The organism is Rhodococcus sp. NPDC060090 (assembly GCF_042729855.1).
Classification (GTDB): Bacteria; Actinomycetota; Actinomycetes; order Mycobacteriales; family Mycobacteriaceae; genus Rhodococcus.
Genome location: NZ_JBHWXB010000014.1, coordinates 113,599 through 171,269, shown reverse-complemented (window position 1 = coordinate 171,269; position 57,671 = coordinate 113,599). Strand labels below are relative to the sequence as shown.

Genomic DNA, 57,671 nt, shown 5'->3' with positions numbered 1-57,671 from the left:
CGTGGTTCGTATTCGGGTCGATCGGGACCGACCGACGGGTAGTCGGTCTCCTGCGTCTCCCAGGTGATGATCCCGTCCTTGACATAGATCTTCCACGAGCACGACCCTGTGCAGTTGACACCGTGTGTGGAGCGAACCACCTTGTCGTGGCTCCAGCGGTCGCGGTAGAACACATCGCCTTCGCGGCCGCCCTGGCGTGTGACGGTCCGACCGTCGTCGGATCCTTGCCCGGGAGTGAAAAATCGACCGCTGCGGACCAGGAGTTCTTCGAGGGTTCCGCCCGTACCGGTCTTCTCTGTGGTCACTTCGGTTCCTCCTGCGGCTGTGGCGTATCGGTCGCCGGTTCACGTGTCTTCAGTTTCAGTGCGGTGTAGGCCAATGCGATCAGCGCTGTCACGACGAGCAACAGCAGGCCCACCGTGTAGTCGTTGTCGACCGGGTCGTAGGTCGCGCCCATCACCAGAGGCGGGAAGTATCCGCCCAAACCGCCTGCAGCAGCAACGATTCCGGTGACGCTACCGACCGAATTCGCAGGCGCGCGCCGCGCGACCCACGCGAAGACGCCACCGGTGCCGATGCCCAGGAAGATCGCCATCGCAATGAAGTCGGTGGCCGACAGGACGTCGGGCGGCGGTTTGAGGGTGGCGAGGAACGCCGTGACAGCGGTGCCGGCGAGCGAGGCCAGCACAACGTATTTCGGTGGGATCCGGTCGGAGAGTGCGCCGCCGATGGGGCGTGCAATGACCGCGGCGACCGCGAATCCGGCCGTTCGTGTTCCCGCGTCGACGGCCGAGAAGTCGTAGATCGTCTTGATGTAGGTGGGCAGGTAGTTGCTGAACGCCACGAACCCGCCGAACACGATGGCGTAGAGGAACGACATCTCCCATGTGACTCGGAGCTTGCAGGCTGCGAGCAGTTTCGGGGTGACCTTGTCGGTGTTCGGGGTGAACGTCGGCGAGTTCTTCATCGCGACTGCACACAGCACAGCCGTGAGCGCGAGCGCTACCGCGATGATCGCGTGGGTGGCGATCGTCCCGAACCAGCCGACGAAACGCGGGGTGAAGAACGCGGACAGAGCGGTGCCGACCATCCCCGCGCCGAACACGCCGGTGGCGAAACCTCGACGGGACTGGTCGTACCAGCCGTTCGCGAACGGGATTCCGACAGCGAAGATCGTGCCTGCGATGCCGAGGAAGAAGCCGAACACCAGGAGCAACGGATACGATCCCGCCTCACCTGCGAAGCCGACCGCGAGCACCGGAATGATCGAGGCGACGGTGACGAGGATGAACATGAACCGACCGCCGTACCGGTCGGTGAGAGGGCCGACGGCAATTCTGCCGAGTGAACCCACGAGGATCGGCGTCGCGACGAGCATCGACGCCTCACTACTGCTGAGCGACATGTCGCCTGCATATGTGGTCGATAGTGGGCCGATCATGTTCCAGGCCCAGAAATTTATGGCGGATACCCAGGTGGCCAACGCCAGGTTGAACCCAGGTCGTGCCCCGACGCCAGCCGCTGCAACCGTGTTCACCCCCTCAGGTAACCACCCCGGGGAGAATTCGCGCGCATGTTTGGGTAAACGTTACAACGGGCGCACTATGTGAATTCGTACCCTGGTACGAAAGTCCCTGGCGGACCCGACCACCGGGCACCTAGAGTGCATCGGAGCCGAACGCTTCTTGGAAACAGTGACTTTCGGCAGGGCCCCAGATACCGGATACGACACCGCCCGCGGGCGGTTCTCCCCTACCGGGGGGAACCACACGCGGGCGGTGTGCGCGAAATCAGGATTCGGCAGCCTCGGTGGCGGCCTCTCCGGTGGCAGCCGGCTCAGCGGCGGCTTCCTCCTCGACGGGGATCAGGCTGATCTTGCCGCGGTTGTCGATGTCGGCGATCTCGACGCGGATCTTCGACCCGATGCTCACGACATCCTCGACCTTGGCAATCCGCTTGCCGCTACCCAGCTTGCTGATGTGCACGAGACCGTCGCGACCCGGAAGGAGCGACACGAACGCACCGAAGGCGGTGGTCTTGACGACCGTGCCCAGGAAGCGCTCGCCGACCTTCGGCAGCTGCGGATTCGCGATGGCGTTGATCTTGTCGATCGCGGCCTGTGCGGACGGGCCGTCCGCAGCACCGACGTAGACGGTGCCGTCATCTTCGATCGAGATGTTGGCGCCGGTTTCCTCGGTGATCGAGTTGATCATCTTGCCCTTGGGGCCGATGACCTCACCGATCTTGTCCACGGGGACCTTGATGGTCGTGATGCGCGGCGCGAACGGGCTCATCTCGTCGGGCGCGTCGATGGCCTCGGCCATGACCTCGAGAATCGTGGCCCGGGCGTCATGTGCCTGCGACAGTGCACCGGCAAGCACCTTGGACGGGATGCCGTCGAGCTTCGTGTCGAGCTGGAGAGCCGTGACGAAATCCTTGGTACCCGCGACCTTGAAGTCCATGTCACCGAATGCATCCTCGGCGCCGAGGATGTCGGTGAGGGCGACGTACCGCGTCTCGCGGGTGCCGTCCTCGAGCTCGATCTCGTCGGAGACCAGGCCCATCGCGATGCCTGCAACCGGCGCCTTGAGCGGCACACCGGCGTTGAGCAGCGACAGCGTCGACGCACACACCGAACCCATCGACGTCGAGCCGTTGGAGCTCAGCGCCTCGGACACCTGACGGATCGCGTACGGGAACTCTTCCTGGCTCGGAAGCACCGGCATGAGAGCCCGCTCGGCGAGTGCGCCGTGGCCGATTTCACGACGCTTCGGCGAACCGACGCGGCCGGTCTCACCGGTCGAGTACGGCGGGAAGTTGTAGTGGTGCATGTAGCGCTTGCTGGTCTCGGGACCGAGCGAGTCGACCTGCTGCGCCATCTTGACCATGTCGAGGGTGGTGACACCCATGATCTGAGTCTCGCCGCGCTCGAACAGTGCGGAACCGTGAGCGCGAGGAACGATGGCGACCTCGGCCGAGAGTGCGCGGATGTCGGTGATGCCGCGGCCGTCGATGCGGAACTGATCGCGGAGAATGCGCTGGCGCACGAGCTTCTTGGTCAGCGAGCGGAATGCTGCGCCGATCTCCTTCTCGCGTCCTTCGAAGGACGGTGCAACCTGCTCGAGGATCTCGACCTTGACCGCGTCGGTGCGGTCGTCGCGCTCCTGCTTGCCTGCGATCGTGAGAGCCTCGGCGAGCTTGGCGGACGCTGCGGCCTCGACGGCTGCGTACACGTCGTCCTGGTACGGCAGGAACAGCGGGAAGTCGCCGGTCGGCTTCGCGGCCGCGGTGGCGATCTGCTGCTGAGCGATGCACAGGCGGGCGATGAACGGCTTCGCGGCTTCGAGGCCCTCGGCGACGATCACCTCGGTCGGAGCCTGCGCGCCGCCTTCGACGAGTGCGATGACGTTGTCGGTGGCTTCCGCCTCGACCATCATGATCGCGACATCGGCGGAATCGGGATTGCTCTCGCCGCCGACGATACGGCCCGCGACGACCATGTCGAACACAGCATTCTCGAGCTGCTCGACGGTCGGGAATGCGACCCACTGGCCGGCCTTGTTCTCCTCCGACGTGATGAGCGCGACGCGCACACCACCGACGGGGCCGGAGAACGGCAGGCCTGCAAGCTGGGTGGAGGCGGACGCGGCGTTGATCGCGACAACGTCGTAGAGGTCGTTGGGGTTCAGGCTCAGAACCGTGACGACAACCTGGATCTCGTTACGCAGACCATCGACGAACGACGGACGCAGCGGCCGGTCGATGAGGCGGCAGGTGAGGATCGCGTCGGTCGAGGGACGGCCCTCACGACGGAAGAACGAGCCGGGGATGCGGCCCGCTGCGTACATGCGCTCTTCGACATCCACCGTCAGCGGGAAGAAGTCGAAATGGTCTTTGGGCTGCTTCGAGGCGCTGGTGGCCGACAGCAGCATGGTCTCGTCGTCGAGGTATGCGACGACGGAGCCGGCGGCCTGCTGAGCGAGGCGTCCGGTCTCGAATCGAATGGTGCGGGTGCCGAAAGACCCGTTGTCGAGCGTGGCGACGGATTCGAACACGCCCTCGTCGACCTCGACTGCGGTGTTACTGGTCATCTGTGAAATCTTCTCTTCCCTCTTCGTCTTCGCCGTACCCGCGCGGGCGCCGGGCCCCCTTGGCCGCGGCTGCGCACCGGCTCACGGAGGCGGCCGTCGATCGAAACCCACCGGCACTTCTCGTGCGGCCGGGAGGTCACTACCGAAGACCGACACCGTCGGTGCGTACGGAACATCACCGTTGGCGGCGATGTGCTGCGCCGGCACATGCGGCGCATACACCGATAGCCAACGAGGCCCAGTCTAAGGGGTACCCCGTTGGCTATCGGAAAAGATCAGCGAATGCAGATCGTGTCGCTTCCGAACTGCGTCAGCGACGCAGGCCCAGACGCTGGATGAGCGCGCGGTAGCGCGCGACGTCGACCTTCTCGACGTACTTGAGCAGGCGGCGACGACGACCGACCAGCAGCAGCAGGCCGCGGCGGGAGTGGTGGTCGTGCTTGTGCTGCTTCAGGTGCTCGGTCAGATCGGTGATGCGCTTGGTGAGCATCGCCACCTGCGCCTCCGGCGAACCGGTGTCCGTCTCGTGGAGACCGTACTCGCCGAGGATCTGCTTCTTCTGCTCGGTGGACAATGCCACTGTCGTACTCCTGATCACTGACGTTCGCGTGATGAAAAACGGGCCGGAACCCGGTGGTGCAGCCGCCGCGAACCGCAGCACACACCGACCGGCAACATTACCAGAGGTCCGCCCGGCGCTTCACCCAGGGTTGCGTTGCGTCACGACCTACGCCTCGTCCACCAGGAGTTCACGAGCGAGGTCAGCATCGCGATGCATCGCGGAAACCAATGCTTCGATGGAATCGAACTTCTCCATACCTCGAAGCCGCTCGACGAAGTCGACTGCTACGTGCTGACCGTAGAGATCCGCCTCCTCGTCGAGGACGAACGCTTCGACCGTACGATTCCGGCCCGAGAAGGTGGGATTCGTGCCCACCGACACCGCAGCCCGGTAGCGGCGTCCGGCATCGAGCCCGTCCACGGGAGATCCCGAGCCCAGGACGGTGAACCACGCAGCGTAGACACCGTCCGCCGGGATGGCCGCATACATCGGGGGTCCGATGTTCGCGGTGGGAAATCCCAGCCCGCGCCCGCGGCCGTCGCCGTGCACGACCACACCTTCGACCCGGTGGGGGCGACCGAGCGCATCGGTCGCCGCAGTCATGTCGCCGGCATCGACGCACGACCGAATGTAGGTCGACGAGAAAGTCACTGCATGTTCGGCGAGCAGGGTCTGCCCGTCGACCGCGAAACCGAAGCGCTCGCCGATCGCGCGGAGCATCTCTACGGTCCCCGCGGCCTTCTTGCCGAAGGTGAAGTTCTCCCCCACCACGACCTCGGCGACGTGCAACCTCTCGACGAGGATCTCGTGCGCGTACCGCTCGGGAGAGAGCTTCATGAATTCGGGAGTGAACGGCATCACGCAGAACACATCGACGCCGAGTTCCTCGGCGAGTTCGGCGCGCCGAGCCAAGGTGGTCAGCTGGGCCGGATGACTTCCCGGACGCACCACTTCCATCGGGTGCGGGTCGAAGGTCATCAACACACTGGCGATGCCCCGTTCCTTCGCCGCCTTCACCGCTCGGGTGATCAGTTGCTGGTGACCTCGATGCACGCCGTCGAACACGCCGATAGTGACCACACACCGACCCCAGTCCGCGGGTATCTCGTCCAGACCTCGCCATCTCTGCACATCGGGAAGCGTACGACCCCGCGGACGAACCGGCATCCTCGCCCTCGTACTCACCCCGGGTGGACAACGCGAAGCGACGCTCGGCATAATTTCGGGGTGCCAAACTTTTGGATGAGACAGACCAAATTCACCCTGGTTGCCGCCGCCCTCGTGGCACTCACCGCATGTGGCACCGTGCAGACCGACGACGATCCCCTCGTCCTGACCACGTTCACGGTGCTCGCCGATATGGCACGCACCGTAGCGGGCGACCATGTGCGGGTGGAATCGATCACGAAGCCGGGCGCCGAGGTGCACGGCTACGAGCCGACGCCCGGCGACTTGAGGCATGCGACCGAAGCGGATCTCGTCCTCGACAACGGACTCGGTCTCGAACGCTGGTTCGAGCAGTTCCTCGCAGACACCGAGGCCGCACACGTCGTATTGAGCGAGGGCATCGAAGCCCTGCCGATCGGCGATGCGTCCTCCACACAACTCAATCCCCACGCGTGGATGTCACCGGTGACCGCGCAGATCTACGTCGACAACATCGAGGCCGCGCTGAGCGAGCTCGCTCCCGAGCACGCCGCGGATTTCGCAGCCAACGCCGCCGCCTACCGGACCGAACTGCAGGCGGTGCACGACGAACTCGTCACGACGCTGGCAACGGTTCCCGAACACCAGCGGGCACTGGTCACCTGCGAGGGCGCATTCGGTTATCTCGTGCGTGACGCAGGAATGCGCGAGGCCTACCTGTGGCCGGTCAACTCCGACCAGCAGGGCACTCCACAACAGATCGCCCGCACAGTCGATTTCGTCCGCGACAACGACATTCCGGCGGTGTTCTGCGAATCCACCGTCTCCGACAAAGCACAGAGGCAGGTCGCGGCCGACACCGGCGCCGCATACGGCGGCACCCTCTACGTCGATTCCCTGTCCGAACCCGACGGACCGGTGCCCACCTATCTCGACCTACTCCGCCACGACGTCGCAACCATCACGTCAGGACTGAGCTCGTGACACGCTCCCACACCCCACATCCCGCTCCGGACCGCCCCTCCGGCCCCGCCCTGCGTCTGGATCACCTCACGGTCCGCTACGACACCGTCGTCGCACTCGACGGGGTGAACCTCGAACTCGACCCCGGCAGAGTGTGCGGGCTCGTCGGTACCAACGGCTCGGGCAAATCAACCCTGTTCAAAGCCGTGATGGGGTTGGTCAAACCCTACGAAGGCGAGGTCACCATCGGCGGCACCGGAATCACCGCCGCACGAAAGTCCGGCGCGGTGGCGTACGTTCCGCAGGCCGAGGGCGTCGACTGGGACTTCCCCGTCGGTGTGCGCGACGTCGTGATGACCGGACGGTACGGACACCAGGGATGGATGCGCCGAGCCCGTCGCGTCGACCACGAGGCAGTCGCGGACGCACTCGAACGTGTCGGCATGACCGCCTTCGCCCACCGTCAGATCGGGCAGTTGTCCGGAGGACAACGTAAACGGGTGTTCGTCGCTCGGGCCATTGCACAGCGTGCACCGCTGCTGCTCCTCGACGAACCCTTCGCGGGTGTCGACACGACCACCCAGGTGGCGCTGACCGAGGTGCTCCGCGACCTCGCCGCCGACGGACACACCCTGCTCGTCGCCACCCACGATCTTGCGGGCCTGTCGCAACTGTGCGACGAGGCGGTCCTGCTGCAGAGGCGGGTGATCCTGCACGGCACCCCCGACGAGGTGCTGCTCCCCGAGAATCTTGCGCGTGCGTTCGGTGCGAGCACCGAGCCACAGGAGGTGGCGTGATGCTCGATCCGATCCTCGAACCCCTGCAATACGGCTTCATGCAGCGCGCCCTCGTGGTCGCGGTCATCACGACCGTGGTGTGCGCCCTGCTGAGCTGCTGGCTCGTGTTGATCGGGTGGTCTCTGATGGGCGACGCGGTATCGCACGCGGTACTTCCCGGTGTGGTCCTCGCATACCTGGTGGGCGCACCGTTCACGCTGGGCGCGTTGCTGTTCGCAGGTCTCGCGGTGGCGTTGATCTGGCTGGTCCGCGGGACCACGAAGATCAAGGAGGACGCCGCGATCGGAACGGTCTTCACCACACTGTTCGCTCTCGGTGTCGTCCTGATCTCGAAGAATCCCAGTCAGATCGACCTGCACCACGTGCTGTTCGGAAACCTGTTGGGCCTCTCCCAGTCCGACGTCTGGCAGATCGCCGGGCTCGCCACCGCAGTGTTCGTGGTGCTCGTCGTCAAGCGCCGGGATCTCACACTGTTCGCGTTCGATCGGGTCCAGGCGCACACACTCGGCATGTCCCCCGCCAAGCTGTCGGCGCTCCTGCTCGCACTGCTGGCTGTCACGATCGTGAGTGCAGTCCAGGCCGTCGGCGTCATCCTCGTGGTCGCCATGCTCATCATCCCCGGCGCCACCGCGTACCTGCTGACCGACAGGATGTCCCGAATGCTGGTGATCGCGCCGGCGCTCGGCGCACTCGGGTCGGTGGCAGGTGTGTACACGAGCTACTACACCGATGCGGCGACCGGTGGCGTGGTGGTCCTCGCCCAGGCCTCGCTGTTCGCTGCCGCGTACCTGTTCGCACCACGGCAGGGCCTCGTGACTTCGGCCCTGCGCAGGCAACCGGTCCGGAAAGGTGATTCTCGGCTGAAGGTTACCTAAGCTGGTGCCGTGACCGACAGTCGTGAGCCCTCCACCGTGACCGACACCTTGTCGTCGGTTGCCCAGGACTACCTGAAGATCATCTGGACCGTCCAGGAATGGTCGGGTGAGAAGGTCTCGACGAAGCTGCTCGCCGAGCGCCTCGGCGTCTCCGCGTCGACGGTGTCCGAAGCGGTCCGCAGACTCGCCGACCAGGGCATGGTCGATCACGCCCGCTACCGATCCATCTCGCTCACCGAGAGCGGGCGCGACGCCGCCGTCGCAATGGTGCGCCGCCACCGCCTCATCGAGACCTTCCTCGTCAGAGAACTCGGCTACGGCTGGGACGAGGTGCACGACGAGGCAGAAGTTCTCGAACACGCCGTCTCCGAGCGCATGATCGCCGCGATCGACGCCAAACTCGGCCACCCGGAGCGCGACCCGCACGGCGACCCGATCCCCACCGCGGCGGGCTCGATCCCGTCGCCACCCGCCCGCGCGCTCAGCGAATTCGGCGACGGAGAGTGCGGGCGTGTCGCCCGGATCTCCGACTCCGACCCGGCGATGCTGCGCTACTTCGACGAAGTCGGTATCGCTCTCGACACCGACATCGAAGTGATCGAACGCCGCGACTTCGCCGGTACCGTCTCGGTGCGGATCGGGAGTCCGGACGGCACCACGGTGGATCTGGGAAATCCTGCGGCCGAGTCCATCTGGATCGTCTGACGCGCTTTCAGATGTTCGACGGACGGACCACGAACACCGATGCCGCCCGCTTCCCCTTCTCCTGGAGCAACGCCACTGCCTGTCCCTGCGGATCGATCGTGGCGTACACACCCGGCATTCCGATCGGGTCGAGCCAGCGGCCATGGGAGAGCACCACGGCCTCGTCGGCCGTGACCGAGCGGGTCTCGAACGCAGTCAGGATCGCCGCATCGAGATCGAGGCTTGGTGTCGGATCGTCCGCCAACTGCTCGAGTGTCCGTGCGTGTTCGAGACCGAACGGGCCGACCGTCGTGCGCCGCAGTGCCGTGAGGTGCCCTCCGACGCCGAGCGCTGCTCCCAGATCTCGCGCAAGAGCCCGGATGTAGGTCCCGGACGAACAGTCCACCTCGACGTCGAGGTCGACAAACCCTTTCTCGGGCGTGTCGTGGCGTGCGAGAACGTCGAACCGCGACACGGTCACCGGGCGCGCGGGGATCTCCACGGCTTCGCCCTCGCGCATCCGCGCGTACGCACGCTTACCGTCGATCTTGATCGCGCTCACGCTGGCAGGGACCTGCTCGATATCGCCGGTCAACACGGCGACCTCCGCGGCAATCCGGTCGTCGCTCACGGTCGAGGCGTCGACGGTCTCGAGCACCTCACCTTCCGCATCGTCGGTCACGGTGTTCTGCCCCAGCCGGATGGTAGCGGTGTACGACTTGGTGGTCAGCGCCAGCAACCCCAGCAGTTTGGTGGCGCGTTCGACACCGAGCACGAGGACTCCGGTGGCCATCGGGTCGAGGGTCCCGGCGTGGCCGACCTTGCGGGTACCCAGCAGTTTTCGGCATCGGGCAACGACATCGTGGCTGGTCATGCCCGCCGGCTTGTCGACGACGAGCAGACCGGCGCGGGTGAGTGCGGGGTTCTCGGAAGCGGATTCGGTCATGGGTCAGCGCACCGCGATCGCGGTGAGCACGAGTCCGTCGGCCACCAGCCAACGACCCTCGAACCCGGTCAGCGGCGGGCCGCCGTGGGTGTCGCCCGGAACCAGCAGCTTCGATCGGAACGTGCCGGAGGTCGCGGCGGAGGTGTCGCGTTCGAAGGTGATGTGGGCGTCCTCGAATCCGAGCCACCGGCCGGTGAGCGGAAACCACGCCTTGTAGGTGGCTTCCTTGGCGCAGAACAGCACCCGATCCCAGTGCACATCAGGATCGGAGGTCGACGCGAGCCATGTGCGTTCGACGTCGAGGCTGACCGCGTCGAGGACACCGTCGGGGAGACGGTCGTGCGGTTCGGCGTCGATCCCGAGCGAACGCACCTGCAGCGAGTAGCCGAGCACGGCGCCGCGATAGCCGTCGCAGTGCGTGAGGCTGCCGACCACGCCTCGCGGCCACACCGGTACACCCCTGTCGCCCTTGAGGATCGGTGCCGGATCCACACCGAGGCGACTCATCGCCTGACGTGCACAGTGCCGCGCACCGATGAACTCGCGGCGACGCTTCTCGACCGCCCTCGCGATGAGCGGTTCTTCCTGTGGGTGGGCCACGAGCCCCGGCGGGTCGGAGAACAGTTCCGCGGCGGCGACACCGTCCGGAACGATCCGTGTGAGCAGACCTTCACGTGCTCCGACCTGGGAGGTCGTCGGTTCCGTCACCGCAGTTCCTTCTCTCGTCGAGTCCGAAACTTCTCGGCTTCGGCTTCCATCTCGGGGGTCACGGTGAAGTGACCGCCCCACTTGTTGAGTGTGCCCGGCGGGTAGTCCGGGACGGGGAGGATCTGGCGTAGCACGTTGTCGGGGAGGCCGCGCCGCTGCCATTCACGTGGATATCCGACCGACACCTCCTCGAAGCGCACCCCGTCGTAGTAGGTGGTGCGCGGTATGTGGAGGTGTCCGTACACGCTGCACAACGCCCGGTACCGCACGTGCCAGTCGGCGGTCTCGGTGGTGCCGCACCACAGCGCGAACTCGGGATAGAAGAGCATTCGGGTGGGCTCGCGCACGAGCGGGAAATGGTTGATCAGCACGGTCGGCAGATCAGGATCGAGCGCGTCGAGCCGAGCTCTTGTCTGCTCGATCCGTGCCCGGCACCACGTGTCGCGGGTGATGTACGGGTCGGGCTTCAACAGGAATTCGTCGGTTGCGACCACGTTCCGCTCGCGCGCCAAGGCGAGGCCGTCGGCTTTCGTGGTGGTGCCGTCCGGCAGGAACGAGTAGTCGTACAGCAGGAACATGGGAACGAGCACGACCGGACCGCCCTCGCCCTCCCAGACCGGGTACGGGTCTTCCGGGGTGATCACGCCGAGTTCACGGCACATGGTGACGAGGTAGTCGTAGCGAGCAACCCCGTGCATCTGCACGGGATCCTTCGCTGTCGTCCACAGTTCGTGATTGCCGGGAACCCAGATCACCTTCGCGAAGCGTTCGCTGAGCAGCTTCAGCGCCCAGCGGATGTCGTCGGTCTTCTCGGATACGTCGCCGGCCACGATGAGCCAGTCGTCGGGTGACTCGGGGAACAGGTCCTCGGTGACAGGCCGGTTGCCCCGGTGTGCCACATGGATGTCACTGACCGCCCACAGTTTTGCTGCCACCGGTTTCTATCCTCCCGTTCCGTCGTCTGCGTGGACCTGCCGGTCCGCGCCCGTCACTGCCCAACGCCCCGTCCGGGTGCGCCACACGACGGCAATCATCCGAAACACGATGAACACCGTAAGCCCCGTCCAAATTCCCGCGAGCCCCCAGTCGAAGGCGAGCGAACACCAGATCAGCGGTAGGAACCCCAGCAGCGCGGCCGTGAGCGTGGCGTTGCGCAGGAACGCGGCGTCGCCTGCGCCGAGCAGCACTCCGTCGAGCGCGAATACCACCCCGGCGAGGGGCATGATCGCGATGAAGAACCACCATGCGACATCGATCTGGCCGAGCACGGCGTCGTCGGTCGTGAACAGGCCGGGGATCATTGTGCGCCCGGCGAGGAAGAACAACGCCAGACCCGCCGCGAACAGCGCCGACCAAGCCGTCACCCGCCAGGCGATCCGGTTCGCGCCGCGGGTGTCCTTGGCTCCGAGAGCGGAACCGACGAGTGCTTGCGCTGCGATGGCGAGCGAATCGAGGGCGAGGGTGACGAAGTTCCACAGCTGGAGGACCACCTGGTGCCCGGCGACGGCAGCCGCCCCGAACCGCGCGGCAACCGCGGCCGCCGACAGGAAGCATGCCTGGAACGCCAGGCTCCGCGCGATGAGGTCGCGGCCGAGGCGCAACTGCGCGACGATCACCGCACGACGCGGCCGATGCGACACGCCCGAGCGCAGCAGCGCCACGACGAACAGCGTGGCGGCGACGAACTGCCCCACCACGTTGGCGACGGCCGAGCCCACGAGTTCCCACCGCGGAGCGCCGAGCAGACCGTGTACCAGGATCGGGCACAGCACCGCCGAGAGCCCCAACCCCAGCACCACGTATCGCAGGGGTCGTGCGGTGTCCTGCACACCGCGCATCCATCCGTTGCCTGCGAGGCTGATGAGGATCAGCGGGGCACCGAACAACGCGACACGTAGCCAGGACACGGCGGCCGCCGCGATCTCCTCGTCGCCTGCGATCAGACTCGCGACCGGCGTTGCGAGCAACTGGCCGATCACGACGATCGCGACCCCGACGCCCACCGCGAGCCAGGTCGCCTGGACGCCTTCGGTGACGGCGTCGTCCCGCCGGCCGGCGCCGTGGAATCGCGCGGCCCGGGCGGTCGTCCCGTACGACAGGAAGGTCAACTGCGTCGTGACTTGAGCGAGGACGAGGCCGCCGATGGCCAGCCCGGCGAGTGGAAGCGCACCGAGCCTCCCCACGACGGCGATGTCGAACAGCAGGTAGAGAGGCTCAGCAGCAAGCACTCCGAGTGCAGGCAGCGCAAGTCCGAGGATGCGTCGACCCGAGAGGTCGAGTGGGGCCCTTCCGGCTTCGGTCGACTCCATCACCCGAGCGTGGCACGCAGGGCAGTGACGATCTCGTCGGAGTCGCCGTATGCCGTGTAGCCGGATGCGAAGCGGTGCCCGCCGCCTCCGAGGGAGGTGGCCACCAGTGAGACGTCCACGCCACGTTTGGAGCGAAGCGAGACGGTCCACTCCTGCGGTCCGACCTCCTTGAACACGGCAGCAACCTCGGCTTCTGCGGTGGTGCGCACGATGTCGATCACGCTTTCGATCTCTTCGGCGCCGAGGTGCGCGGAGTCCGCACGACGCACCAGCGCGTACACCAGTCCGCGGTCGCCTGCGGCATCCGGGACGAGCGTTGCAGAAGCCAGAACCGAGGACAGCATCGGCAACCACCCGAACGGGTGTGTGTCGAGAAGTGTGCGGGTGATGCTCGCGCCGTCGATACCGGTCGCGAGCAGCCTCTCCGCGAGCAGGTGGGTACCCGGACGAACCCACCGGAACGATCCGGTGTCGGTCGCGAGCCCCGCGAACAGGCAGTGCGCGATGTCCGCGTCGACCTCGATTCCCCACGCGTCGAAGATGTCCGCGAGGACCGCCGCGGTCGCCTCGGCGTCCGCGTCGATGAGATTGTGGGTCCCGAACCGTGTGTTGGAACGGTGGTGGTCGATGATCAACGAGTTCCTGGCGCCCTCGATGCGGGTACGCAACCCGCCGAGACGGCCGGCAGTGCCGCAGTCCACAGCGACGAGCAGATCCACCTCGTCCCGGACCTCCTCCGCCGCGGTGACCAGGTGGACACCCGGCAGGTTTCGCATCGACAGGGGCACCGTGTCGGGCGCGGCGAACGCCACCTGCACGGGAATCCCTCGTCGTTCGAACGCCAGGCCGAGGGCCAGCCCGCTGCCGAGCGTGTCGGCATCGGGCTGGACGTGGCACAGCACGGTCACCGTCTCCGCAGCGGAGAGCAGCGCGACGGCACCGTCGAGGTCGACGGCACCGTCACCACCGCTCGACGATTCGGAGTCGGGCACTGTGCCGTTATTCGTCGTCGTCACGTTCGCGAGGTTCCTTGTACGGGTCGGAGTCGCCGGCCGGGACCGCGCCCTCCCGTGCCCGTGCCACCTCGTCGTCCGCCGCACGCGCACGCTCGAGAAGTTCTTCCATGTGACGGGCAGTCTCGGGGACGGTGTCGGTCGCGAATGTCAGTGTCGGGGTGAACCTGACACCGGTTGCCGCACCGACCTTCGATCGCAGGATTCCCTTGGCCTTCTCGAGCCCGGCGGCTGCCGACTCGAGGTCTGCCTCGGTGTTCAGGTCGGCGCCGCGCACGGTGTAGTAGACCGTCGCGTCGTGCAGGTCAGGGGTAACCTTCGCGTCGGTGATGGTGATGAACTCGAGCCGTGGGTCCTTGATCTCATGGTCGATCGCGGTGGCCACGATGGTGGAGATGCGCTTCGCGAGTCGGCGCGCGCGTGCTGGATCGGCCATGTCGTTCGTTCCTCCTCGGTCGCCGGTCTCCGGCGACCACTATCGGTGTTGTGTCGGTCCGTCAGTCTTCCGGGCCGAACACTCTCAGTCTGGTGGAGAGCAACTCCAGTTCAGGGCGGGCCGCGGCGAGCCTCTCGCACTTGTCGAGTATCTCGCGTACGTGTGCGAGGTCGGGTGCGGCGACCGCCACACCGAGTTGCGCCCGTCGATGCAGATCCTGATCACCGGTCTCCGACGCCGACACGCCCAGGCGACGCAGCTCGGCGAGCACCGGCTTGATCAGCGAGCGTTTCCCCTTGAGCGAATGGACGTCGCCCAGGAGGATATCCAGTTCGAGTGCTCCCAGATACATCGTCGATCTTCCCCCGTCGGATCCGGATCTCTCGACACGCCCGTGGCGGCGGACGACGAGGTCGTCCACCGCCACCGGTCGAGATGTGTCAGTCGCGCGGCTTCTCGCGCAGCTCGTAGGCCTCGATCACGTCGCCGACCTTGATGTCGGAGTAGGTGACCGTCAGACCACATTCGTAGCCTTCGCGCACCTCGACAACGTCGTCCTTCTCACGCCGCAGCGACGAGATCGTGACGGTCTCCGCAACCACGTTGTTGTCGCGGAGCAGGCGTGCCTTGGCGTTGCGCTTGACGATGCCCGACTGCACGAGGCAACCGGCGATGTTGCCGACCTTCGACGACTTGAAGATCGCACGGATCTCGGCGCGGCCGAGCTCGACCTCCTCGTAGATCGGCTTGAGCATGCCCTTGAGAGCCTTCTCCACCTCATCGATCGCCTGGTAGATGATCGAGTAGTAGCGGATGTCGACGCCCTCGCGGTTCGCCAGCTCCGTCGCCTTGCCTTCGGCGCGAACGTTGAAGCCGATGATCACGGCGTTGGACGCCGCTGCGAGGTTGACGTTGGTCTCGGTGACGCCACCCACACCGCGGTCGATGACCCGCAGGCGCACCTCGTCGTCGATCTCGATACCCATGAGCGCCTCTTCGAGGGCCTCGACGGTACCCGAGTTGTCGCCCTTGAGAATGAGGTTGAGCTCGTTGTGCTCCTTGAGCGCTGCATCGAGATCCTCGAGGCTGATCCGCTTGCGGCTCTTCGCGGCCAGAGCGTTGCGCTTACGCGCATTGCGCCGGTCGGCGATCTGCCGAGCGATGCGGTCTTCCTCGACGACGACCAGGTTGTCGCCGGCGCCGGGCACCGACGTGAAGCCGATGACCTGGACGGGACGCGACGGAAGCGCCTCGTGCACGTCGTCACCGAACTCGTCGACCATGCGTCGCACACGGCCGTACGCATCGCCGGCGACGATGGAGTCGCCGACGCGCAGGGTGCCGCGCTGGATCAGGACGGTGGCCACCGGACCGCGACCGCGGTCGAGGTGTGCCTCGATGGCGACGCCCTGCGCCTCCATGTCCGGGTTGGCCCGCAGGTCGAGGGACGCGTCTGCGGTGAGCAGCACGGCCTCGAGCAACTCGTCGATGTGCAGCCCCTGCTTCGCCGAGATGTCGACGAACATGGTGTCGCCGCCGTACTCCTCGGTGACCAGTCCGTACTCGGTGAGCTGCTGACGGATCTTCTGAGGGTTCGCACCCTCCTTGTCGATCTTGTTCACCGCGACCACGATCGGCACGTCGGCCGCCTGGGCGTGGTTGATCGCCTCGACCGTCTGCGGCATGACGCCGTCATCCGCCGCGACCACGAGGATCGCGAGGTCCGTCGACTTCGCACCACGGGCACGCATGGCGGTGAACGCCTCGTGACCCGGGGTATCGATGAAGGTGATCAGGCGGTCTTCACCGTTGAGGTGCGTTTCCACCTGGTAGGCACCGATGTGCTGCGTGATGCCACCGGCCTCTTCCTCGCGGACGTTGGCCTTACGGATGGTGTCGAGCAGTCGGGTCTTGCCGTGGTCGACGTGACCCATGACCGTGACCACCGGGGGACGCTGCTGGAGGTCTTCCTCGCCGCCTTCGTCCTCGCCGTACTGGATGTCGAACGACTCGAGCAGCTCGCGGTCCTCGTCCTCGGGCGAGACGACCTGCACGACGTAGTTCATCTCCGAGCCGAGCAGCTCGAGTGTCTCGTCGTTGACCGACTGAGTGGCCGTGACCATCTCACCGAGGTTGAACAGGGCCTGCACGAGCGATGCCGGGTTCGCGTCGATCTTCTCCGCGAAGTCGGACAGCGACGCGCCACGTGCGAGACGGATCGTCTCGCCGCCGCCGCGCGGCAACCGCACGCCGCCGACGGCGGGCGCCTGCATCGAATCGTATTCCTGCCGCTTCTGCCGCTTCGACTTACGGCCACGACGCGGAGCTCCACCGGGACGACCGAACGCACCGGCTGCACCGCCACGTCCACGTCCGCCGCCGCCACCGCCGGGACGACCCCGGAAGCCGCCGGGAGCACCTGCTCCGGCGCCTGCAGGAGCACCGGCGCCTGCGCCACCACCGGCTCCGCCACCGCGGTAGCCACCGCCACCGCCGCCGGGGCGACCGCCGGGTGCGCCGCCCGGACGACCCGGACGACCGGACGCGGCCGGACGTGCAGCACGCTGCGGCATCGCACCCGGAGTGGGGCGCGGAGGCATGGAGCCGGGGGACGGACGCGGTCCGCCCTGACCGGGAGCCGGACGGGGACCGCCCTGGCCCGGAGCCGGACGCTGTCCACCTGCGGCCGGACGTCCCTGGCCGGGAGCCGGGCGGGGTCCGCCCTGGCCGGGAGCCGGGCGGGGACCGCCGGGGCCCGGACGGGGACCGGCCGGACGCGGAGCGGGCCGCTCGGCAGGAGCGGACGAGTAGGGGTTGTTACCGACGCGCGGAGACTTCGGGCCCGGACGCGGAGCGGGCTTCGGACCCGGCGTCGGAGCCTTCGGTGCCGGCTTCGCAGCGGGAGCCTGCGCATCCGTCGGTGTAGCGGCTTCGGCGGCCGGTGCTGCCGGAGCCGGCGTTGCGGGTGCCTGAGTCTCCGCTGCCCGAGTTTCGGGTGCCGGGGCTGCGGGCGCCGGAGCGGCCGGGGCCGCGGGCTTGGGTGCACCGGGCTTCGGCCGTGCCGACGAGGTCGGTGCCGGTGCCTGAGCCGCGGGGGCTTCCTTCTCCGGAGTTGCAGGTGCGGCGGGTGCCGGGGCTGCGGGTGCTGCCGGACGAGGGCCCGGACGCGGTGCACCGGGCCGGGGGCCCGGGGCGGGGGCGGCCTTTGCGGCCGGCGCATCAGCGCTCTGCGCCTTACCGAACGAATCGCGAAGACGACGGGCCACCGGGGGCTCGACCGTCGACGACGCTGACTTTACGAACTCGCCTTGCTCCTTGAGCTTTGCGAGTAGTTCCTTGCTTGTGACACCGAGTTCTTTAGCCAACTCGTGCACGCGGGCCTTGCCTGCCACTGCTCTCCTCACTGATGAGGTCGAGCGGCCAATGCCCGCACGACCTCGGGTTATCTCCGATGGACGTTCATCGCTGGTGCTTCACGGTGTGCTCATGAGTGTTCGTGCCTGTTCTTCTCAGAGTTCGATGTCACTGTTGGTGTCCTGCCGTCGAGATCGCTGTGCGACCTCTCCGTCATGGACCCGACCAGCTGATCCAGCGCTGAGATATCCGGACCGCCGGACACCCTCAGTGCTCTGCCGAATGCTCGACGCCGAACGGCCAGGTTCAGACACTCCGCGGTGGGATGCATCCATGCACCTCGCCCAGGAAGCCTGCGCCTCGGATCGGGGACGACCACGCAACCTTCCGGTTCCGAGCCTCGCGCCACGATCCTCAACAGTTCGGCAGCCAGCGTTCGCTGCCGACATCCGACGCAAGTGCGCACCGGGCCGGTGCGCTCCGGGCGGACGGAGGGCAGGTCATGCTGAACCATCGACCACTGTACCGCTGTTTTGCCCGAAATCCCGCATCTCACCTTCACCTGCCTGTCGGGGACTCGTCCGCGCCCTCTGCCTCGACGGGTGCGGCGTCGCTCCGGATATCGATACGCCACCCGGTCAGGCGTGCTGCGAGACGCGCATTTTGCCCTTCCTTACCGATCGCAAGCGATAGCTGGAAGTCGGGCACGACCACTCGTGCAGCGCGTGCATCCGGGTCTACGACCGTGACGGAAACCACCTTCGACGGCGACAACGCGTTGCCGACGAACTTCGCGGGATCCTCGTCGAAGTCGATGATGTCGATCTTCTCTTCACCGAGTTCTCGCATCACGTTGCGCACACGCTGACCCATCGGCCCGATGCAGGCGCCCTTCGCGTTGAGCCCGGGCACAACCGAGTGCACAGCGATCTTCGAGCGGTGGCCCGACTCCCGCGCGACCGCGACGATCTCGACGGACTCGTCGGCGATCTCGGGAACCTCGAGTGCGAACAGCTTGCGAACCAGGTTCGGGTGGGTCCGCGACAGCGTGATCTGCGGTCCGCGCTGCCCGCGTGAGACACCCACGACATAGCACTTGATGCGGTCACCGTGTTCGTAATTCTCCCCCGGGACCTGCTCGGCCGGCGGGATCAGCCCTTCGGTGGTGCTGGCGTCGCCGCCGATCTTGACGACCACCATGCCGCGGGCGTTGGCGCGGGAGTCGCGCTGCACGACACCGCTGACGATCTCCCCTTCGTGGGTGGAGAATTCACCGAAGCGCTGCTCGTGTTCCGCGTCGCGGATCCGCTGCATGATCACCTGGCGTGCGGTGGTCGCAGCGATACGACCGAAGTTCTCGGGGGTGTCGTCCCATTCGGCGATGACGTTGCCGTCCTCGTCGCGCTCCTCGGCGAGCACCTGGATCGCTCCGGTCTTGACATCGACCACGACCCGCGCGTGCGACTGGTGACCGTCGACGTGCCGGTAGGCGGTGAGCAATGCCGTCTCGAGCGTCTCGATCAGCTCGTCGAACGGAATGTTCTTCTCCGACTCCAGCATCCGCAGAGCCGCAATTTCGATATTCACTTGTCCATCCTCAGTTCGTTGCTTTCGGTGCCGCCGTCCACCGTGTCCTCGTCGTCCGCCGCGTCCGCGCCCACCGCATTCTCGTCGATCTCACCGGCCTGCACGCGACCGTCGGGCAGTCCACCTGCAAGTTCCAGCTCCCGCGGATTCGGGGGCGAGAACTCGATCTCGACCACGGCCTTGCGTACGTCGCTCAGCGACAGGGAGCGAACGAAGGGGCCCTGTTTGTCGGACGCCACCACACGAATGGTGTCGCCGACGAGTTCGCCGATCCGGGCGACGAACGTCTCGTCGGCTGTCTCGATCCGGGCCTTGCGGCCCTGAGCGCGCCGCCAGTGCCGGTCGAGTGTGATCGGCCTGCCGATGCCCGGACTCGTCACTTCGAGGACGTACGGCGACTCCCCGAAATCGGAGATGGAGTCGAATGCTTCGGACACCAGGCGGCTCAGACGGGCCGCCTCGTCGAGTCCGAGGCCCGCGTCACTGTCGACCATCAGTCGAACGGTGCTGTGCTTTCCGGCGGCGGTCACGACCACGTCTTCGAGGTCGTAGCCCTCGTTGTCGAGAAGATCGGTGACGAGCTCGACGATCCTCTCCGGGGGTGGCACAGGCATGGTGAGCGGGCTCCTCGTTCAGTTGTGATCGCAGCGGACACCGGCCGGGACGGACGTTCCGGCAGATATCCAGCCTAACGTGCAATTCGCCGCGCCGTGACCAGGCCGGGGTCGTTGTCTGTCACATCCGACTGGCAGGATGGCCCGGTGCCGATGCCAGTGACGCGATCCGCGATGTCCCGACGAACCCTGCTGCGATGGTGCTCTGCCGCGGCCGGAGGAGTCTCGGTGGCGGCTGTCACCGGATGTGGAACCACCGACGACAGCGAGCCCGAGCCCGACCCATTGCTCGCCCAGGCCGCACGAGCTCGCACCGATGCGTCGACCGCCACCGCCCTGATTGCGGCCTCCCCCGACCTCGCCGCCCCACTGACCACCATCAGCTCCGAACGCACCGCACACGCCGATGCACTCGACGCCGAGGTCGCTCGCGTGGCGGGCACAACGACGAACGACACCCCGTCGCCGACGACCACCGCACCCGCAGCCGAAGCGCCCACCGTCGAACTGCTGCGTGAGCGCCTGACGCAGTCGCAGCGCAGCGCAGCCGACGTCGGCCGCACCCTGCAGGGGTTCCGCGCGGGGATGCTCGCCTCCATCAGCGCCGCGTGTGCGGTCCAGACGGCGGTGTTGTTGCCGTGACGTCGCCCGAGCTCGGTCCCGAACAGCAATCCCTCGTCGATGCCCTCGCCGCCGAGCACGCCGCCGTGTTCGGATACGGCGTCGTCTCGGCTTTCGCCGACCCGGCGCGCGCCGACGACGTGGCGACCGACACCGCAGCACATCGCGCGCGCCGCGACGCCACGATCGACGCGTTGCTCTCCGTCGGTGTCGAACCGCCGGTCGCGGCACCCGGATACACGGTGCCGTTTCCTGTCACCGACCCGGCGAGTGCCGCACAACTCGCACTGCAGATCGAAACCGACACCGCGGTCGCGTGGCGTTCGGTCGTCGAGCGGGCACGAAGCGAACCGACGCGGGCGGACGCGATCGAGGCACTCACCGACGCCTCGGTTCGTGCCGCACGCTGGCGGACACACCTCGGGATCGTTCCGCCGACCGTTGCGTTCCCCGGTCGGTCCTGAGGACCCGGCCGACCACACGGTCACACTTCCTGGCGGCGCATCCACCACATCGTTCCGGCAGTGAACACAAGAATGTAGTCGCCGAGGGCTTGACCAACCGTGAGATCGGCGACCGACTGTTCCTGAGCCCCGCGACGGTGCAGAGCCGGATCCTGCTCGAGCTCGGTGCGCGGGACCGGACCCAGTTGGTGGTGCTGGCCTACGAGTCCGGTCTGGTGCGGCCTGGATGGCGGGAGAGTTGACCGCTCGACCGACGTCGTTCGACCTGTTGGCACCGTATCTGCGCACTAGACTGCGGGTGCGCGACCGTCCGTACAGCGATATGGGAGCACACCATGAAATCAGTCGACCCGTACCTGAATTTCAACGGCAACACCGAAGAAGTATTCACCTTCTACCGATCCGTCTTCGGCGGCGAACTACAGCTGGCTCGCTTCAGCGACATGGATACCGGCGATATGGAGCTGACCGAGGAGCAGAAGAACGGCGTCGCACACGTCGCGCTCCCGTTGGGCGACAGCACGCTCATGGGATCCGATGTCCCCGAGGCAATGGGCACCGTCACTGCCGGAACGAATTTCGCGATCTCGATCGACGCCGACAGCGCCGAGGAAGCCGACCGGGTATTCGCCGGACTGTCCGAGGGAGGCGAGGTGTCCATGCCACTGGGGAAGGTGGAATGGGCCGAGCGCTTCGGCATGTGCACCGACAAGTACGGCGTGCAGTGGATGATCGGCTACGCCGGCGACGTGGTGTTCGGGTCGCCCTAGTCGTCTGTCGGTGGTGGTCGGTGTCCTGGTAGCACGCAGGCGGTGTCGAGACCGAGGACGTGGTTGAGCCGACCGAACGCCAACCACGATCCGATGCTCATCGACAACTCGACGATCTCGGCGTCGGTGTACTGGGTTTTCATCCGGCCCCAGAACGCGTCGTCGAGTCCGTGGTGATCGAGCGCGTATCGCTCGGCGTACTCGGTGGCGAGTCGTGTTCGCTCGTCGAAGTGCTCGGTGGTGCGCCAATTCTCGACGTCTCGGTCGAAACCGGGCTCGACCTTCACTCCGTCCCGTTCGGTGCGCCAGTCCTGGCAGAAGACACATCCGTTGATCTGCGCGATCCGCAGCCGCGCGGCTTCGAACGCGCGCAGGTCGATGGTCGAGTGCTCGTACACGGACAGCGAGAATTGGGAGGCGGGGATGCCGATCCCGGGGACCATCTCGGCCCAGACGTAGCCGATCGGGTCCTTGTCCTCGGGGATGTCGATGATCATGCGGGTGTTCCTTCCGCGGCGGTGAGTTTGCCGATCGCAGGGCGTAGCGGTACGTCGAGCGCGTCGTAGACACCGGGTTCATGCTCGACGAGCCAGTCGATCGCGCCGACGAGGCGACCCACCGCCGTCGCATTCCCCCCTGCCGCCCGGCTTCCGCCTTCGTCGTCGGCCTCGATGCTGACTTCGATCCGAGGTCGTCCCTCGATGATCACCCGGTGCGCACCCGCACCGCCGTCGGGTGGAACCGGCCAGTCCGGCGCGCAATTCGGGTGGATGCGGGTGACGTGTTCGATGACGATGCGGGGCCGTCCGCCGACGATGCCCTGCAGTTCGAATCGCACCGCGCCCTGTGTGCCCGCCTCGAAGTCGCCCATCGTCGCAGTGGTGATGGTGTTGTCGAGGGCCCGCCGGTCGAAGACTTCACGGATCTCGTCGAGTTCGACGCCGAGGCCTCGCGCCATCAACCGCACCTGTCCGCCCCACACCATGGTCGGGACGGACGGCGCGAGCATGGGTGGTTGATAGTCCATCGGCTGTCCCATACCCACGAGGTACCGCACCGAGTCCGGCTGGTCGTAGGTGGAGTAGTCGAAGATCTCCTGGCAGCGGATGCCCTCGACAGTCGTGCCGAGTCCGCTGAGCAGCAGCGGCAGCACGTCGTTGCCCCAACCGGGGTCGATACCCGACGCGAAGAACGACCCTCCTGCCTCCGTGATCGCTGCCAGGATCGGCTCCCGCATCTCGGGCGGGGCGCTGCGGTGGTCGTAGAGAGGAAACAGCGCGGGGGTGACGACCACGGCGCCGGTGCTCAGCGCACGAAGAATGTCGGCGAAGGCGTCGTCGGGGCGGATGTCCCCGGTCGCCGCGTACACGACGGCTCCGGGGCCTGCGGAGAGCGCGGCATCGATATCGGCTGTCGCCGCGACACCGACCTCGCGGCCGAGATCGCCCAGGTCGCCGGCATCGCGGCCGACCTTGTCCGGGTTGTGGACCAGCACCGCGGTGAGTTCTAGCGCCGGGTGAGCGTCGACGGCTCGGATCGCCGCACGTCCGACGTTTCCCGTTCCCCAGACGACGGTAGAGATCATGGCTGCGCACGTTACGACACTGGAACAGGTTCTCGCACCGGATCAGGACAATCCGGCGGGAACCTGTCCGGTCGCGACCCTCAGTCGACGACGAGTGCCATCGCGAAGCCGTCCCAACCCTTCGAGCCCACGGTCTGGAGTGCCGTGGAATCGAGGCGCGGTTCTGCTGCCAGCAGGGCGAGAACGTCCCGTGACGCGCGGACCCGTTCGTCATCCTGGTCGGGATCGGCGATGGCCCCGCCGCGAACGATGTTGTCGACGACGATGACGCTGCCCGGTCGAGTCAACCGCAGTGCTTCGCGCACGTAATTGGAGTTGTTCTCCTTGTCCGCGTCGATGAACACCAGATCGAACGGGCCGTCGATGTGCGGCAACGACTCCAATGCCGGTCCGACGCGGATGTCGACGACACCGCCGACACCCGCGCGGTCCAGATTCGCGCGGGCGACCTCGGCGTGGCGGGGTTCGAATTCGAGTGTGACCACCCGGCCTTCGTCTCCGACCGCGCGGGCGAGCCAGATCGTGCTGTATCCGCCGAGCGTGCCGATCTCGAGCACCGCACGGGCGCCCATCGCTCGGGCGAGCAGGTGCAGGAACTTGCCCTGCATGCGCGAGACGTCGATGGCGGGCAGGCCTGCGTCGGTGTTCGCCACAAGTGCGGACTCCGTGGCGCGATCGTTGCCGATGAGAAGGTCGGAGAGGTAGGTGTCGGTGTGTTCCCATTCAGGAGCCATGGACACAGTGTCCCCCGCCACCGTCTCATCGGTAGCCGTCCGTCGTTTCTAGCGGCGGGTCGCCGCGAGAACCTCGCTCACCGCATCCGCGACGGGCACCTCGCGGGCCTCGCCGGTGAAGCGGTCACGCACTTCGACGTGACCGTCTGCGAAACCGCGGCCGACCACGACGACGAGCGGCATACCGAGCAGTTCGGAGTCCTTGAACTTCACGCCCGGCGATGCTTTGCGGTCGTCGAAGAGCAGATCGACGCCGACGTCGGAGAGTTCCTGCGCGAGAGCTTCGGCGCCCGCGCGGGCCTGCTCGTCCTTGTTGGCGATCACGAGGTGCACGTCGAACGGCGCGATCTCCGCCGGCCAGCGCAGTCCCTTGTCGTCGTGCTGCTGCTCGGCGACCACTGCGACGAGTCGTGAGACGCCGACACCGTAGGAGCCCATGGTGGGGCGCACCGGCTTTCCGTTCTCACCGAGAACGTTGACCTCGAATGCGTCGGTGTACTTGCGGCCGAGCTGGAACACGTGACCGATCTCGATGCCGCGGGCCGAGACGAGCGGTCCGGCTCCGTCCGGCGACGGGTCGCCGTCGCGTACCTCTGCCGCCTCGATCGTGCCGTCCGGGGTGAAGTCGCGGCCGGCGACGAGCCCGAACACGTGCTTGCCGTGCTCGTCGGCACCGGTGATCCACGAAGTTCCCTCGACGATCCGGGGATCGACGAGGTAGCGCACGCCGTTCGCCAGCAACGCCTTGGGGCCGATGTAGCCCTTGACGAGGAACGGATTGGCGGCGAAATCTGCCTCGCCGAGCAGAGCGACCTCGGCCGGCTCGAGAGAGGCTTCGAGCCGCTTGTCGTCGACCTCGCGGTCACCCGGGACGCCGATCCCGAGGAGCTCCCACTCGCCGCCCGGCTGCCGCACCTTCACGAGGATGTTCTTGAGCGTCTCGGAGGCGTCGACCTCGCGACCGAGGATCTGCGAGGACACAGTGACGAGCGTGTCGATCGTAGGAGTGTCCGGGGTGTCGTGGACGACCGCCTCCGGCTGCCCCTCGATCGGAATGGCTGTCGGGGCCAGGGTCTTCACAGCCTCGACGTTCGCGGCGTACCCGGATTCGACGCACCGCACGTAGGTGTCCTCGCCCGCGGGCGATTCTGCGAGGAATTCTTCCGACGCGCTGCCGCCCATGGCGCCCGACGTCGCGGACACGACCACGTACTGCACGCCGAGGCGCGTGAAGATCCGCTCGTATGCGTCGCGGTGAGCGCGGTACGACTCGGCGAGCCCCTCGTCGGTGAGGTCGAAGCTGTACGAGTCCTTCATGGTGAACTCGCGGCCGCGCAGAATGCCGGCGCGCGGCCGTTCCTCGTCGCGGTACTTGGTCTGGATCTGGTACAGCGTGACCGGGAAATCCTTGTACGAGTTGTATTCGCCCTTGACCGTGAGCGCGAACATCTCCTCATGGGTCGGGCCGAGGAGGTAGTCGCCGCCTTTGCGATCCTGGAGACGGAACAGACCGGGTCCGTACTCCGTCCAGCGGTTCGTCGTCTCGTAGGGCTCGCGCGGGAGCAGAGCAGGCAGGGAAATCTCCTGCGCGCCGATGCTGTTCATCTCCTCGCGGACGACCCGCTCCACCTCACGCAGCACCTTCAGGCCCAGTGGCAGCCACGAGTACACGCCCGGTGCGATGCGGCGCACGTAGCCGGCTCGGACAAGCAGCTTGTGGCTGGCGACCTCGGCGTCGGCCGGGTCGTCGCGGAGAGTGCGGAGGAACAGTTGCGACATGCGGGTGATCACGATCGGTCAGCCTACCTCGCGGTCTCATCCGCCCGATCGGTACGGTTGTCGTTTGTGCTGGTCCTTCTCCCCCCTTCCGAGACCAAGTCCGACGGCGGCGACGGCGCCCCACTCGATCTCGGCGAACTGTCGATGCCGCAACTGACCGAGACACGCGAGCTCCTCGTGCAGTCTCTCGTCGATCTCGCCGCCGACCCGGAGGCGTCGTGTCGGGCCCTCGGACTGGGCGCGACCCAGTTCGACGAGGTCGAACGGAACGCGAAGCTGTGGGTCTCCCCCACTCGTCCGGCGCTCTCCCGCTACACGGGCGTGTTGTTCGACGCGCTCGATGCCGCCGCCTTCACCAAGGCACAGCGCGACAAGGCCTACCGTCGGCTGGGCATCGGGTCTGCGCTGTTCGGTGCGGTGCGCGCGGTCGACCCGATCCCCGCCTACCGGCTGTCGGGCGGGTCGAAGCTGCCCGGTTTCGGGACGCTCGCGGCGCTGTGGCGCCCGGAGTTGTCCGATGCGATCACGACGGAAGCGGACGGCGATCTCGTTGTCGACCTGCGGTCGGGTGTCTATCAGCAGCTCGGCCCGATACCCGGTGCGGTGACCGCCACGGTGCTCACCGAGCAGCCCGACGGCACTCGCAAGGTGGTCAGCCACTTCAACAAGCACCACAAGGGTCTGCTTGCCCGAGCGCTGGTGCTCACGCGTGCCGAACCGGCCGACGTCAAGGGTGTGGCGCGGGTGGCGTCGAAGGCCGGTTTGCGGGTCGAGGTGGCATCGCCGACCGAGTTGGTCGTCCTGACCTGATACGCATTCCGACCCCGCCGGAAGACGGGGTCGGCGTGCGTGTCGAGAGCTCAGATCGTCTGGGCTGCCTTCTCGGCTTCCTGTGCCTGCGCGACCTGTTCGGGCGTGAACCGGATGAACAGTGCCGCGATACCCGCGATGACCGCACACACCGCACAGCCGAAGAGAGCGAACAGATAACCCTCTCCCTGCGCGGTGAGCTGAGCGTCCGTCATATTTGCGACCGGACCGGGCGTACCGCCGAGTGACATCGCCCTCGACGTCGCCAGCGAACCGATGATCCCGAGACCGACGGGCCCTCCGAGTGTCTGGGCAACCTGCGCGATCGCCGACAGCGGCCCGATCTCGTGCGAACCCACACCGGCGACGGCACACAACGGCAGCGGCACGACGGCGAGTCCGACACCGAACCCGACGATGAGCACGAGTACGAACAGGGTCGGGAAGTACGCGACGTCGTGGTCCATTGCCGACCCGTACACCAGGCTCACGGTCATGATGGCCGTACCGGTCACGATGAGCCAGCGCGGCTGAATCCGCGCGACGAGCTTCGACGACACGGCGGCCGCACCACCGAGACCGAAGGCGAACGGAACGAAGGCGAGGCCCGCCTGCAGCGGGGTGTAGCCGAGAACGTCCTGCACGAACAGGGCAACGAATGCGGCGAGACTGAACATCACCGCGCCCGCGAAGAAGATCGACACGAACACGGCGACGCGATCCCTGTTGCGGAACAGCACGAACGGCAGGAGCGGGTTCTCGGCGCGGCGCTCGACCAGCAGGAACGCTCCGAGCAGCACAACACCGGCGGCGAGTGCCCCGATCACGGCGGGACTCCCCCACCCCAATCCGGGGCCCTCGGTCACTGCGAACACCACCCCGGTACATCCCAGCGTCGCGAGAATGGCGCCGGGTACGTCGAGCGCGAGACGCTCGGCGACGGTCTCTCGCAGCGAGATCACCGCGAGCACCACGATGAGTACACCGATGGGCACGTTGATCAAGAAGATCCATCGCCACGACACCTGGGTGAGCGCGCCGCCGAGGATCAGACCCGCGATGGATCCGACACCCGTCATCGCGGCGAACACTGCGATCGCCCGGTTGCGTGCAGGACCGGCCGCGAACGTCGTCGCCACCAGAGCAAGGGCGGTGGGTGACGCCACTGCGGCGCCCACTCCCTGGAGGGCGCGTGCGCCGATGAGCATCATGTCGTTGCTCGCGATGCCGCACAACAACGATGCAAACGTGAAGAGCCCGACTCCGGCGATGAACATCTTCTTGCGGCCGTAGCTGTCGCCGAGCCTCCCGCCGAGCAACATCAGGCCACCGAAGGCCAGCGCGTACGAGGTGAGAACCCAGTTGCGGCCGGAGTCGGACAGTCCGAGTTCGGCCTGCAACGGTGCGAGCGCGAGGTTCGCGACGGTTCCGTCGAGCACCACCATGAGCTGGAGCCCGCTCAGGACGAGCGTCGCGATGGCGACGGCGCGGGCGGTCATCTGTTTCGAGGTATCGGTCACGTCACGGACCTTCCGTCGTGAATCCGGCGACCGGACCTATCACGATGATCGCGGGTGGGCGGATGTCTTCCTCACGGACTCGTGCGGCGACGGTCGCGAGGTCTGCGCGCAGCACCCGCTGATGTCGCAGCGTCCCTTCCTGCACTACCGAGACCGGGGTGTCGGAAGGTCGTCCGCCCGAGATGAGGGCATCGGCGAACTGTTCGATGCGCGCCACGGCCATCAGCAACACGAGGGTGCCCCGAAGTTTCGCGAGCGCCTCCCAGTCGGTCAGGGAATCGGGATGATCGGGCGCGACGTGACCGCTGACCACCACGAACTCGTGCGTGACCCCGCGGTGGGTGACGGGGATTCCTGCCGCGGACGGCACCGAGATCGCGCTGGTGATGCCCGGCACGACCGTCACCGGCACACCGGCCTCGGTGCAGGCTTCGAGTTCTTCGAAGCCGCGTCCGAACACGTACGGGTCGCCGCCTTTGAGCCTGACGACGAATTTCCCTGCCTTTGCGCGGTCGACGAGGATCTCGTTGATGGCCTGCTGCGCCATCGCCCTGCCGTACGGCAGCTTCGCGGCGTCGATCACCTCGACGTGCTGGGCGAGTTCGGCGAGAAGCGGTTGCGGCGCCAGATGGTCGGCGACCACCACATCTGCTTGCGAAAGCAGTCGACGGCCCCGGACGGTGATCAGATCCGGGTCGCCCGGTCCGCCACCTACCAGCGCGACACCGACCGGCTTGTTGCCGGTGTCGGAGATCGCGGAGGTGCCCGCCCCGGAGAGCGCGTCGAGGATCGAGGTGCGGACCGCCGCGGAGCGCCGGTGGTCTCCACCTGCCAGCACGCCGACGGTCAGGCCGTCGTGCCGTGCCGTCGCCGGTGTCACCGCACTTCCCTCTCGGGCATTGTCGGCGCGCACGCAGAACACCCTGCGTCGTTCGGCTTCCGCGACGATCGCGGCATTGGTGCCGGGTTCGTCGGTGCACGCCATCGCGTACCAGGCGCCGTCGAGGTCGCCGTCGACGTAGTCACGGAGTTCGAGGGTGATCTGTCCTTTGGCCGCCATGCTTTCGATCACCGGTGTCGCAACGCGCGCCACTACGTGGATGTCTGCACCCGCCGAGGCGAGCAGTCCGATTCGGCGCTGTGCGACGGACCCGCCTCCCACCACGGCGACGCGGCGCCCGGACAGATTCAGGCCGACGAGGTAGTTCGTCTCGTCGGCGTTCTCGGTTGGCACCCGATGATCCCCACTTTCCGATCCGATGTGAACACAGGCCGGTCCGCTCCCACTGGGTGCGGACCGGCCTGTGACGATGTGTGCGAGTGTCAGACAGCGGCAGCCTCGACCGGTGCGGTCGGCACCGGATCGGATGCGACGTCGAGCTCGAGAGCCTTGGTGCTCCAGTCCCACACCTGTTCGAACAATCCAGGCTTGTCCGACAGCTTGACGCCCAGCGACGGGACCATTTCCTGGAGCTTGGGCTGCCACCCCGCCCACTGCTGAGGGAAGCACCGCTCGAGCACATCCAGCATCGCGGGAACCGCGGTGGACGCGCCGGGCGACGCACCGAGGAGACCTGCGATCGTTCCGTCGGCGGCGTTGACCACCGCGGTACCGAACTCGAGGACACCACCGGCGCCCTTACGGCGGATGACCTGGACACGCTGACCGGCGACGATGAGTTCCCAATCCTCGAGGCGTGCCTCGGGAGCGAACTCGGACAGCGTCACGATGCGGTCGGCGGGCGACTGGCTGAGCTCGCCGACGAGGTACTTGACGAGACCGAGCTCGGTCATGCCCACGCCGAGCATCGACATCAGGTTGTTCGGCTTGATCGACTTGGGCAGGTCCATCACGCCGCCCTCCTTGAGGAACTTCGGCGACCAGCCTGCGTACGGACCGAAGAGCAGACCCTGCTTACCGTTGATGACGCGGGTGTCGAGGTGGGGCACCGACATGGGCGGTGCGCCGACAGCGGCCTTGCCGTAGACCTTGGCGCTGTGCTGAGCGATGACGTCGGGGTTGGTGCACCGCAGGAACGCACCCGACACGGGGAAGCCGCCGAAGCCCTTGGCCTCGGAGATCCCCGACTTCTGCAGCAGGTGGAGGGCACCGCCGCCGGCGCCCACGAACACGAACTTTGCGTGAACCTTGCGGGAGTCCCCGGTACGGCGGTTACGGACCTTCACGATCCAGCTGCCATCGGACTGCTTGGTGAGGTTGGTGACCTCGTGGCCGAAGAACACGGTGCCGCCGGATGCCGCGACGTTGTTGACGAGCTGCTTGGTGAGCGCACCGAAATCGACGTCGGTTCCGGTCTCGGTCCAGTTCAGCGCAACCGGATCGGAGAAGTCGCGGCCCTTGGCCATGAGGGGCAGGCGCTCGGCGAACCACTCGGGGCTCTCGGAGTACTCCATCCCGGCGAAGAGCGGGTGTCCGGCGAGGGCGTCGTAACGGGCGCGCAGGTACTTCACGTTGTCGGCGCCGTGGACGAAGCCGACGTGTGGAATCGGATTGATGAAGTTCTTCGGATCCGACAGAATTCCCTTGTCGATCGCGTAGGCCCAGAACTGGCGCGACACCTGGAACTGCTCGTTGACGTTGATCGCCTTGGTGATGTCGACCGAGCCGTCGGGCTTCGCTGGGGTGTAGTTGAGCTCACAGAGCGCGGAATGCCCGGTGCCCGCATTGTTCCACGGGTCGCTGCTCTCCGCGGCGGCGGCGTCGAGCCGCTCGAACGCCGTGATCGACCACTCCGGCTGCAGCTGACGCAGCAACGCCCCGAGAGTCGCGCTCATGATGCCCGCGCCAACGAGCACTACATCGGTCTTCGCCTCTACGTTCTCTGACACTGGGAAATCGACTTCCTTGTCTGTTCGCACGCGCCGCCGCGGTGGTGGTCCGCCCGCGTGAGTGTCCCGTACACGGACATGGACGCTCTCGTACACCGAGCTCACCACGATCGTGCAGACTGCGACGAACAGGTTACCCGGATGTTGACCGGCGTTTCATTTCACCCAATTGTGTACCCACTTCAGTCTGCCGCAGTCACCAATACAGTGTGATAGTGACAACTTGGCAGCCCGACATCCTCGGCGACGGATACCAGCAGCTCAGCTTACCTCTGGGCACGGACCCGGACGATGAAGGACAGATCAGCGCGACCCTCGTTCGGTATCAACCGGACGACGTCGACCTCCCCGATCGTGCAGTCCTCTACGTCCACGGTTTCACCGACTACTTCTTCCAGCAGCACCTGGCCGAGCACTTCGCCGCGCAGGGCTACCGCTTCTACGCCCTGGACCTGCGCAAGTGCGGCCGGTCGCGCGCACCCGAACACACCCCCCACTACGTCACCGACCTCGAGTTCTACGACTCCGAGCTCGATCAGGCGTTGCGGCTGGTGCGCGATGAGGTGAGCGGGGGCGTCCTGCTCGCCGCCCACTCGACCGGCGGTCTCGTGCTCCCCCTGTGGCTCGACCGTCTCCAGCGGCGCCCCGGCGGCGCCCGCGGAGCGGGAGTGACCGGTCTGATCCTCAACAGCCCGTGGTTCGACCTGCAAGGACCGTCCTACCTGCGCAATGTCGGTACCGCTGCGATCGATCTCCTCGGCCGGTTGTGCCCCAAGGAAGCGGTCCCCGGCCCGAAGCTCGACACCTACGGGACGAGTCTGCTCAACGGCGGCTGGACCTACGACCTCGACTTGAAGCCGACGACGGGGTTCCCTATCAGATTCGGGTGGATCCGCGCGGTGCGACAGGGACACGCGCAACTGCACCGTGGGCTCGACATCGGGGTGCCGTCGCTGATCCTGCGTTCGGGGGAGAGCCGTTCGGCGCCGAAGTACGATCCGGCGATCGACACCGTCGATGCAGTTCTCGATGTCCGGCAGATCGCCCGGTGGGCGGGGTGTCTCGGCGACCGCACGACGATCGTGCCCATCGACGGTGCACGGCACGATGTGTTCCTTTCCACACCCGGCCCCCTGGGTGAGGCCTTTCGGGAATTGGACCTGTGGCTGGGATGGTTGGACGATCACAGAACCGGTGACGAGACCGCCGGCGCCCGGTCGGACGACGCCCGGCCACGAACCACGGGAGAGCATGCGTGACCCACTACGACCTCGCGATCATCGGTACCGGATCGGGTAACTCACTCATCGATGAGCGCTACGACGACAAGCGCGTCGCGATCCTCGAAGAGGGCACCTTCGGCGGTACGTGTCTCAACGTCGGGTGCATTCCGACCAAGATGTACGTCTATGCCGCCGAGGTCGCACGCACGATTCGCGCTGCAGGCAAGTACGGCGTCGATGCCTCCATCGATGATGTGCGCTGGAACGACATCGTCGACCGCGTCTTCGGACGCATCGATCCGATCGCTGCGGGCGGCGAACGCTACCGCCGCGAGGACTGCGACAACGTCACCGTGTACAGCGGGCATGCCCGGTTCGTCGGGGAGCGCACGATCGACACGGGCACCGGCGAGACCATCACCGCCGACCAGGTGGTTGTCGCGGCCGGCTCACGCGCAGCGGTCCCCAGGTCCGTGCTCGACAGCGGCGTGCGCTATCACACGAGCGACGACATCATGCGTCTGCCGAAACTCCCCGAGTCGCTGGTGATTCTCGGTACCGGATTCATCGCCATGGAGTTCGCGCACGTGTTCTCCGCCTTGGGCACACGAGTGTCGGTGATCGCGCGCAGCGGCGCGCTGCTGCGGCACCTCGACACCGACGTCTCCGAGCGATTCACGATGCTCGCCCGCGAGAAGTGGGACGTGCAGCTGTCCAATCCTGCTCGCGTGTTCCGGTCCGTCGGCGACGGCGTCGAGGTGGAACTCGCCGACGGCAAGGTCGTGGCCGGCGACGCGCTGCTCGTCGCAACCGGCCGCGACCCCAATGGCGATCTCCTCGATGCAGTGAAGGCCGGGATCGACCTCGACGGCGACGGGCGCATCGTCGTCGACGAGTTCCAGCGCACCACGGCGCGCGGCGTGTTCGCACTCGGTGACGTGTCGTCGTCGTACCAGCTCAAGCACGTCGCCAATCACGAGGCCCGGGTCGTACAGCACAACCTGCTCCGTGATGCGTGGAGCGGCACGTCGGAACTGCGGCGTTCCGACCACCGGTTCGTGCCGTCCGCCGTATTCACCGATCCGCAGATCGCGACGGTCGGGCTGACAGAGGAACAGGCCCGCGCAGCCGGATACGACATCTCGGTCAAGGTCCAGAACTACGGCGACGTCGCCTACGGCTGGGCGATGGAGGACACCGAGGGCTTCTGCAAGCTGATTGCCGATCGATCCACGGGTCTGTTGCTCGGTGCGCACATCATCGGAGCGCAGGCGTCGACCGTGATCCAACCGCTGATCCAGGCGATGAGTTTCGGTCTCACCGCCCAGGAGATGGCCAACGGCCAGTACTGGATCCATCCGGCGCTGCCCGAGCTCGTCGAGAACGCTCTGCTCGGTCTCTGACCCGACCGCACACGGCGCCTCCAGGATCTTCGGATCCGGGGGGCGTCGTGCGTCTACCAGCTTCCGGTGCGGAGCGTGATGGCCGACGCGAAATCTGCGGGTGCGTGCACCGGGATGTTCTCGACACCGTCGAGTTCGACCACTCGGAATTCACCGGTGACGTAGCGCATCGAGCCATCGGCCTCCGCTCGCCGACCAGCGCTCCCGATCACGATGGTGGTCGGGACCTCTGCGGCCGGCGCCGATGCGTCGCGCACGGTGCCATCGGTAGTCGGGACGGCGGGGTGTCCGCGCTCGGCGACGACAAGACTCGCGAACCGTCCGAACCGCCCTGCCGCGACAGCCCACGCGAGTTCGGCGCCGGCTCCACTGCCTACGAGATGCACCCACGGCAGAGTCAGATCATCGAGTATCGCGAACACGTCGGCAGGGGCGAGACCGTCGATGCTGTCGACGACGACTGTGCGAAGGTCCGAGTTGTGCAGTCGCTCGCACACGACGTCGTATACATCTGCGGACTCCCCTGCGTCGGGAAGCAGCAGCACCGTGTGTCGACTGTCCGGCCCCCCGACATACACCCGAACGCTCCCCCCTGGGGCGCTCACCGTCCTGGTTTCCATGCGGGCAAACGCTACACGCCGGACCGTCGCACATCGGGCATTGCATCCCGTCCGTGGTGGTTCGACGGTGACTCCCCCACTCGTCCGCGCACACTTACGGGGACAGCAATGGACAGTCAGGGGAGGGTAAGGATCTCGCTTCCGGTCTCGGTGACGACGAGTGTGTGCTCGAACTGGGCACTCCACTTGCGGTCCTTGGTGACCACGGTCCATCCGTCGTCCCAGATGTCGTAGTCGGGCGTGCCGAGATTGATCATCGGCTCGATCGTGAACACCATGCCCGGCTCGAGGATCGTGTCGATGTCGGGGCGGTCGTAGTGCAGGATCACCAGGCCGTTGTGGAAGGTCTCGCCGATTCCGTGACCGGTGAAGTCGCGCACCACGCCGTAACCGAACCGATTGGCGTACGACTCGATGACCCGCCCGATGACGTTCAGCGCCCGGCCGGGCTTGACCGCCTTGATCGCGCGCATCGTCGCTTCGCGAGTGCGTTCGACGAGCAGGCGCGCCTCCTCCGACACATCACCCGCGAGGAAGGTCGCATTGGTGTCGCCGTGCACACCGTGGATATAAGCGGTCACATCGATGTTGACGATGTCGCCGTCCTCGATCACGGTGGTGTCCGGAATTCCGTGGCAGATCACCTCGTTGAGCGACACGCACACCGACTTCGAGAATCCGCGGTAACCCAGATCGGACGGGTACGACCCGTGATCGCACATGAACTCGTGCGCGATGCGATCGATCTCGTCGGTCGTCACCCCCGGAGCCACAGCATTACCCGCCTCGACGAGCGCCTGCGCCGCGATCTTCGACGCGATGCGCATCTTCTCGATCGTCTCGGGTGTCTGCACCCACGGCTCGTTGCCCTCGTTCGCCGTGGGCTTCCAGACGTACTCGGGGCGCTCGATGGACTTGGGGACCTCACGGATCGGGGTCGGGGTTCCGGGGACGAGCGGGGCGCGGGTAGACATGGCCTCCAGGTTAGTCTCCGCGCCCCACCGTCCCGTTCAGGTGGTCCGGTCCTGCCGCAGCAGGAACCGCTGCACCTTACCGCTCGGAGTCTTGGGAAGGTGCGGGACGAAGTGGACGGCGCGCGGGTAGGCGTGTGCCGCGAACTTCTTCTTCACCAGCTGTTGCAGGTCCGCTTCGAGCGCATCGTCGCCGTCCACTCCGTCGCGGAGGACGACGAACGCTTCGAGCACTTCGCCGCGCAATTCGTCGGGTAGTCCGACGACCGCCGCCTCCACCACGTCGGGATGCATGACCAGCACAGATTCGACGTCGAAGGGCCCGATCCGGTAGCCGGCCATGATGATGACGTCGTCGTCGCGCGACGAGAAGAAGTAGAAGCCGTTCTCGTCGACCTTGCCGGCGTCGCCGGTCAGGTACCAGCGTCCGTCGTCGGTGAATCGGGTCGCCGTCTTGTCGGGTGCGTCGACGTATCCCGCGAACCAGACCAGCGGGCTGTTCCGGACATCGATCGCGACCCGGCCGAGTTCGCCTGCTTCCGCGACGTCGTCGCTGTCGTCTCGCAGGACGGCGCAGCTCCATCCTGGCAGTGGCCTGCCCATCGACCGCTCCGGCACGTCCCCGCGCAGCCCGTCGGCCCACGCGTCGACGACGAACATGCCGTGCTCGGTCTGCCCGTACTGGTCGCGCACCACCACACCGAGCGTGTCGCGCGACCAGGCCAGCACGTCGGGGGTCAGCGGCTCCCCCGCCGACGATGCCCGCCGCAGGTGGATCCGAGCGTGCGGGGCGGAGTCGGCGCGAAGCGACCGATACACCGTCGGGGCCGCCGCGAAGTTGGTGACGCCGAATTTGTCGAGAACCTGCCAGGTGAGCGCCGGAGAGAAGCCGGCGTGCAACAACAGGCTGCGCCGGCCGGCCGCCAACGGGCCGAGCAGCGCGTAGTACAGCCCGTATGCCCAACCCGGGTCGGCAGCATTCCAGAACACGTCGTCCTCACGGACGTCGAGACCGAACTCGAGGTAGGCGTGAAACGACGCCAATGCCTTGACCGGCACCGGGACGCCCTTGGGAGTGCCGGTGGTGCCCGACGTGAAGAGCTGGACGAGCCCTCCGTCGCCGCCCACCGACACCGCCGCACCTCGCGGATCGTCGGCGGCGTGAGAGTCGACGAGGTCCGCGAAGTTCAGGCCGACGCCCTCACCCTCACCGGCCACGATGACCTGCCACGACGCATCGCCGGGGATGTCGTCGCCGGGAGCGAGCTTGCCCACCTGATCACCGTCCGCGACGACGATCTTCGCGCCGCTCGCGCCGAGCCTGAATGCGATCGCGGGCGGCGCGAACGCGGTGAACAACGGTACGTGGACGGCACCGCGGCGCCAGATACCGAGCAGCGCAACGACCAGGTCCGAAGACTTCCCCATCAGGGTCGCCACGTGATCTCCCGGTTCCACACCGAGATCGGCAAGTGCCGTCGCGAACCGCGCCGACCGTTCGGACAGGTGGCCGTACGTCAGGTCGATCGATCCGAGATCGGCGTCGATCACCGTGAACGCCACCGCGTCGGCAGGATGGTCGTCGCACAGCAGACGGGCTGCGGTGGCGTCGGCTGTGTCGTAGCGGTCCAGAAGTTCCTGCACACGGGTCGCCGTGTCGGCCATCGGTCCGTCCTCTCGTCGCGCATCGGTCTGGGGCCCGGGCCCACTCGACCCTGACACGGCCTATGATCCCTGTCACAGGAATCTCCCGATACCCCCGGAAAGGGGTGGCCGACCGTGTCCACCGCTGCCTCGTCCCTGCTTCGTCCCCGAGACGGCGACGCTCTGCGGAGTGAGCTGCGCCGAACCGCCTCGCACGCACAGGTGCCTGTCGTCTTCGCCGGTGAGGTGAAGAGCGGACACCTGCACCTGAGCGAGTTCCTCGGCACCCGGACGAACGGTCTGGCGGGTGTGGTCGTGCCGCCCCGCGCGGGTCTCGGCGGCCGCGCTCTCGACGAGGCACGTCCCGTGACCGTCGCCGACTACGGGAGCGCCTCGTCGATCACCCACCACTTCGACCGTCCCGTACTCGGTGAGGGGCTGCGGTCGATCCTGGCAGTGCCGGTCGTGGTCGGCGGTGTCGCCCGCGCAGTGTTGTACGGCGCGGTACGGGAGCGAATTCAGTTCGGAGATCGGGCCGTGAGCGCTTTCGTTCACGCCGCGACACGGCTGGCGAGCGAGATCACGGTGCGTGACGAGGTGGACCGGCGAGTCGCGATGTTCGGTTACCTCACCTCCGACACGAAGGAACCGATCGCCACCACCGAGGTGCGCGAGGTCCACGCGGAGTTGCGCGCCCTGGCACAGAACATCGACGATGCCGAACTGCAGCAACAGCTCAGAGCCCTGTCCGACCGTCTCGCGTCGGCCCTCGTCGGGAAAACACCGTCGGATACCGAGGTCACGTTGTCGACGCGCGAGACGGACGTCCTGTCCTATGTGGCATTGGGATGCACCAACGCCGAGATCGCCCGGCGTTTGGCGGTAGGGTCCGAGACCGTCAAGAGCTACCTGCGCAGCACCATGAACAAACTCGACGTGCATTCCCGCCACGAAGCAGTCACGGTCGCGAGAAAGCTGGGTCTGCTGCCCTGACCGTGCTGCGCACACCGCATTACGGTCATGCTCCGTCCGAGCGGTACTCGGCAGGCAGCGCGGCGAACATGTCGCGTGTGAGGCCCACCGCGTTGTCCGAGCTCCCACCGCGGACCACGAGTGTCGCGAACGCGAGGTCACCGCGGTAGCCGACGAACCATGAGTGCGACCCGCCCTCGACCTCGGCCTCACCGGTCTTGCCGTACACGTCTCCCTGGTCGCGGATCCGGTCGGCTGTGCCGCTCGTGATGACCAGGCGCATCATGCCGCGCAATCCGTCGACCACCTCGGCGGAGATCGGCGGTGCCTCACCCTCCCGGACTGTCTCCCTGCCCTGGATGAGGTACGGGACCGGGGTACGACCGCTCGAGACCGTCGCCGCCGCGAGCGCCATCCCGAACGGGCTGACGACCACCTTGCCCTGCCCGAATCCGTCCTCGGTGCGTTCGACGAGATCCTCTGCGGGAGGCACGGAACCCGAGTCCGTCGGCATGCCCACCACGTCGTAGTCGACGCCGATACCGAACTGGGCGGCGGCGACGGTGAGTGCGTCGGGCTCCATCTCTGACGCGAGCTTGGCGTAGGTCGTGTTGCACGAGCGCGCGAATGCGGTGGCCATCGAGACCGTGCCGAGCGCGAACTCGTTGTAGTTGGGAACGCTGCGCTCGCCGATCGTGATCCGTCCGGGACACGGCACCATCGTCTCCGGGGTCGCGAGTCCGTTCGAGATCGCAGCACCCGAGGTGATGATCTTGAAGGTCGAGCCCGGGGGGTACTGACCCATGAGGGCAACCGGGCCGTCCTTGTCGGCCGCCTGGTTCTGAGCGACGGCGAGCACGGCCCCGGTCGAGGCCTCGACGACCACCATCATCGCCTGTTCGACACGGCCGTCCACCGCCGCTTGGGCAGCGACCTGAATCGGACGGTCGAGGCTGATGGAAAATGACGGCACCGGTTGCGGTGCGGTCTCGGTGAGAACACCCGTTTCGACGCCGTACTGGTTGACCAGCACCACATTCCAGCCGGCAGTGCCATCCACCTGGTCGATGACGGTCTTCTTGACCTGGCCGATCAGGTCCGGGGCGAAAGTACGGTCGGTGGGGATCATGTCGGCCTGTTCGGTGACGACGACACCCGCAATCGACGACAGTGCACCGGCGACGAGGTCGTAGTCCTCTTCACGAAGGCGTACGACCGCGCGCGGCCCGTCCGCAGCCGTCACGGACTCGGCGATCGACTGCGCCGTCAGGGATTTGTCGAACTGCGACAGCGCGGCCGACAGCGACCGCGCGGCAGCCGGAATGTCGGGGCTCCAGGATGCGTCGAACGCGATGCCGTACACGATGCCCGGCACGAGTACGTCGCTTCCCGCATGCTCGTTGACCCGAGCCCGGGGTGCAGGTTCACTCCGCAGGTACATCGTCTGGCGGTCACCGAGCTGAGGGTGCACCGCGGATTTCGACCAGCGCACCACCCACTCCTCACCGCTGCGACCCATGTGCAGTCGCCCGGTGTACTGCCACACCCGGTCCTTGGGGAGGTGCCATTCGTAGCTGTAGTCGACAACGGCGGAGTCACCGTCGAACTGGGCTCCCGTCGTGATCGCCGTCAGCGATTCCGCTTGCAGTCCGTCCCAGACCTGGATGAGCGACGCCTCGGCATCGTCCGGCCGGTCGGTGTGGGCGGCTGCGGCAGCAAAATCCTGCTCGGCGAAGGCATTCAGGAAGATCTGAGCCGCCGGTTCCGGGCCCGCGGGCCGCGGGGTGCAGGCGACAACGAGCCCGAGGAGCATCAGCAGCGCGGTCACGGCGGCCGCGGATCTCCCCGCGGCACGGCACCACGGAACGGGTCGGGGTCTCATCGCCGCAATCGTAAGGGCTCGAGGCCGGGATTCGACTCAGGCGCCGCGTCGGCGGCGACACCGGTTCAGGAGCGGAGCCTCTTCAGTCCAGGCGCCTCTTCAGTCCAGCGCCTCTTCAGTCCAGGAGCACCGTGGAGAAGGTCGCCACCTCTCGGAAGCCTGCACGTGCGTAGGCGGCACGCGCCCGCACGTTGAAGCTGTTCACGTACAGGCTCGGGAGACGACCGCTCGCGGTGACCGACACGGCGACCGCGGCGGTGCCGGCTGTGCCGAGACCCTGACCGCGCAGTTCCGGGTCCACCCAGACACCTTGGATCTGTCCCACGGCCGACGACACCGATCCGACCTCGGCCTTGAACACGACACGGCCACGTTCGAATCGCGCCCAGGCACGCCCGGCAGCGATGAGGCTCGCAACACGACGCCGGTAGCTCGCTCCCCCGTCGCCGGACCGCGGATCGATTCCGACCTCCTCGATGAACATGGCGATCGCTGCGGGCAGATACCGGTCGAGTTCCTCTGGCCGGACGCGCCGCACGCGTGAATCGGGTTCGATGAGTGGCTCACGGTCGAGGACGAGCAGCGGTTGCTCCGCGCGCACCTCACGCGGCGGGCCCCACGTCGGCTCCAGCAGTTCCCACATCGGGAGTGCGTACTCGGCGCGGCCCACCACCGAGGAGCACAGCCGGGGGCCGCGCGCGGCCCGTTCGGCGAACGCATGGATGTCGTCCGGATCGCCGAGGAGCGGAATCAGGTTCGCACCCGAGAAACACAACGATTGGTCGGGGCCGCCGCGACTCCACATCTCACCGCCGAACGAGCGGTGGTCGAGTCCGTACTCCTCCACACGCCCGGCGACCATGCACGATGCCACGGGGTCGCGGGCGAGTACCCGTTGTACCGCGACCGTGTCGCGGCCTCCCAGCGACCGGACACCAAGAAGCTTGAGCACTCGCTCACCACCCGTCGACAAGCCGATACGAAATCAGAGTGCCATGTGTCACGCCGTCGGGGAAATCGTGTCTCATTCCACGAGTCCGAGAGCACTACAGACGCCACACGCGCCCCATTGCTCTCAGGAGATCGACACGGTCGGAGATCCCGCTCCGGCGCCTTCCATCTCCTCCGCGATCCGCATCGCTTCTTCGATGAGGGTTTCGACGATCTGTGCCTCGGGAACGGTCTTGATCACCTTCCCCTTGACGAAGATCTGTCCCTTGCCGTTGCCGGAGGCAACGCCGAGGTCGGCCTCGCGTGCTTCGCCGGGTCCGTTGACGACACACCCCATCACCGCGACACGCAGCGGGACCTCCATGCCTTCGAGACCCGCGGTGACTTCGTCGGCAAGTTTGTAGACGTCGACCTGGGCGCGACCGCACGACGGGCACGAAACGATCTCGAGCTTGCGCGGTCGCAGATTCAGCGACTGCAGGATCTGACCGCCGACCTTGATCTCCTCGGCCGGTGGTGCCGACAACGACACTCGGATCGTGTCGCCGATGCCCTCCGACAGCAGCGCACCGAACGCGACGGCCGATTTGATGGTGCCCTGGAACGCCGGACCGGCCTCGGTGACGCCGAGGTGGAGCGGGTAATCGGACTGGGCCGCGAGCTGACGGTAGGCCTCGACCATGACGACGGGGTCGTTGTGTTTGACGGAGATCTTGATGTCGCCGAAGCCGTGCTGTTCGAACAGGCCCGCTTCCCACAATGCCGATTCGACGAGCGCCTCGGGTGTCGCCTTGCCGTACTTGGCCATGATCCGCGGGTCGAGCGAGCCTGCGTTGACACCGATGCGGATCGGGATGCCCGCAGCGCCGGCCGCCTTGGCGACCTCCTCGACGCGGCCGTCGAACTCCTTGATGTTGCCGGGGTTGACACGCACCGCGGCACATCCGGCATCGATCGCGGCGAAGATGTATCGGGGCTGGAAATGGATGTCGGCGATGACCGGGATCTGACTCTTCTTCGCGATGGTCGCGAGAGCGTCGGCGTCCTCCTGCCGGGGGCACGCGACACGGACGATGTCGCATCCGGCGGCGGTGAGTTCTGCGATCTGCTGCAAGGTCGCGTTGATGTCGTGGGTCTTGGTGGTGCACATCGACTGCACCGAGACGGGATGGTCGCTGCCGACACCCACGCCACCGACCATGAGCTGTCGCGTCTTACGGCGCGGCGCGAGGACGGCGGGAATTTCGGGCATGCCCAATCCAACGGGGCTGGTCACAGTTCGCCTTCTTTCGTAGCTACTGCGCGATTCTACCGGCGCAGGTCAGAACAGCTGGATGGGGTTGACGATGTCTGCTGTGAGAGTGAGCACCATGAACGCACCGCCGATGACCACTACGACATAGGTCAGTGGCAACAGTTTCATGTAGTCGACGGGCGCACCGACCGGCATGCCGCGCAGACCGCGGGCCCAGTTGCGGATCTTCTCGTAGATCGTGACAGCCATGTGCCCGCCGTCGAGGGGCAGCAGCGGCAGCAGGTTGAACGCGCCGAGGAAGAAGTTCAGCTGCGCGAGCAGCAGCACGAACGCCTGCCAGATGCCGGCTTCGGCGAACTGACCGCCGATCACGCTGGCGCCGACGACACTCACCGGGGTGTCGATCGCACGTTCACCACCGGTCACCGCGGTCCACAGATCCGACACCTTCGACGGCAACGACACCAGGGCCTCTGCGGTGCGCGCCGCGAGGAAACCGGTGAACTCGAACGTCGCGGGAATCGCGGACAGGGGCGTGTACTCGAACTCGCCGGGCTCGCCGCCGACACCGATCGCACCGACCTCCCGCGAGACGGGCTCCGCGTCGGACGCGCTGCTCTCGTACACCCAGCGCTGCACCTGCTGGACCGCGACCGGGAACGTGAGGGTCTCGTCGCCGCGTTCGACGGTGAACCCGACCGTGCCGGACAGCGCCTGGGTGGCCTGAACGAGATCGCGGAATGTCTCGACCTGTGTGTCGCCCACTTGGACGATGATGTCGCCGGGCTCGATTCCCGCGGCCTGTGCGGGCCCGATGCCCTCGCAGTCGGCGGGTGCAAAGCCGCCTTCCTCCCCCGCCTGGGTCGGAGCAGCGCAGTCCACGGTACCGACCGCAGCCCGTGTCTCGGTGTTGGGCAGTCCCGACGCAACCGCGAGCGTGTAGATCAGCACGATGCCGAGCAGGAAGTTCATGGCGATGCCGCCGGACATGACGACCAGGCGTTTCCACGTCTTCTGCTTGTACATCGCGCGGTCGTACTCATCGGGGGTGAGTTCGTCGAGTGCAGTCATCCCGGCGATGTCGCAGAATCCGCCGGCCGGGATCGCCTTGAGGCCGTATTCGGTCTCTCCGCGCCGGAAGGAGAACACGCGGGGTCCGAAGCCGATGTAGTAGCGGCGGACCTTCATCCCGAGTTTCTGTGCGGTCCACATGTGACCGGCCTCGTGCAAGGCGATGGAGACGGCGATGCCGAGGGCGAAGAGCACGACGCCCAATACGAACAGCATGTGTGGCCGATCCTCCTACTTGACGAGTGTGCGGGCCCGTTCACGGGCCCAGCTGTCGGCAGCGAGCACATCGTCAACGGTAGCGGGTTCGGCCGACCACTCGTCGGCGTCGCTGAGCACCGCGTCCACAGTACCGACGATCCGCGGGAACGAGAGCGCGCCGCCCAAGAACGCCTCGGCCGCCACCTCGTTGGCCGCGTTGTACACCGCGGTCAGGCAACCGCCGCCCCGCCCGGCCGCCCGGGCAAGGTCGATTGCGGGAAATACATCGTTGTCGACGGGCTCGAAATGCCACGTGGACGCCGTCGCGAAGTCGAGCGACGGCGCCGCGTCCGCGACCCGATGGGGCCAGCCGAGCGCCAGCGCGATCGGTAGCTTCATCGACGGAGGCGACGCCTGCGCGAGGGTCGACCCGTCGACGAAGGTGACCATCGAGTGCACGATCGACTGCGGGTGCACCGTGACGTCGATGCGGTCGTAGTCGATCCCGAACAGCAGGTGCGTTTCGATGAGCTCGAGGCCCTTGTTGACGAGCGACGCAGAGTTGAGCGTGTTCATCGGTCCCATCGACCACGTCGGGTGCGCACCCGCCTGGTCCGGGGTGACGGAGTCGAGCTGCGCGGCAGTCCATCCGCGGAACGGCCCGCCCGACGCGGTGAGCACGAGCCGAGCGACCTCGTCGCCGGTTCCTCCGCGCAGACATTGTGCGAGCGCGGAGTGTTCGGAGTCCACGGGCACGATCTGCCCGGGCGCTGCCGCCGCAGTCACCAGTCCCCCGCCCGCGACAAGCGATTCCTTGTTGGCGAGCGCCAGTCGTGCGCCGGTCGAGAGGGCGGCCAGTGTCGGTGCGAGCCCGAGCGAGCCGACCAATGCATTGAGGACGACGTCCGCATCGGTCTCCTGCACGAGCCGGGTGACCGCGTCAGGTCCGCTCCGGACGGGAAGGTCGAGTCGGGATGCCGCGGCCGGATCGGAGACCGCGATGTCCGTGACGCCGGTCGCGCGGATCTGCTCCTGCAGCAGGTCGATCTTTCCGCCGCCGGCCGCGAGGCCGACTACCTCGAACTTGTCGGGGTTCGCAGCAATCACCTCGAGCGCCTGGGTTCCGATGGAGCCGGTGCTGCCGAGAAGCAACACCCGCGTGCGATCAAAGGTTTCTGTGTCGGCCACGCACACATTGTTCCTGATGCGGCTGAGAGTTTCGTGAAGCGGTGGCGGACCGGGACGAATCCGACGCGCGGAGTGCGGCCCCCACTTCGTACGACGGACGGTCGTATGTCACGATTAGCGGCAACACCAGCATCTGGCGAGCAGGAGGAACAACGGTGGCCGGTACCGAGTTGCAGTCCACTCACGTCGACACGGCAGAAGTGCCGTCGGCCGAGTGGGGATGGAGCGGTGAAGCTCCGCGGCTGTTCCGCGCCCTGGGTTGGGGCTTCGCAGTGTTCCTGCTGCTGATGATGATCGGCAACCACAGCGGATGGGTCGAGAACCTGTACCTGATCGGCTTCGCAGCCGTGATCATCCTCCTCCTGGTTCGCGATATCTTCAGGCGCCGCAAGCCCCGGTAGATCCGGGCCCGTCCGAGACGGACGCGACTACACGAACACCCGAGGTGCACGAACATGCACCCCGGGTGTTGTCGTCTCCGAAATAGCTCCTGTCAGCGCGCCGACCACTCGGGCGCGCGCCGCTCGGCGAAGGCCCTCGGACCTTCCTGGGCGTCGTCGCTGTTGTAGCAGTGTTCGGATGCGTGCCGCGCAGCCTGCAATGCTGCCGACCGGCCCATTTCCGTGGCGAGCATCACCGTCTCCCGTGCCGCTCTCACCGACAGGGGCGCGCCCGCCAGGATCTCGCGCGCGAGTTCGAGCGCAGTGTCGAGCAGCGTGGCCGGCTCCGAGATCCGGTTGACCAGCCCGATCTCGTAGGCGCGCTGCGCCGTGATCGGTGTGCCGGTGAGCAGGATCTCCATCATGATCCGCTGCGGGATCATGTGGATCAGAGGCGCCGCCCACGGCGAACTCCTCCCCACCTTCACCTCGGTCACCGCGAAGGTAGCGGTGGTACTCGCAACGGCCAGATCGCACGACTGGGCGATCAGCCAGCCGCCGGCGAACGCGACACCATTGATCGCCGCGATGGTCGGTTTGGTCAGCTCGACATTGTCGTACGGCACGGGGATCAAGTCACGAGGCGGCACTCGCATAGCGGTCTGCACCATTTCCCCGAGGTCGCCGCCCGCGCAGAACGCCTTGTCGCCCGATCCGGTGAGGACGGCAACGCGCAGCGTCGGGTCGGTTTCGAACCGTTCCCACGCGGCGTACAAACCCTCACGCACGTCCTTGGTGAGGCAGTTCCGCTTCTCCGGGCGGTTGAGAGTGATGATCGCGATGCCGTCGTCGCGAGTATCGAACAGTACGGCGTCGCTCATCAGAATCCTCGCCTTTCGATCGTGTAGGCGTCACGCGCCAGGTCTTCTCTGAAGTCGGGGTGGGCAATGGCGATCAGTCGCCGGGCTCGTTCGGCGAGCGAGCGGCCGCGAAGGTCTGCCGCACCGAATTCGGTGACGATCACGTCCACGTCGCTGCGCGCAGTGGTGACCGGGCCCGACAAGGTCGCGGTGATCCGGCTGAGCGTGCCACGCTTCGCGGTGGCAGGCAGGGCCATGATGGCGTGGCCGCCCCGAGACCATGATCCCGCGCGCACGAAATCCACCTGACCTCCGGTCCCACCGAGATAGGCGTCGCCGACCTGTTCCGCGTTGACCTGGCCCGTCAGGTCCACCTCCATCGCCGAGTTGATCGTGACGAGTCGATCCAATTGCGCGAGCACTGCCGCGTCGTGGGTATACGAGGTGGGGCACATCCTGATCTGCGGGTTGTCGCGCGCGAAATCGTAGAGTCGCCGGGTACCGATGAGCGCACCGGTGATGGACACCCCCTTGTCGATTCGCTTGCGCGCGTTGGTCACTGCACCAGCTTCGACGAGATCGACAAGGCCGTCCCCCAGCATCCCGGAATGGACGCCGAGATCCTTGCGGTCGGCAAGCAGGCGTAGCAGCGCGTCGGGGACCGCGCCGACTCCCATCTGGATGACCGAACCGTCGCCGATGTAGTCGGCGGCGTGTCGCGCGATCGCTGCGTCGATGTCGCTGATGCGGGCCGCGGGCACTTCGACCGGCGGCCGTGAGGTGTGCACGGCGTAGTCGATCTTCGACGCAGGAAGCATCAGGCCTCGTGTGAACGGCACCTGATCGTTGACCTCCGCGACCACGACACGTGCCGTGTCCACCGCAGCCTGCACATAGTCGCTGATCAATCCGTAGCTGTGGTTCCCGTCCGCGTCGGCTTCACTCACCTGAACGAAAGTCACATCGCACCCGAGGACCCCGGATTCGATCATCGGCCCGACCTGGCTGACGTGGCACGGAATGACGTCGAGACACTGGGCCTTCGTCATCGACCGCAGCGCGCCGATCGCACCCATGCTCGACAACCTGACACTGTCCGCCGTCTCAGGGCGGAAGATCCCGGAGAAGCTGGTCGCGACGAACGCCGTCAAGCCGCCGATCTCGTCGCCCTGCGCGATGAGGGCTTCGATGAGGGTCGTGGGTTCGCCGCAGGCCTGCCCGATGACGATGCGGTCGCCGGGGCGTAGGAATTCGCGGACGTCGATGTCCGGTGCGGCAAGGACATTCACGCGTCACGCTCGATGGTCTCGCGGCTCGCCGCGGTGTAAATTTCGCGGCTCGCCGCGGCGGGGACACCAAGGCCGCCGATGACCTCGTCGGTATCCGCGCCGAGCCTGGGTGCGGGCCTCGAGATGCGTCCGGGTGTGCGCGAGAACCAGGCCGGAGGACCGGGAAATCGCACCATGCCGTAGGGCGATTCGACCTCCTCGAAGAATCCGACCTCCTCGAGGTGAGGGTTCTCGAACAGCTCGTCGAGCGTGCGGACGGGAGCCGCAGGGATGTCATGGGAGCGCAGGAGGTCGAGCCAGTCCTGCGTCGTGCGTTCGAGAAAAGTCTCGGCGAGGAGCTGGTAGACCTCGTCGATGCGGACGGCGCGTTGAGCGAGCGTCGCAAAATGTTCGCCTGCCCAGGGTGGATTCACGGCATCGACGAATGCGGCCCATTGCTTGTCGTTGTAGACGAGGGCCGCGATCCGGCCGTCCTTGGTGCGGTACGGCTTCCGATTGGGGGCCACCACGCGGGGATACACCGCCGGGCCCAGCGGCGGCGTGAACATCGCCCCGTTGCCGTGTTCGACGAGCATGAAGGCCGCCATGGTCTCGAACATGGCGACCTCGACCTCTTGACCCTCCCCTGTTCGTTCACGATGGAACAGGGCCATCATGGTGGCGTACAGAGCAGTCATCCCGGCGACCTTGTCGGCGATGATGGTGCCGACGTAGCCGGATTCGCCCGTCAGCTGCTCCTGGGCGGAGGGCAATCCGCATGCGGCCTGGATGGTGTCGTCGTACGCGGTGAGATTCGAGTCGGGACCGCCACGGCCGTACCCGTAGCAATTCGTGTACACGATCGACGGATTGAGTGCTGCCACCTCGTCGTACCCGAATCCGAGGCGGACGATCGCGGTAGCGCGCATCGAGTGGATGAACACGTCGGCGTCGGCGATCAGTTCGCGCAGGGTCGCTGCACCCTCGTCGGATCGAAGGTCGAGGACGACGCTGCGTTTGCCTCGGTTGACGTTGACGAAGACGCCGCCCATGCCCGGTTCCGGTCCGACCGAGATGTATCGAGTGTTGTCGCCGGCCGGCGGTTCGATCTTGACGACGTCGGCTCCCATATCCGCCATGATCTGGGTGCAATAGGGACCCATCACCATCGCCGTCAGATCGACGACACGCACTCCGGACAAGGGGCCTGGGTGTTTCATCGACAACCTCGCTGCGTCGGTCGGAAGTCCCGGATGCGCATCCCTCCGGGTCGAGCAAAACTATCAGATGAATCTTTACAAGGATAGTGGTATGACTGGTGGGTGGACGAAAACAACGCCATACCGGCAACGATCGACAAGGTCCTCGACGTGGCGCTCGCAGAACGCCCGAATGCTCCCGCCGTCGAAGCCGCTTCGGGCATCTGGTCGTACTCGGAACTCGACGACAGGGCACGATGCGCCGCCGGCGCACTGTGGTCGCTCGGCGTGCGTCCCGGCGATCGCGTCGCCGCATGTCTCCCCAACGATCTGGACATCGTGGCGGCCTTCCACGGCGCACAACGAATCGGAGCGGTATGGGCCGGAATCGGCGAAGCACTCCCCGCCGCCGAGCAGCAGCACCTCCACGACCTCTGCACCCCGACGGTGGTGCTCGCCGGTGAACACTTCGCGCTGAACACCCCTGGCCGCGTGGATCCGGACAGGTGGGCAGAACTGATCGACCGCGGAGATCGAGCACCCACGCTCGAACTCGACATCGATGCGCCCGCTGGAATCGCCTTCACCAGCGGCACTTCCGGCACACCCAAGGCGGTGGTCCACAGTCAGCGCAATCTCCTGTTGCCCGGCGCGGTCCTCGTCGCCACCCGGGGGTACGGCCCGGATCTGCGCAAAGGCGACAGCTTCCCGTTCACGATCCTCAACCTCATGGTCCTGTCCACCCTGCTCACCGCGCAGGCAGGCGGATGCGCGGTGGTGATGAACCGACGCGATCTCGAGGGCGTCTCCGAGTGGATCACCACGAGGAAGGTCACCGTGTGGAACGGCGCTCCCGCGCAGCTCTACGATCTCGCCGCACGTCCCGACCTCGACCTCGGCTCGCTCCGCGAGGTCTGGAGCGGCGGTAGCGACACCCCCGATGCATTGCGCCGAGCGTTCGCCGACGCACACCACCTGAACCCCCGCGTCACCTACGGCCTGACCGAGGCACCCACCGTCGTGTCGATCGACCCCGTCGGTGACGAGTGGCAGCCACGCTCCAGCGGAACGGTCCTCCCACATCTCGATGTGGCCGCCTACGACGACGCGGGTCAACGCCTCCCCCCTGGTGAGCTGGGTGAGCTGCAGCTGACCGCGGCGAGCACCGGCCCGTGGGCGAATGTGTGGACACCGTTGCTCGGATATCTGGAGAACGGCGCCATTCGCCCGCCGGAGCCCGGACCCGTTGCCACCGGCGACATCGGAACCGTCGACGAGCACGGCAGTCTGACCGTGCTGGACCGCAAGAAACTGGTCATCATCCGGGGCGGCGCCAACGTCTACCCTCTCGAAGTCGAACGGGTCATCGGCACCCACCCGGACGTTGCCAAGGTCGCCGTGTATCCGATCCCCGACGACCGACTCGGGCAACGAGTCGCCGCGGTGATCGAAAGTCCGCTCGAGCAACCCGATTTCGATTCGCTCACCGAACTATGTCGCCGCGAGCTCTCGCCATACAAGGTTCCCGAGGTCTGGACCCGGGTGGATGCCCTGCCCGTCAATGCGATGGGCAAGATCCAGCGCGCCGGACTCCCCGATCTCATCGACACGCATCGTCGGTCCGACGCGATCTGAAGGCCCCGCCCTCAGCCCCTGCCCCTCTGCAAGAATTCGTCCTGCACCCGACCCAAGGAGACTCCCTGTGGCGTTGAACCGAGATACCGCCGCACGAATGTTCGGCCTCGACGGCCGGGTTGCGATCGTGACCGGCGCGTCATCGGGCCTCGGCGCCGCGGTGGCCGAGACCCTCGCCTCCCTGGGTGCACGGGTCGCGGTGGTGGCCCGCCGTAAAGATCGGCTCGAAGAGCTCGCGGAGCGGATCGGGGGTGTCGCGGTCGCGTGCGACCTATCGGATCTCGATCAGGTCGGCACTGTCGTACCGGCCGTGGCCGAACTGCTGGGCCCACCGGAGATCCTGGTCAACGGCGCGGGCAGCATGTTCACCGAAGAGCGAGCCGAGGACGAGCCGCTCGACGCGATGCGACGCACCATGGACCTCAACCTGCTGGCGCCCTTCCGGCTCGCTCAAGACTCCTTCCCACACATGCTGGCCATCGGGCGGGGCTCGATCATCAACATCTCGTCGATCAGCGGCCGCGTGGGTGTCCCCGGCATTCCTCAGGCATCCTATGCAGCAAGCAAACTCGGGCTGTCCGGCCTCACCTCCGAACTGGCCGTGCAGTGGGCTCGGCACTCGATCCGGGTGAACACCGTCGCGCCGGGGTTCTTCCGCAGCGAGATCACCGGCCCCCTCTACGAGAGCGAACGCGCGACCGAGTACCTGCGCCGCAACACCCCGCTCCCGAAAGAGGGCACCCCCGACGACATCGTCGGCGCCGTCGTATGGCTGGCCGGCGACTCGGGAAGCTACGTCACGGGCCAGACCATCGTTGTCGACGGTGGTTGGACGGCGCGATAGGCTCAGCGCGGAGCTTCCCGCGCGCCCACCAGCTTCCCACGTATGCAATTGCATTCGCGCATGACTAACGGGCTCGCGGGAAGCCCGCACTACCCAGACCCTCGATCGACTGGCTCGAAATCTACATCCCGCCTGCTGCGGGTACCAGCCCCATCGGGACCACTACCCGCAGCAGGTACTTCCGAGATTCGCGGTCAGGGTTATTCGGTAACCCAGATTTCCTCGGGCAGCGGCGATCCGAGCGCATATACCTCGACACCGTGCACGTTGTCGGCCCATACGACTCCGGGGACGGCGCGGTAGTACCAGATACCCGGGACGAGTTCGGCCAGACGCTCCTGCACCGTGTTGTACGCGGGCTTGCGTTCATCGACGTTCTCCGAAATGCGGCCGGCATCGAGCGCGGCATCGAGCTCGGGATCGGACACGCCCACGTTGTTGCCGGCCGAGGCACTGTGGAAGGCCAGCCACAGCGGAGAGTCGGGGTCCTGGATGACGGCCGAGGAGATCAGCATGTCGAAGTCATGGGATCCGGTTCGGGCCACCGCCTGGGGGTAGTCGACCACGTCGACCCTCACCTCGACGTTCTCGAATGCACTGAGCTGCGCCTGGAGTGCCTCCCCGAGGGTCCTGCTCTCGGTGGTCGGGTACGACAGGAACGAGAAGGACACCGGCTTGCCTTCGGCCGCGAGTTCGTCGAACAGTTTCTGTGCGGTCTCGGGGTCGGTCTCCTTGAGCGGGATGTCGGTGAAGAACGGTGAGCTCTCGGCGAAGAGCGTTTCCGGGACCTCGCCCAGTCCGTTGTAGACAGCGGTGTTGATCGCGTCGAGGTCGACGGCGAGTGCCACGGCGCGACGGGCACGCTCATCGTCGAACGGTGCGCGCCGGAAGTTCATGCCCATGAACTGACCGCCACCGGTCGCCACGACTTCTGCGTTGAGGCCTGCACTCTCGAGCTTGTCGATGCTCTCCCAGTTCGTCTCCGACGCGAGATCCGCTGCGCCGGTGGTCATCGCGTTCACGCGCTGGTTGGTGTCGCTCACCGTGCGGATCGTGAGGCTGTCCAGATACGGTTTGGGCGCATCCCAGTAGTCCGGGTTCTTGGTCAGTTTCACGGCGTCCTGACGTGACCACGATTCCAGCGTGAACGGTCCGGCACCGATGGGGTTCTCGTCGAATGCGGCCTGACCCTGTTCGAGGGCGGCAGGGGACGCGATCCAGTTCAGCGAACTCCCCACGACGGCCTGAGCGTAGTGCGGGTTCTCCGATCGCATCGTGACCGTGAGAGTGGTCGGATCCTCGACGCGTGTCTCCTCGATCTGCGCTGCCCACCGCCCCGAAGTGGATCCCAGCGCGGGATCGGTCAGACGATCCCAGTTGTACTTCACGGCGGCGGCGTCGAGCGGTGTGCCGTCGGTGAAGACGAGGCCGGGCTGAAGCTTCAGGATGAAGGTCTTGCCGCCGTCGAGAGTCGAGAACTCGGTGGCCATCTTGTAGTCGATCTCGAGGCTCTCGACATCGTTGATCATCAAGGTGCCGTACAGCGCGTTGCCGAGCGTGGGCTGGAATGCCCAGTAGTTGGTCAATGCGGCGGGATCGAGCGACCGTGGCTCACCTGTCTGCAGTACCTCGAGGGCGCCTCCCGCGACCGGATCCCCCGATTCGATCGGCGCGCTCGAACCATCCGAACCCGAGTCGCCGCACGAGCTCAGGAGGAGGACGGCAGCGAACGCAGCTGCGGCTGCTGACAGTACACGTCTGTGTCGAAACATCATGGCCTCTCACAAGAATGGAGTCGCCTCAGGGCGGAGCCCGCGGACGAACGGAGGTCGGGGTACGGCATCGGATATCGGCGTACAAAAATCGACGACCCCGACAGCCGAGACATCCGGTCGTGACGTCGATCACAGGAAGTATCACCATTCCGACGCCAACATTCAAGTATTGCCATCCTTGTAATGATTGAAGTAACGTGCGAACCGAGCGCAACCTCCGTACGTGCCCGGGTGGGCTGAGGAAGGAATTCGGTTTCTGATGTTTTCGGCAGTAGTAATCGAGAAGGGCGAAGCCGGACAGACGGTGACGCGCACAAGTATCGAAGAATCGGCTCTCCCCGAAGGGGACGTGACCGTCGATGTGGAATATTCCACACTGAACTTCAAGGACGCACTGGCCATCACCGGCAAATCCCCTGTGGTGCGCACATTTCCGATGGTTCCCGGCATCGACGTGGCCGGCGTCGTCTCCGACAGCTCCCACCCGGAGTGGAAGGCCGGCGACCGTGTCGTCCTCAACGGCTGGGGCGTCGGCGAGACCCACTGGGGCGGTTTGGCCCAGAAGGCCCGTCTGAAGGGCGACTGGCTGATCCCCCTACCCGACGCCTTCACTGCTCGGCAGGCGATGTCGATCGGCACGGCAGGGTACACGGCAAGCCTCTGCGTCGATGCGCTGGTGAACTCCGGGGTTACCCCCGATCAGGGCGAAATCCTGGTCACCGGCGCAACGGGCGGTGTCGGCAGCGTCGCGATCGCTCTGCTGACGACGGCCGGGTTCACCGTGGCCGCCGCAACCGGAAAGGCGGCCGAGGCCGAATACCTTCAGCAACTGGGCGCCTCCACCGTCATCGACCGCGCAGAACTCTCTGCCGCAGGAAAGCCCATGCAGAAGGAGCGGTGGGCGGGCGTCGTCGATACCGCAGGCAGCCACACCCTCGCCAACGCGTGCGCGCAGACCCGTTACGGCGGTGCCGTGGCCGCGTGCGGACTGGCACAGGGCATGGATTTCCCGGCGTCCGTGGCGCCCTTCATCCTTCGCGGGGTGTCACTGCTCGGGATCGACAGCGTGATGGCACCGCGCGAACGGCGTCTCACTGCGTGGGCACGCCTGTCCCGCGATCTCGAAGCGAGCACGCTCGACACGATCACCCAGGAGGTGTCGCTGGAGGAGGCGATCACCGCAGCGAACCAGCTCATGGACGGCACGGTGCGCGGCCGCATCGTCGTCGACGTCAATCGATAACAGGAGCCCCAGTGACAAAGAAGTCCGAAGACACCAGCCCTGTCGAACTCGACCTGTCCGACGTCGACCATCGCGTCGGCAAACCCATCGGTGGCGGGCAGCTGTGGGATCCGTGCAGCACCTCCGACATCCGTCGGTGGGTGATGGCGATGGACAACCCCAATCCGATCCATTGGGATCACGAATTCGCACGTAATTCGCGATACGGCGGCATCATCGCCCCGCAGTCGATCGCCGTAGGATTGGACTACGGCCACGGCGCGGCGCCGGCGTGTGTGGGACGCATCCCCGAGAGTCATCTCATCTTCGGCGGCGAAGAATGGTGGTTCTACGGCTGCCCGGTCCGCCCGGGCGACAAGCTGTTCCAGGAGCGGCGCTTCCACGACTACAAGGTGACCGAGACGAAGTTCGCCGGCCCCACCATGTTCTCGCGCGGCGATACCGTCCACAAGAATCAGAACGGTGTCCTCGTCGCCAAGGAGCGTTCCACCGCCATCCGGTATCTGTCCGCCGAGGCCACCAAGCGCGGGATGTACGAGAACCAACTCGGCGAGAAGAAGAAGTGGACCAACGCCGAGCTGCTCGACATCGAGAATCTCCGCTACGAATGGCTCCTGACCACCCGGTCCGGAATCTCTCCGCGTTTCGACGAGGTGAAGATCGGCGACACACTGCCCCGACGGGTCCTCGGGCCCCACACCATCGCCTCGTTCACCACCGAGTATCGTGCATTCCTCTTCAACATCTGGGGCACGTTCGAGTGGGTGGCACCCGAGGGCATCGAGGATCCGTGGGTCTACCAGGATCCGGGCTGGGTCGAAGGTTTCGGCTTCGACGAGGAAGGCGCCAAGATCGATCCGCGTAAGCGCGACGGTCTCTACGTCGGCCCGTCCCGCGGACACATCGACGAGGAGAAGGCCGGCGAAGTCGGCATGGCGCGCGCCTACGGATACGGCGCGACGATGGGCGCCTGGTGCACCGACTTCCTTGCCAACTGGGCCGGCCTCGACGGCATGGTGCGCCACATCAAATCGGATTTCCGCGGGCCTGCCTTCGAAGGCGACGTCACGTACTTCGACGCCGAGATCGTCGACAAGGAGCCCATGTCGACCTGGGGCGTACCGCTCGTCCAGGTCAAGCTCCGACTGACAAACCAGGACGGCACCGTCCTCGTGTCCTCCCTGGCCGAGGTCGAGCTGCCGCTCTAGCGGCACCGCGCAGACAACAGGAAGTCATCCATGAGTACTGAGACGAAGGCAGAAGCGGTGGACTCTGTTTCGATCGTGTCGGGACCACCGCTGAGCGACGAACCCGGGCTCGGAACACTCACCCTGCCCGGTTTCCTGCGTGAGGTGACCGAACTGTACGGCGATCGCGAAGCGCTCGTGATGCACGGAGCCGACGGCGTCACGCGATGGACCTACTCCGACCTGTGGGAGCGGGCTATCGACGTCGCGCGCGCACTGCGGGGACTCGGCCTCGCGAAGGACGGGCGCGTGGGCGTGCTGATGACGAACCGCCCCGAGTGGATCACGGCGGTCTTCGGCGCCTCCCTTGCGGGAGGCGTCGCAGTCACACTCAGCACGTTCTCGACCCCGTCGGAGCTCGAGTACATGCTCGAGACCTCGGGTGTGGAGATCCTGCTGTTCGAGCGCAATGTCCTGAAGACGGACTTCGCCGCAGCCCTGACCGATCTGGAACCGCAGATCGGCACGGCCGGGAGCGCCGAGGTGCAGTCGGCAAAGTTTCCTTTCCTCCGTCACGTCGCGATGGTGGGGAAGAAGGCCGAAGGCGAGTCGATCGAGACCGAGTCGATCAAGACATGGGAAGAGTTCCTCACTCACGGGAACTCGCAGCCCCGCGAACTGGTCGAGGCGTCCGCTGCGGCAGTACAGCCCAGCGATGTGGCCGTGCTGTTCTTCTCCTCCGGTTCGACCAGCAAGCCCAAAGGCATTCTGAGCGCGCATCGCGGCGTGTCCATTCAAATGTGGCGATTCCGACGGATGTACGGCTTCTCTCCCGAGCTGAACATTCGGTGCTGGACGGCGAACGGCTACTTCTGGTCGGGGAATTTCGCGATGGCCCTCGGCAACACCCTCGCCAGTGGTGGGTCGCTGGTCCTGCAACCGACCTTCGATCCGAGCGAAGCACTCGAGCTCATCGAGAAAGAACGGGTGAACTTCCCGTTCGCCTGGCCGCACCAGTGGGCTCAGCTCGTCGGCGCACCGAACTGGGACAAGGCGGATCTGAGCAGCCTCCGCTACGTCGACTTCAATACCCCGGTTGCACGTCACCCCACGGTGACAGACGAGTGGCACGAGCCTGGCCACGCGTACGGAAATACCGAAACCTTCACGATCAGTACGTGTTACCCCGCCAATACCCCGCCCGATGTGGCCGCGGGCAGCAGCGGAAAGCCGTTGCCCGGAGTGACGATCCGAATCGTCGATGCATTGACCGGCGAGGTCGTTCCCCTAGGTGAGCGAGGCGAGATCTGCGTCAAGGGACCGACGTTGATGCTCGGGTACATCGGCACTCCGCTCGGTGAGACGGTCGACGATCACGGGTTCTTCCACACCGGCGACGGCGGCTACGTCGACGACACCGGGCGCCTCTACTGGGAGGGCCGGCTCACCGACATCATCAAGACCGGCGGCGCGAACGTGTCTCCCCTCGAGGTCGACGAAGCGCTCGTCGCGTACCCCGGGGTCAAGGTGGCGCGCACGGTCGGTGTCCCCCACGACACGCTCGGGGAGGTCGTCGTCTCCTGCATAGTGGCGCACGCAGGAGCCGACCTCGATGTCGACGGGGTTCGTGGATACCTACGCGAACGGCTTGCCAGTTACAAGGTTCCGCGGGAGGTTCTGTTCTTCGACAACGACGAGATCAGCCTCACCGGCACCGCGAAGATCAAGTCGAGCGACATCAAGGAACTCGCCATCAAGCGGCTCCAGAAATAGCCGACCGCCACCAGAGCGAGAGGTCCTGCACACGTCGACAGTGTGTGCAGGACCTCTCGCTTCTCGCGTTCGCATTCAGGAGGCGGACCGGTACCGCTGTGCGAGGTACGCCCGGTGCAGAGCAGGTGAGCCGAACAACGAGCGGTTGAGCGTCGCGCGCTTGAGATACACGTGGATGCCGCTCTCCCACGTGTAGCCCATTCCCCCGTGCAACTGCATGGCCTTGCCTGCGATATCGACGGCCGCCGCACAGCTGTAGGCCTTGGCCATCGAGGCCGCAGTCGTCGCCTCCGGATCTCCGGACACCAGGCTGCGCACTGCCGCGTCGACCAGTGTTCGGGCCACCGTCACCTGGACGAGCATGTCGGCGCAGGCGTGCTTGACCGCCTGGAACGAGCCGATCTTGCGTCCGAACTGCTCGCGCATCCCGGCGTAGGCAACGGTAGCGTCGAGCATCGCCTCGCTCGAGCCGAGACTGTCGCAGGCCACCGCCACAGCGGCGCGGTCGTGGAGTCGTTGCATCGCCTGCCGGGAATCATCACGGAATCGCCACACCGATTCGGAGGGGACTGCCACGCCCTCGGCGAGCACCGTCCCGAAGCTGCGTGTCGCGTCCACGACCGGCTGTGCCGTCACCACGAGTCCGGGCGTACTCGGATCGAGATCGACGACGACGATCGTCCCGTCGGGTTCGCGCGCGGGTACGAGAAGCCGGTCTGCGCCGGGCACGTCGAGTACGAACGGTGCCACGCCCCGGAGGGTCTCCCCCGACGCTGCGATCTCCAGATGGAACGGTGTCCGGCCTGTCGATTCCCCGCCGAGGACGAACATCGGAACCGTGCATCCCGAGGCAGTGTCGCGGAGCAGACGATCACGCTCCGAGTCGCGTTCGAGAAGTTCGAGTGCTCCCA

At 66.5% G+C, this 57,671-nt stretch carries 53 protein-coding genes and 1 pseudogene (2 of these 54 only partly in view); 18 read left to right on the top strand and 36 right to left on the bottom strand.

Annotated features, from left to right (window positions below):
- From ACFWCF_RS19875 to ACFWCF_RS19855, 5 genes are all read right to left on the bottom strand, one after another.
- On the bottom strand, positions 1-305 hold the 5' end (the start) of the coding sequence (locus tag ACFWCF_RS19875; protein WP_378564922.1) for a nitrate reductase subunit alpha. It extends 3,394 nt beyond the left edge of the window; only the first 305 of its 3,699 coding nucleotides appear in the window; the start codon lies at positions 303-305; its stop codon lies off the left edge, out of view.
- Positions 302-1,537: a nitrate/nitrite transporter gene (locus ACFWCF_RS19870; protein WP_378564920.1), complete on the bottom strand. Its 1,236-nt coding sequence runs from the start codon at positions 1,535-1,537 to the stop codon at positions 302-304. The genes ACFWCF_RS19875 and ACFWCF_RS19870 overlap by 4 nt, the downstream gene beginning before the upstream one ends.
- Positions 1,538-1,790: 253 nt before the next feature.
- A complete protein-coding gene (locus tag ACFWCF_RS19865) occupies positions 1,791-4,091 on the bottom strand; it encodes a polyribonucleotide nucleotidyltransferase (protein WP_378491677.1) in 2,301 nt (766 codons plus the stop codon).
- 310 nt (positions 4,092-4,401) lie between these two features.
- Complete coding sequence (gene rpsO, locus ACFWCF_RS19860; protein ID WP_378564917.1) at positions 4,402-4,671, bottom strand: 30S ribosomal protein S15; 270 nt, start codon at positions 4,669-4,671, stop codon at positions 4,402-4,404.
- Between the two features lie 147 nt (positions 4,672-4,818).
- Entirely contained in the window at positions 4,819-5,784 is a 966-nt protein-coding gene (locus ACFWCF_RS19855) for a bifunctional riboflavin kinase/FAD synthetase (RefSeq protein ID WP_378564913.1), read from the bottom strand.
- A gap of 111 nt (positions 5,785-5,895) precedes the next feature.
- Between ACFWCF_RS19855 and ACFWCF_RS19850 the strand changes: the two genes are divergently transcribed.
- From ACFWCF_RS19850 to ACFWCF_RS19835, 4 genes are read left to right on the top strand one after another with little or no spacing between them, the layout of a single operon-like run.
- Positions 5,896-6,783: a metal ABC transporter substrate-binding protein gene (locus tag ACFWCF_RS19850; RefSeq protein WP_378564910.1), complete on the top strand. Its 888-nt coding sequence runs from the start codon at positions 5,896-5,898 to the stop codon at positions 6,781-6,783.
- Positions 6,780-7,559 (top strand): metal ABC transporter ATP-binding protein, encoded by a 780-nt coding sequence (locus ACFWCF_RS19845; RefSeq protein WP_378564907.1) that lies wholly within the window; start codon positions 6,780-6,782, stop codon positions 7,557-7,559. The genes ACFWCF_RS19850 and ACFWCF_RS19845 overlap by 4 nt, the downstream gene beginning before the upstream one ends.
- Positions 7,559-8,434, top strand: coding sequence for a metal ABC transporter permease (locus ACFWCF_RS19840; protein ID WP_378565000.1), 876 nt, complete (start codon positions 7,559-7,561; stop codon positions 8,432-8,434). Before ACFWCF_RS19845 ends, ACFWCF_RS19840 begins: the two co-directional genes overlap by 1 nt.
- A 9-nt stretch (positions 8,435-8,443) precedes the next feature.
- Positions 8,444-9,139 (top strand): metal-dependent transcriptional regulator, encoded by a 696-nt coding sequence (locus ACFWCF_RS19835; protein ID WP_378564904.1) that lies wholly within the window; start codon positions 8,444-8,446, stop codon positions 9,137-9,139.
- A 7-nt stretch (positions 9,140-9,146) separates the two neighbouring features.
- Here the strand turns inward: ACFWCF_RS19835 and truB are convergent, their stop codons facing one another.
- The 11 genes from truB to rimP form a co-directional block, all read right to left on the bottom strand.
- Positions 9,147-10,064: a tRNA pseudouridine(55) synthase TruB gene (truB, locus tag ACFWCF_RS19830; RefSeq protein ID WP_378564901.1), complete on the bottom strand. Its 918-nt coding sequence runs from the start codon at positions 10,062-10,064 to the stop codon at positions 9,147-9,149.
- Positions 10,065-10,067: 3 nt separating this feature from the next.
- Positions 10,068-10,772: a 4'-phosphopantetheinyl transferase Npt gene (gene npt / locus ACFWCF_RS19825; protein ID WP_378564898.1), complete on the bottom strand. Its 705-nt coding sequence runs from the start codon at positions 10,770-10,772 to the stop codon at positions 10,068-10,070.
- A complete protein-coding gene (locus ACFWCF_RS19820) occupies positions 10,769-11,707 on the bottom strand; it encodes a metallophosphoesterase family protein (RefSeq protein WP_378564895.1) in 939 nt (312 codons plus the stop codon). The genes npt and ACFWCF_RS19820 overlap by 4 nt, the downstream gene beginning before the upstream one ends.
- Positions 11,708-11,713: 6 nt before the next feature.
- A complete protein-coding gene (locus tag ACFWCF_RS19815) occupies positions 11,714-13,081 on the bottom strand; it encodes an MATE family efflux transporter (protein ID WP_378491670.1) in 1,368 nt (455 codons plus the stop codon).
- Entirely contained in the window at positions 13,081-14,073 is a 993-nt protein-coding gene (locus ACFWCF_RS19810; protein ID WP_378564997.1) for a bifunctional oligoribonuclease/PAP phosphatase NrnA, read from the bottom strand. Before ACFWCF_RS19810 ends, ACFWCF_RS19815 begins: the two co-directional genes overlap by 1 nt.
- A gap of 7 nt (positions 14,074-14,080) precedes the next feature.
- A complete protein-coding gene (gene rbfA / locus ACFWCF_RS19805; protein WP_378491669.1) occupies positions 14,081-14,530 on the bottom strand; it encodes a 30S ribosome-binding factor RbfA in 450 nt (149 codons plus the stop codon).
- A gap of 61 nt (positions 14,531-14,591) precedes the next feature.
- The gene (locus ACFWCF_RS19800) at positions 14,592-14,882 is read right to left on the bottom strand and encodes a DUF503 domain-containing protein (RefSeq protein WP_378491668.1); all 291 of its coding nucleotides are present in this window, start codon (positions 14,880-14,882) and stop codon (positions 14,592-14,594) included.
- An 88-nt stretch (positions 14,883-14,970) separates the two neighbouring features.
- Positions 14,971-17,922, bottom strand: a complete 2,952-nt coding sequence (gene infB / locus ACFWCF_RS19795) for a translation initiation factor IF-2 (RefSeq protein WP_378564892.1) — start codon at positions 17,920-17,922, stop codon at positions 14,971-14,973.
- A 92-nt stretch (positions 17,923-18,014) separates the two neighbouring features.
- Complete coding sequence (locus ACFWCF_RS19790) at positions 18,015-18,398, bottom strand: YlxR family protein (RefSeq protein ID WP_378564889.1); 384 nt, start codon at positions 18,396-18,398, stop codon at positions 18,015-18,017.
- Positions 18,399-18,442: 44 nt separating this feature from the next.
- Positions 18,443-19,471: a transcription termination factor NusA gene (gene nusA, locus ACFWCF_RS19785; protein ID WP_378564886.1), complete on the bottom strand. Its 1,029-nt coding sequence runs from the start codon at positions 19,469-19,471 to the stop codon at positions 18,443-18,445.
- Positions 19,468-20,085 (bottom strand): ribosome maturation factor RimP, encoded by a 618-nt coding sequence (gene rimP, locus ACFWCF_RS19780; protein WP_378564883.1) that lies wholly within the window; start codon positions 20,083-20,085, stop codon positions 19,468-19,470. Before rimP ends, nusA begins: the two co-directional genes overlap by 4 nt.
- Positions 20,086-20,313: 228 nt before the next feature.
- Here rimP and ACFWCF_RS19775 point away from each other — a divergent pair, with 228 nt between their 5' ends.
- The 4 genes and pseudogenes from ACFWCF_RS19775 (at position 20,314) to ACFWCF_RS19760 (ending at position 21,940) form a co-directional block, all read left to right on the top strand.
- Positions 20,314-20,727 carry a hypothetical protein gene (locus ACFWCF_RS19775; RefSeq protein WP_378564880.1) on the top strand — a complete coding sequence of 138 codons (414 nt, stop codon included), beginning with the start codon at positions 20,314-20,316 and terminating at the stop codon, positions 20,725-20,727.
- Entirely contained in the window at positions 20,724-21,170 is a 447-nt protein-coding gene (locus ACFWCF_RS19770) for a ferritin-like domain-containing protein (RefSeq protein WP_378564877.1), read from the top strand. Before ACFWCF_RS19775 ends, ACFWCF_RS19770 begins: the two co-directional genes overlap by 4 nt.
- A gap of 74 nt (positions 21,171-21,244) precedes the next feature.
- Positions 21,245-21,412 (top strand): annotated as a pseudogene (locus tag ACFWCF_RS19765) (response regulator transcription factor); the annotation flags it as partial.
- Between the two features lie 93 nt (positions 21,413-21,505).
- Positions 21,506-21,940 (top strand): VOC family protein, encoded by a 435-nt coding sequence (locus tag ACFWCF_RS19760; RefSeq protein ID WP_378564874.1) that lies wholly within the window; start codon positions 21,506-21,508, stop codon positions 21,938-21,940.
- Here the strand turns inward: ACFWCF_RS19760 and ACFWCF_RS19755 are convergent.
- The 4 genes from ACFWCF_RS19755 to ACFWCF_RS19740 form a co-directional block, all read right to left on the bottom strand.
- Positions 21,937-22,437, bottom strand: a complete 501-nt coding sequence (locus ACFWCF_RS19755) for a carboxymuconolactone decarboxylase family protein (RefSeq protein ID WP_378564871.1) — start codon at positions 22,435-22,437, stop codon at positions 21,937-21,939. The two genes, ACFWCF_RS19760 and ACFWCF_RS19755, sit on opposite strands and share 4 nt — an antisense overlap.
- Complete coding sequence (locus ACFWCF_RS19750) at positions 22,434-23,525, bottom strand: dihydrodipicolinate reductase (RefSeq protein WP_378564868.1); 1,092 nt, start codon at positions 23,523-23,525, stop codon at positions 22,434-22,436. The genes ACFWCF_RS19755 and ACFWCF_RS19750 overlap by 4 nt, the downstream gene beginning before the upstream one ends.
- Before the next feature lie 80 nt (positions 23,526-23,605).
- Positions 23,606-24,259, bottom strand: a complete 654-nt coding sequence (locus ACFWCF_RS19745) for an O-methyltransferase (protein ID WP_378564865.1) — start codon at positions 24,257-24,259, stop codon at positions 23,606-23,608.
- A 48-nt stretch (positions 24,260-24,307) separates the two neighbouring features.
- A complete protein-coding gene (locus ACFWCF_RS19740; RefSeq protein WP_378564862.1) occupies positions 24,308-26,050 on the bottom strand; it encodes a proline--tRNA ligase in 1,743 nt (580 codons plus the stop codon).
- A gap of 54 nt (positions 26,051-26,104) precedes the next feature.
- Between ACFWCF_RS19740 and yaaA the strand changes: the two genes are divergently transcribed.
- Positions 26,105-26,848 carry a peroxide stress protein YaaA gene (gene yaaA, locus ACFWCF_RS19735; protein WP_378564859.1) on the top strand — a complete coding sequence of 248 codons (744 nt, stop codon included), beginning with the start codon at positions 26,105-26,107 and terminating at the stop codon, positions 26,846-26,848.
- 50 nt (positions 26,849-26,898) lie between these two features.
- On the opposite strand, the gene ACFWCF_RS19730 is transcribed toward yaaA, so the two are convergent.
- The 3 genes from ACFWCF_RS19730 to mqo all read right to left on the bottom strand — a co-directional run bounded on the left by ACFWCF_RS19730 (position 26,899) and on the right by mqo (position 31,218).
- Positions 26,899-28,347, bottom strand: coding sequence for an MFS transporter (locus ACFWCF_RS19730; protein WP_378564994.1), 1,449 nt, complete (start codon positions 28,345-28,347; stop codon positions 26,899-26,901).
- Between the two features lie 22 nt (positions 28,348-28,369).
- Positions 28,370-29,602 carry a uroporphyrinogen-III C-methyltransferase gene (gene cobA / locus ACFWCF_RS19725; protein WP_378564856.1) on the bottom strand — a complete coding sequence of 411 codons (1,233 nt, stop codon included), beginning with the start codon at positions 29,600-29,602 and terminating at the stop codon, positions 28,370-28,372.
- An 89-nt stretch (positions 29,603-29,691) separates the two neighbouring features.
- Positions 29,692-31,218: a malate dehydrogenase (quinone) gene (mqo, locus tag ACFWCF_RS19720; RefSeq protein ID WP_378564850.1), complete on the bottom strand. Its 1,527-nt coding sequence runs from the start codon at positions 31,216-31,218 to the stop codon at positions 29,692-29,694.
- 215 nt (positions 31,219-31,433) lie between these two features.
- Between mqo and ACFWCF_RS19715 the strand changes: the two genes are divergently transcribed.
- Together ACFWCF_RS19715 and mtr are read left to right on the top strand one after the other, a co-directional pair.
- Positions 31,434-32,477, top strand: coding sequence for an alpha/beta hydrolase (locus ACFWCF_RS19715; RefSeq protein WP_378564847.1), 1,044 nt, complete (start codon positions 31,434-31,436; stop codon positions 32,475-32,477).
- The gene (mtr, locus tag ACFWCF_RS19710) at positions 32,474-33,844 is read left to right on the top strand and encodes a mycothione reductase (RefSeq protein WP_378564844.1); all 1,371 of its coding nucleotides are present in this window, start codon (positions 32,474-32,476) and stop codon (positions 33,842-33,844) included. Before ACFWCF_RS19715 ends, mtr begins: the two co-directional genes overlap by 4 nt.
- A 53-nt stretch (positions 33,845-33,897) precedes the next feature.
- Here mtr and ACFWCF_RS19705 read toward each other — a convergent pair whose 3' ends face one another.
- The 3 genes from ACFWCF_RS19705 to ACFWCF_RS19695 all read right to left on the bottom strand — a co-directional run bounded on the left by ACFWCF_RS19705 (position 33,898) and on the right by ACFWCF_RS19695 (position 37,100).
- Entirely contained in the window at positions 33,898-34,464 is a 567-nt protein-coding gene (locus ACFWCF_RS19705; RefSeq protein ID WP_378564841.1) for an alpha/beta fold hydrolase, read from the bottom strand.
- Between the two features lie 116 nt (positions 34,465-34,580).
- Positions 34,581-35,438: a type I methionyl aminopeptidase gene (map, locus tag ACFWCF_RS19700; protein WP_378564838.1), complete on the bottom strand. Its 858-nt coding sequence runs from the start codon at positions 35,436-35,438 to the stop codon at positions 34,581-34,583.
- Positions 35,439-35,474: 36 nt separating this feature from the next.
- On the bottom strand, positions 35,475-37,100 hold the full coding sequence (locus ACFWCF_RS19695) for an AMP-binding protein (protein WP_378564835.1): 1,626 nt from the start codon (positions 37,098-37,100) through the stop codon (positions 35,475-35,477).
- Between the two features lie 114 nt (positions 37,101-37,214).
- Between ACFWCF_RS19695 and ACFWCF_RS19690 the strand changes: the two genes are divergently transcribed.
- Positions 37,215-38,072 carry a response regulator transcription factor gene (locus ACFWCF_RS19690; protein ID WP_378564832.1) on the top strand — a complete coding sequence of 286 codons (858 nt, stop codon included), beginning with the start codon at positions 37,215-37,217 and terminating at the stop codon, positions 38,070-38,072.
- A 25-nt stretch (positions 38,073-38,097) separates the two neighbouring features.
- Here the strand turns inward: ACFWCF_RS19690 and ACFWCF_RS19685 are convergent, their stop codons facing one another.
- From ACFWCF_RS19685 to dxr, 5 genes are all read right to left on the bottom strand, one after another.
- Positions 38,098-39,933, bottom strand: a complete 1,836-nt coding sequence (locus tag ACFWCF_RS19685) for a penicillin-binding transpeptidase domain-containing protein (RefSeq protein WP_378564830.1) — start codon at positions 39,931-39,933, stop codon at positions 38,098-38,100.
- Positions 39,934-40,048: 115 nt separating this feature from the next.
- Positions 40,049-40,885: a GNAT family N-acetyltransferase gene (locus ACFWCF_RS19680; protein ID WP_378492657.1), complete on the bottom strand. Its 837-nt coding sequence runs from the start codon at positions 40,883-40,885 to the stop codon at positions 40,049-40,051.
- Positions 40,886-41,008: 123 nt separating this feature from the next.
- Complete coding sequence (gene ispG / locus ACFWCF_RS19675; RefSeq protein ID WP_378564827.1) at positions 41,009-42,160, bottom strand: flavodoxin-dependent (E)-4-hydroxy-3-methylbut-2-enyl-diphosphate synthase; 1,152 nt, start codon at positions 42,158-42,160, stop codon at positions 41,009-41,011.
- A 45-nt stretch (positions 42,161-42,205) separates the two neighbouring features.
- A complete protein-coding gene (locus ACFWCF_RS19670) occupies positions 42,206-43,426 on the bottom strand; it encodes a M50 family metallopeptidase (protein WP_378564824.1) in 1,221 nt (406 codons plus the stop codon).
- Positions 43,427-43,441: 15 nt separating this feature from the next.
- Entirely contained in the window at positions 43,442-44,563 is a 1,122-nt protein-coding gene (dxr, locus tag ACFWCF_RS19665) for a 1-deoxy-D-xylulose-5-phosphate reductoisomerase (protein ID WP_378564991.1), read from the bottom strand.
- A 188-nt stretch (positions 44,564-44,751) separates the two neighbouring features.
- Between dxr and ACFWCF_RS19660 the strand changes: the two genes are divergently transcribed.
- Positions 44,752-44,997 carry a DUF2631 domain-containing protein gene (locus ACFWCF_RS19660; protein WP_378564821.1) on the top strand — a complete coding sequence of 82 codons (246 nt, stop codon included), beginning with the start codon at positions 44,752-44,754 and terminating at the stop codon, positions 44,995-44,997.
- 92 nt (positions 44,998-45,089) lie between these two features.
- Here ACFWCF_RS19660 and ACFWCF_RS19655 read toward each other — a convergent pair whose 3' ends face one another.
- Genes ACFWCF_RS19655 through ACFWCF_RS19645 form a run of 3 tightly spaced genes read right to left on the bottom strand, consistent with a single transcriptional unit; the run spans position 45,090 to position 48,324 of the window.
- The gene (locus ACFWCF_RS19655) at positions 45,090-45,857 is read right to left on the bottom strand and encodes an enoyl-CoA hydratase/isomerase family protein (protein WP_378564818.1); all 768 of its coding nucleotides are present in this window, start codon (positions 45,855-45,857) and stop codon (positions 45,090-45,092) included.
- Entirely contained in the window at positions 45,857-47,125 is a 1,269-nt protein-coding gene (locus ACFWCF_RS19650; protein ID WP_378564815.1) for an acetyl-CoA hydrolase/transferase family protein, read from the bottom strand. The genes ACFWCF_RS19655 and ACFWCF_RS19650 overlap by 1 nt, the downstream gene beginning before the upstream one ends.
- Positions 47,122-48,324 (bottom strand): CaiB/BaiF CoA transferase family protein, encoded by a 1,203-nt coding sequence (locus ACFWCF_RS19645; RefSeq protein WP_378564812.1) that lies wholly within the window; start codon positions 48,322-48,324, stop codon positions 47,122-47,124. The genes ACFWCF_RS19650 and ACFWCF_RS19645 overlap by 4 nt, the downstream gene beginning before the upstream one ends.
- Before the next feature lie 102 nt (positions 48,325-48,426).
- On the opposite strand from ACFWCF_RS19645, the gene ACFWCF_RS19640 reads away from it, so the two are divergent.
- Both ACFWCF_RS19640 and ACFWCF_RS19635 read left to right on the top strand, forming a co-directional pair.
- Positions 48,427-49,938 carry a class I adenylate-forming enzyme family protein gene (locus ACFWCF_RS19640; protein ID WP_378564809.1) on the top strand — a complete coding sequence of 504 codons (1,512 nt, stop codon included), beginning with the start codon at positions 48,427-48,429 and terminating at the stop codon, positions 49,936-49,938.
- 67 nt (positions 49,939-50,005) lie between these two features.
- Entirely contained in the window at positions 50,006-50,782 is a 777-nt protein-coding gene (locus ACFWCF_RS19635) for an SDR family NAD(P)-dependent oxidoreductase (protein ID WP_378564806.1), read from the top strand.
- Between the two features lie 200 nt (positions 50,783-50,982).
- Here ACFWCF_RS19635 and ACFWCF_RS19630 read toward each other — a convergent pair whose 3' ends face one another.
- Complete coding sequence (locus ACFWCF_RS19630) at positions 50,983-52,557, bottom strand: ABC transporter substrate-binding protein (RefSeq protein WP_378564803.1); 1,575 nt, start codon at positions 52,555-52,557, stop codon at positions 50,983-50,985.
- A 259-nt stretch (positions 52,558-52,816) separates the two neighbouring features.
- Here ACFWCF_RS19630 and ACFWCF_RS19625 point away from each other — a divergent pair, with 259 nt between their 5' ends.
- Genes ACFWCF_RS19625 through ACFWCF_RS19615 form a run of 3 tightly spaced genes read left to right on the top strand, consistent with a single transcriptional unit; the run spans position 52,817 to position 56,760 of the window.
- Positions 52,817-53,800, top strand: coding sequence for an MDR family oxidoreductase (locus tag ACFWCF_RS19625; protein ID WP_378564800.1), 984 nt, complete (start codon positions 52,817-52,819; stop codon positions 53,798-53,800).
- Positions 53,801-53,811: 11 nt separating this feature from the next.
- Positions 53,812-55,008 (top strand): MaoC family dehydratase N-terminal domain-containing protein, encoded by a 1,197-nt coding sequence (locus ACFWCF_RS19620; protein WP_378564797.1) that lies wholly within the window; start codon positions 53,812-53,814, stop codon positions 55,006-55,008.
- A gap of 30 nt (positions 55,009-55,038) precedes the next feature.
- Positions 55,039-56,760, top strand: coding sequence for a class I adenylate-forming enzyme family protein (locus ACFWCF_RS19615; RefSeq protein ID WP_378564794.1), 1,722 nt, complete (start codon positions 55,039-55,041; stop codon positions 56,758-56,760).
- Positions 56,761-56,835: 75 nt separating this feature from the next.
- Here the strand turns inward: ACFWCF_RS19615 and ACFWCF_RS19610 are convergent, their stop codons facing one another.
- A protein-coding gene (locus ACFWCF_RS19610; RefSeq protein ID WP_378564791.1) for an acyl-CoA dehydrogenase family protein crosses the window boundary here: on the bottom strand, positions 56,836-57,671 show its 3' portion. It continues 253 nt past the right edge of the window; only the last 836 of its 1,089 coding nucleotides appear in the window; its start codon lies beyond the right edge, outside the window — the gene reads right to left on this strand; its stop codon occupies positions 56,836-56,838.

Excerpts from the sequence above, each read along its gene's own strand:
- ACFWCF_RS19865 (WP_378491677.1), bottom strand. The coding sequence starts at position 4,091 with ATGACCAGTAACACCGCAGTCGAGGTCGACGAGGGCGTGTTCGAATCC.
- ACFWCF_RS19850 (WP_378564910.1), top strand. The coding sequence starts at position 5,896 with ATGAGACAGACCAAATTCACCCTGGTTGCCGCCGCCCTCGTGGCACTC.
- ACFWCF_RS19840 (WP_378565000.1), top strand. The coding sequence starts at position 7,559 with ATGCTCGATCCGATCCTCGAACCCCTGCAATACGGCTTCATGCAGCGC.
- truB (WP_378564901.1), bottom strand. The coding sequence starts at position 10,064 with ATGACCGAATCCGCTTCCGAGAACCCCGCACTCACCCGCGCCGGTCTG.
- ACFWCF_RS19815 (WP_378491670.1), bottom strand. The coding sequence starts at position 13,081 with ATGGAGTCGACCGAAGCCGGAAGGGCCCCACTCGACCTCTCGGGTCGA.
- rbfA (WP_378491669.1), bottom strand. The coding sequence starts at position 14,530 with ATGGCCGATCCAGCACGCGCGCGCCGACTCGCGAAGCGCATCTCCACC.
- ACFWCF_RS19800 (WP_378491668.1), bottom strand. The coding sequence starts at position 14,882 with ATGTATCTGGGAGCACTCGAACTGGATATCCTCCTGGGCGACGTCCAT.
- ACFWCF_RS19790 (WP_378564889.1), bottom strand. The coding sequence starts at position 18,398 with ATGGTTCAGCATGACCTGCCCTCCGTCCGCCCGGAGCGCACCGGCCCG.
- rimP (WP_378564883.1), bottom strand. The coding sequence starts at position 20,085 with ATGCCTGTGCCACCCCCGGAGAGGATCGTCGAGCTCGTCACCGATCTT.
- ACFWCF_RS19760 (WP_378564874.1), top strand. The coding sequence starts at position 21,506 with ATGAAATCAGTCGACCCGTACCTGAATTTCAACGGCAACACCGAAGAA.
- ACFWCF_RS19755 (WP_378564871.1), bottom strand. The coding sequence starts at position 22,437 with ATGATCATCGACATCCCCGAGGACAAGGACCCGATCGGCTACGTCTGG.
- ACFWCF_RS19750 (WP_378564868.1), bottom strand. The coding sequence starts at position 23,525 with ATGATCTCTACCGTCGTCTGGGGAACGGGAAACGTCGGACGTGCGGCG.
- ACFWCF_RS19745 (WP_378564865.1), bottom strand. The coding sequence starts at position 24,259 with ATGGCTCCTGAATGGGAACACACCGACACCTACCTCTCCGACCTTCTC.
- ACFWCF_RS19730 (WP_378564994.1), bottom strand. The coding sequence starts at position 28,347 with ATGACCGCCCGCGCCGTCGCCATCGCGACGCTCGTCCTGAGCGGGCTC.
- ACFWCF_RS19705 (WP_378564841.1), bottom strand. The coding sequence starts at position 34,464 with ATGGAAACCAGGACGGTGAGCGCCCCAGGGGGGAGCGTTCGGGTGTAT.
- map (WP_378564838.1), bottom strand. The coding sequence starts at position 35,438 with ATGTCTACCCGCGCCCCGCTCGTCCCCGGAACCCCGACCCCGATCCGT.
- ACFWCF_RS19695 (WP_378564835.1), bottom strand. The coding sequence starts at position 37,100 with ATGGCCGACACGGCGACCCGTGTGCAGGAACTTCTGGACCGCTACGAC.
- ACFWCF_RS19685 (WP_378564830.1), bottom strand. The coding sequence starts at position 39,933 with ATGAGACCCCGACCCGTTCCGTGGTGCCGTGCCGCGGGGAGATCCGCG.
- ACFWCF_RS19670 (WP_378564824.1), bottom strand. The coding sequence starts at position 43,426 with ATGCTGTTCGTATTGGGCGTCGTGCTCTTCGCCCTCGGCATCGCCGTC.
- ACFWCF_RS19655 (WP_378564818.1), bottom strand. The coding sequence starts at position 45,857 with ATGAGCGACGCCGTACTGTTCGATACTCGCGACGACGGCATCGCGATC.
- ACFWCF_RS19645 (WP_378564812.1), bottom strand. The coding sequence starts at position 48,324 with ATGAAACACCCAGGCCCCTTGTCCGGAGTGCGTGTCGTCGATCTGACG.
- ACFWCF_RS19630 (WP_378564803.1), bottom strand. The coding sequence starts at position 52,557 with ATGATGTTTCGACACAGACGTGTACTGTCAGCAGCCGCAGCTGCGTTC.
- ACFWCF_RS19625 (WP_378564800.1), top strand. The coding sequence starts at position 52,817 with ATGTTTTCGGCAGTAGTAATCGAGAAGGGCGAAGCCGGACAGACGGTG.
- ACFWCF_RS19615 (WP_378564794.1), top strand. The coding sequence starts at position 55,039 with ATGAGTACTGAGACGAAGGCAGAAGCGGTGGACTCTGTTTCGATCGTG.